Here is a 41,182-nt window from a genome sequence, read left to right as displayed (position 1 = left end):
TATATCAACTTTCGTTTGTCGTAAAGCGGGGCGGGTTTTGTTCGGAGATTGCGTGCCGGATGCGAGGATTACGCGATCAACCCGCCCCTACTAACTAATGACTACTGACTAATGACTAATGACTAATGACTAATGACTAATGACTAATGACTAATGACTAATGACTAATGACTAATTTTCCGTTCAGTAACTAAAGTCAAACTGACCCATTCACCTTTGTCATTGTAACTGCGAATCATCCGAAATCGCAAGTCAGGTTCTACCAACCAACCGGCCTCAAAAAAGATAGGTTTTCTGAATTCAACTTTCACCGGACAAGTGCAAGAACCGCCATCGGGAAGCAGCAAAACTTGCACGGGCGTTGAACCTTCGTTAAAATTAATCGCAGAACCGTCAATGCTGCCGCTAGAACTGATAACATTAGCATTATTGCCAAAAGTGATTTTCTGTACTAGCCGATCGCCATTTTGCAAATGCAATTGTAAATTGGTAGAATAGGAATCAGGATGACGATAATCTGGATACATTGTCACGGCCTCGCCCTGCCATTCTCCCAGCAAAGCATCAACAGTTAAAGGCGGACGTTCGGGGATATTTTTATCAAGGTGCTTTTCGCGAATTAAGGTAAGTTTGGATAAATTGCCGTCAATATTGTAGAGTTGAACGAAGCGCAACCTGCGATAGTTGTAGATAAAACCAAACTCGGCCCCAGACTCAGAATAAGGCGCTAATTGAATAGTACCCTGACAAAAATTTCCATTTTCAAAAAATAAGATATCTCGTCCCAAACTCTGATATTCTCGAACAAGTTCGCTGACTTCTGGTTCGCCGACACCGCTAGGATTTGGGGAGAAACGCCGCAGTTTCAAGCGCACAGTTTTGTTGTCGTTGAGTCCTTCGAGAGAAATAATGCTGGGAGTATCTTTAATTACCTCTCCCCGCGTTGATAGCTGAGTGAAGGAACCGTGCCATTCTCCTAAGTTTTGCAGAAAGTTTTCCCACTGCGCTACCATATTCTTACCTTTGGATCTATGTCTAAAAATAGAATTATAACTCTGCTGACGGATTTTGGGTTGAGTGATGTTTATGTGGGAGTGATGAAAGGTGCGATCGCCCAAATCAACCCGCAGTTAAAAGTGATTGACATTACGCACCAAATACCCTCCCAAAATATTGCCGCGGCGAGGTTTTGTTTGATGACTGCTTTTGCTTATTTTCCACCGGAAACCGTACACATTGCTGTCGTCGATCCGGGTGTGGGTAGCAAGAGACGCGGGATTGCGGTTAAATGTGCTAATTGCTGGCTGGTGGGGCCCGATAACGGGTTGTTTAGCGGGGTGTTGAGTCGGGAAAGTGCGTTAGCGAAGCCCTCGAAGAGGATCGCCGCTGTGGAGTTGACGAATTCGCAATATTGGCGTACACCCGAACCCAGCAGCACCTTTCACGGTCGCGATATTTTCGCCACAGCGGGCGCTCATTTGGCGAATGGGGTGCCGCTAGAAGAGTTGGGAAGGGCGGTACACCCTACGAGTTTAGTGCAGCTACAGATACCAAATTGCACCGTTACAGCCACAGGTGCGGTAGGTTGCGTTCAGTATGTCGATCGCTTCGGCAATTTAATTACTAATATCCCGAATAATTGCATTGTATCTAACAATTGGTCAGTGATAATTAGCAATAGTTGCGATCCAATTCGCATCCCCAGCGGTAAGACATATAGCGACAGCAAGCCAGGGGATTTAATTGCCATAATTGGTTCTGACGGTTGGCTAGAAATTGCCGTTAATGGCGGCAGCGCTGAATCCGTTTTGCAGCTAGAAGTTGGAGATAAAATAGAAATAATTTACAGAGATTGCGTGTAATCTTGATGATAGTTATTGCCTAAGTTTTTGATAAATACGAAAACCGCAGATCTAAGGCAGATCAACACAGACAAACGCAGATCATTACAATATTTTTTCTACTTTATCAAGAGGTTTATTCATCTAATTCTAGATTTTTTTGCAAAATCAACAAGAGTTTGGCGGTATTCGCTGCTGTTAAAAAAAGCATCTCCATTATTATGCTTAGCATTAGGAACCAGCAAAATTTGCTTGGGTTCACCAGCAGCAGCATATAACTTTTCACTCATCGCCGCCGGAATCAGAGGGTCAGCGGTTCCGTGGGCGAACAAAACCGGAATTTTCAGCAATTTAACTTTATTCAAAGAATCAAATTTTTGTGTCAGCAACAGCCTCGATGGAAATAGTCGCATTATACTGTAGCGTTCTACCATATTCAGCATGGAAGTGAACGAACTTTGAACGATTAATCCCGCTGCTTCTGGATGTCTGACTGCTAATTCTACAGCAACAGCACCTCCTAGTGAATGACCGTACAAAAAGATTTCGCTAGGCGACAATTGCCGCTGTTTGACTAAATAATTATAAGCTGTTTCCGCATCTTCATAGATCCGCGCTTCGCTGGGAAAACTGCCTTGACTGCGGCCGTAACCCCGGTAATCAATCAGCAATACAGAAAAACCCAATTCCCGAAAGCGGTAAGATTGATTGATATTCGTGCCGATGTTAAAACCCTTGCCGTGCAGGTACAATAGGGTTCCTAATGATTGTTGATTTGCGGCTGGCAGCCACCAACCGTGAAGTTTTTCAATTTTGGGTCGAGCTTTAACTGGCAACCAAACTTCTTGGTAAGCGATGTTAAAAGCATCCGGTGTTTTGGCGATTTCAGGTGTTGGCCGAAAGATCAAACGAGTTTGCAGAATAAACAAGAGTATACAGAAAGCTGTGTAGGCGATCGCCCAAAATTTTACTAAAGACAATAGCCATCTCAAAAAGCGCCGTTTTCTAATTTTTAGCTGGCTCATTGTTTTGTTCGCTATTTCTGAACTGCAAGTCTCAGAAACCCGGTTTTTTGGATAAGCCGGGTTTCTCATCTTTATCCAGCTACCACGAAATTTACCAACTTTCCAGGAACCACAATTACCTTTTTAATCTCCTTACCTTCCAGGTGACGCTTAGCCAATTCCGACTCGCGAGCAAACTTTTCCAAAGCAGCTTTATCAGCACCAGAAGGCACTTGAATTGTGCCGCGAGTTTTCCCCATAACTTGAATTACCAGCGTAATTTCATCGGTAATTAAAGCAGATGGATCGGCAACCGGCCAACTCTGCGTATGCACGGATTCGCTGTTACCAATCAAATGCCACAATTCATCAGCGATATGTGGTGAAAAAGGCGCTAACAGCAAAATTAAAGTGTTAATTCCCTCTGCATAAACAGGCGAATCCTTACATTTAGCATCAGCCAGCGCATTGTTCAACTTCATCATTTCGGAAACAGCAGTATTAAACTGATACTCGCCCTCCAAATCTTCTCGAACTTCCTTAATTGCAGTGTGAATCGCCCGCCGCAAATCTTTCTCAGCTTTGCTCAACACCTCTTTTTCTCCCTCTTGAGTAGGGGGGGCTGGGGGGAGTGAGGCAAACTCTGTCACCAAGCGCCAAACGCGATTTAAAAAGCGGAATTGCCCTTCCACATCTGCGTCGTCCCACTCCAAATCCTTCTCTGGCGGCGCTTTGAATAAAATAAACATTCGCGCCGTATCTACCCCGTATTTCCCCATAACTTCCAAGGGGTCAACACCGTTGTATTTAGATTTGGACATCTTTTCATAGAAGACTTCCAAAACTGCGCCCGTTTGCGGATCTTTAGGATTTTCTGGGTCTACATCTGATGCGGCAACGTATTTGCCAGTCACAGGATTTTTGTAGGCTTTTGCTTGCACCATGCCTTGAGTTAACAGGCGTTTAAATGGTTCGTCACAATTGATTAAACCCCGATCGCGCAAAACCTTTGTAAAAAACCGGGAATACAGCAAATGCAGGATTGCGTGTTCGATACCGCCGACATATTGATCTATCGGCATCCAATCGTTCGTTTTCGCCGAATCAAAGACTTGCTCTTGATTTTGAGCATCAGGATAGCGCAAAAAATACCACGATGAATCCATAAAAGTATCCATCGTATCCGTTTCGCGCTGCGCTGGAGTACCGCAACTCGGACACGCAACGTTTACCCATTCTGCCATTTTTGCCAAGGGCGAACCTTTGCCAGTAAATTCTACATTTTCCGGCAACAATACGGGTAAATCCGATTGGGGGACGGGGACTGTTCCGCAGTTGGGACAGTGAATTACTGGAATCGGAGCACCCCAATAACGCTGTCGAGAAATTAGCCAATCTCTCAAGCGATATTGCACTCGCGCTTTGCCACAACCAGAACTTTCGGCAGCTTCAATAATTGCGGATTTACCTTTAATTGAATCCATGCCGTTGAAGCTTTCGGAATTAATCATAATTCCTGGTTCGGTGTAAGCTTCGGTCAGCGGAGTTTCATCATCATCCACAATTACTATTTTAATTGGCAGTTGATATTCAGTGGCAAATTTGAAATCTCGCGTGTCGTGGGCTGGTACTCCCATCACTGCGCCGGTGCCGTATTCGTACAGTACGTAATCGGCAATCCAAATCGGGATTTCTTCGCCGCTGAAAGGGTTGATTGCTTTGCCGCCTGTGGGGATGCCGCGCTTTGGTTTGTCTTCGGCGGTGCGATCGATCTCGCTTTGCAGTGCAACTTCTTTGATGAAGGTGTCTGCAGCAGCTTTTTGGTCTTCGGTGGTCACGCGCGCGGTTAACGGATGTTCTGGCGCTAAAACAAGGTAACTAACGCCATAAACTGTATCGGGGCGAGTGGTAAAAACGGCGATTTTTTCATCCATTCCCACAATCGGAAATTCCAAGTAAGCACCGACTGATTTGCCAATCCAATTGGCTTGCATTAATTTGACTCTTTCGGGCCAATTTGGCAATTTGTCTAAGTCGTTTAATAACTGTTCGGCGTAATCGGTAATTTTGAGGAACCACTGCCGCAATAATTTGCGCTCGACTTTCGCGCCGGAACGCCAAGAACGACCTTCGTTGTCTACTTGTTCGTTGGCTAAGACTGTTTGGTCGATGGGATCCCAATTAACTGCTGCTTCTTTTTGATAAGCTAATCCTGCTTCTAAAAATTGCAAGAACAGCCACTGAGTCCACCGATAATAATCGGGAGAACAGGTTGTAACTTCTTTTGTCCAATCAAAGGAAATGCCCAGCCGCTGAAATAAGCCTTTCATTTGGGCAATATTTTCATACGTCCATTTTGCGGGGGGAATTCCGCGTTCGATGGCTGCATTTTCTGCCGGCAAACCAAAAGCGTCCCATCCCATCGGATTGAGTACGCGATAGCCTTGCATTCGCTTGAGTCTGGCAATTACATCGATGATTGTGTAGTTGCGGACGTGGCCCATGTGCAGGTTTCCCGACGGGTAGGGGAACATGGATAAGGCATAAAATTTAGGCTTTTCGGTATCTTCTGGCATTTGGTCTAAGTTTTGCTCAGCCCATATCTGCTGCCATTTTTCTTCTATGGATTGGGGGTTGTATCTGGAGTCCACAGCAATTGCTCCGTGCAGAGTTTAGTAATGTTTGCTTCAGTATTTTTGCACATTCATGGGGCCGCGATTAGGATTCTTTTGAGCTCCAAGCATTTTGGCTCCAATCTCTGTATTATATATTGTAGTATGTGTAATTTGAGCTGGGGGCGATCGACCAAATTTCCGATTCGCCGTTAAAAGAATAAGACTTACGCACGGGCGGTCAGAAACCGGGTTTTTACGATAATACTTTGTTACAGTCAGCAAAACCGCAAAAAACCCGGTTTCTTTGGTCTTGATGCGTAAATCCTAAAAGAATAAATAACTGCAATCCGCAGCAACCCGATTTGTTTGAAAAACCGGGTTTCTACTCGTTGTTTGGGCTTAGATGCTATCTGGGTCGATGTTCAATTCGCGCAGTTTGGCGGCTAAACGTTCGGCACGCTCTCGCTCTAGTAGTCGCTCTGCATTCATTTCAGCAGGGGAAAGAAACTTTTCTCCATCAGGTTTATAAATTTCTAACCCTGATTCTGGCAACTCAAACCGCACTCCCAGTCTAGGACTTATCCATCCTTCCATCGGTTCAATTGGTTCTAAGCTTCCTTCAATTCTTTGCCAACCTTCCAACTCATTGATTTCGGGGTCGTAAAGGTAATATTCCTCAACTCCATAGCGATTGTAAAATGAAAGTTTTTTGTGCATTTTTGTATTGCTGTCGTTGTGGGAGCGAATCTCAAAGACGACTTGGGGAGGGATATTATCTTCTCCAAATTGTAGGTAGGAACGGCGATCGCCTTTTGGTCTACCAAATATTACCATTGTATCTGGTGCTTGAGAAATATCGGGTCTGCCCTCAAGGGGATACCAGAGTAAATCGGCTGCTACAAAAACGTTTGGGTCATTCTTAAACAGCGATTCGCAACCTTCTTTAATTTTGACAATTAATTCGTATTGAATGGTGCTTTCTGCCATCGGCTGACCGTCGCTGGAAGGATAAATGATTTCTGCGGTTGTGACTTGCATAGTGGTTGTCTCCGAGAAGTATCTCAGCTTAATTATACTATTTATAATAGCGGTTTTAAATTTTTCAAAAGTTAAGATATATCACTCAATTATTATGTTGATAAATTAGGTCAGCGATATGTTCTTTGGCTTCTTCGGATAGTTGAAAGTTGATAATGCTTTCGGGATTTGTGCCGGCGGCCGAGAACTCAACTATTTCGGCGTAGGCTTGGGTATTTTAGTGGCTACAGTCATAATTTTGTTTTTCCTTTTTTTATTTATATCACATCAAGAGCGAGCGCTATTTTATGCTAGAGTATTATATTATTAGACATCTAGTGAACAGCCAGTCAAGGGCAGGCAAGATGTCTACCCCGCCGGAATTGTTGGAGATGTCTATTTGTCTAAGCTCTTGGTAAAGAGATGAGCTATTTGTCAAGTTTAGAGATTTATCGAGAGATTGGAAATATAGTCAGTCAATTTAAAATTCTTGAATGCGATCGCTGTGCTGCTGCTGTTATAGAATGGCTAGAACAACAAGGGATTCAGGGAAAGATTCTCAGACTGAGAACAAAGTATCAGGATGAGGATTATATCATCAGCGAACGTCTAGAAAGTCAGGGAATTACAGAATCGATTACAGTTAACGGCAAACATTACGGGGTAGAAGTTCGAGGTCTAGTGTTTGATAATCTCTCAACAGATGGAATGTTAAAAGAAGAGTGGGTTAAGGATTTTCACTCTCCTAGCGACCAATTTGTTGTAGAAGAAATAGAAAAATTGTAAAATAGAACTGTTGGTTAAAATTAGAGGTCAAAATGAGTGGATTATTTGATATTCTAGAAAAGATAAAAGCTAGACCGGGGATGTACATTGGGAAATCTTCACTTAACGATTTGTTTATGTTTTTGGCTGGCTATAAAACAGCTAGGCGAGAATTTGGGATTGAGCCAAGTGAACAGGAAAATGAGTTTTATGGGGAGTTTCAGCCTTGGTTGCAGAAACGCTTTAATGTACAGTCGGTGAATTCTTGGGCGAAAATTATCATGCTTTATTCAGTGGATGAAAGGGAGGGATTTGAGTATTTTTTTCAGTTGCTGGATGAGTTTTGGCGGCGGAATGAAAGTTTACAAGTTGATGAGGTTGACGTTAATGCAGAAAAGGCGATCGCTAATAAAGGCGATCGCTCATTGGCGCTCTAATTCTGCCAATTTTTGCTGGGCAAATTCACGCAGGATTTGGTCGCGATCGTTCTGGGCCCGATCGCGCACAAGTTCTAACGTCTCAGGGCGATCGGGATATAGCTCAATAATATCTGCAAGAGCTGTTTGCCGGGGGCTAATTTGCCAATCATAGTCGTGATAAGCGGGGTCATTAATAGCAATATCGCACAATAATTCAAATATTTCGGAGTCCTCTTTACACCAGCGAGCTAATTCTTGAACTGCTGCACATCGCACATACTTGTCATCATCAAATTGAGCGCGTTGTTTGAGGATAGGTAAGGTTTCTGCGTCATCTTTCCAGCCACCTGCTAATTCTTTAACTGCTGTACATCGCACATCCCTATTATTGTCATATTGAGCGAGTTGTTTGAGAATAGGTAAGGTTTCTGGGTCATCTTTCCAGCCACCGGCTAATTCTTGAACTGCTGCACATCGCACATTTCTATCATCGTCAAATTGAGCGCTTTGTTTTAGCCAAGGTAAGGTTTTTGGGTCATCTTTCCAGCCGCGTGCTAATTCTTGAACTGCTGCTTGTCGCACATCCCCATCATCGTCAGATTGAGCGCGTTGTTTGAGCCAAGGTGAGGTTTCTGGTTCATCTTTCCAGCCTCGCGCTAATTCTTGAACTGCTACTTTTCGCACATTTCTATCATCGTCAAATTGAGCGATTTGTTTTAGCCAATATAAGGTTTCGGGGTCATCTTTCCAGCCGCGTGCTAATTCTTGAACTGCTGCTTCTCGCACAATAAAAATATTGTCACTTTTAGCAATTTGTTTGAGCCAAGGTGAGGTTTTGGGGTCACTTTTCCAACCGCGTGCTAATTCTTGAACTGCTGCTTTTCCCACAAGCCAATTTTTGTCACTTTTAGCAATTTGTTTGAGCCAAGGTGAGGTTTCGGGGTCATCTTTCCACCCGCGCGCTAATTCTTGAACTGCTGCTTTTCGCACAGTCCAATTATTGTCAAATTGAGCGACTTGTTTGAGCCAAGGTGAGGTTTCGGGGTCATATTTCCAAGTTGCTGCAACTGCTGCTACTGCTTGTCTGCGAATTTCATAAACTAGGTTGTCATATTCTTGAGGTGTAGAAGCACTGCTATTTTCGTATTTAGTTAACTCTTTGACTCGATCGCGCAACTTACTAGCAATAGCAGCAATATCATTTCTCTTCTTGACTTCTGAAACACACTGCGCTGCCAAAAACAGATTACTAAAGTTTTCGGCTTCCCCATTTTCATCAATCAAGTATTCCAGGATGTTACCTGTAAATTTAGCATCCAGCCTTCCCGCCATTAAACGTAACACTTCATGCCAAGACTCATCTCGCCAGTGTTCCCGAAAAATTTGAATCAAACCATCTAATTCAATCGTTTTTTGTTTCTCAAATTGCCGCAAAAACTCCCAAGCACAAAGAGATAATATCATGTCAGGTTAATTATCCATAATAAAAGTCGTTTCCAGTCGCGTAATTGAGTCCTGATTAGCTCAAAGCTGTCAAAATAGCGAGCAGCGGCGCTTCAAAGCTGCTTGCAAAAGAGTGTTGTACAGTTTCTCCTTAACAGTATAAGCTCCGAATCTTTCCAAGTGTGGATTGTTCATTTGAGCGTCGAAAAGTAGATAAGATCGATCGCGCAATCTCTCCACCAACTTCACCATCGCCACCTTAGAACCCTCGGGAATTCGGTAAAACATCGACTCCCCAATAAACGCACCGCCGATCGACAATCCGAGAATACCGCCCGCCAATTCGTCGCCGCACCAAGTCTCGAAGCTGTAAGCCCAACCGGCCTCATACAAACCCCAGTAAATCTGTTTGAGCTCCCTAGAAATCCAAGTAGTTTCGCGATCGGCACAACCCTCAACCACCGCCCCAAAATCGCGGTTCACAGCCACCGAAAATCGATTTTGATTGAGTTGGCGGCGCAGGGATTTCGGATAGGTAAATCTTTCATCCAGGGGAATCAGCGCCCGCTGCCGGCTCGAATACCACCCCAAACTCTCCTCCCCGTCATTTGCCATCAAGAAGTAGCCTTGCGCATATCCTTGTATAATTGTCGGTATATCATATTGCATATATTTATCAGTTGTCATTTGTCAGTTAACTTTTCAAAGTCAACATTAGCAATTAGGAATAATCATGTCTGAAACCATCGAACCTATTACCTTACCGCCCGCCAAAAACCCCGAACAAGAAGGCCAATGGCTCCAACAAACGCTGCTGGCATGGCTAGACTCCGAGTTTATCCCAGAAGCAGCCAACCAGCAAATAGCTAAAAGAGCTGCCCAAATCTATGTCCGCCAGCGTATGGAAGGCGAAAATGACCTGGGCAGCCTAGTAATTGCGATCGTCACCGAAATGCAGGCCTATGATTTTTCTAAAAGCTTTTACGGCGAATTTGCGATCGCCAATGCCGTCAGCGACTTGTTACTCGAAAGTCTCGGCATCGATAAATGCTGCGGCCAGTGAAGGAAGAAGGTTCGGCAACGGATTTTGTAACGGATGTAACGGATGTCAGTCAGAAAGAAGAAGGAAAAAGGAAGAAGGAAGAAGGAAGAAGGAAGAAGGAAGAAGGAAGAAGGAAGAAAGTCTGAAACAAAAATTAACCCTAAATATAATCTTACCGATTATTCATAAGTTTTTCTTCATTCCTTCTTATTTCTTCCCTCTCTCGCGACGATAACTAAACCCTTCTTTCTTCTATCCATTAAATCCGTTACGAAATACGAAATCCGTTGCCGAACTTCCTTCTTTATGCTACCAGCTAGACTTCACAACACCGGGCAAAAGACCTTCGTGAGCCATTTCTCGCATCACGTTGCGAGACAGTCCGAAGTCGCGATAGTAACCTCTGGGCCGTCCTGTTGCCCAGCAGCGGTTCCGCAAGCGAGTCCGCGAACTGCCACGGGGTAGCTGTTGCAGTTGACGGTGAATCGCCATTTTGTCCATCTGATTCGCAGCTTGGTCAAACTGCTCTTTCAGGTCTTCCCGCTTGTCAGCGTACTTGTCTACGAGTGCTTGGCGCTTTCTTTCGCGCTCGATCATGCTCTTTTTAGCCATAACTCAGTTTATATCCTTAGATAAATCACGATCAACTATTTTACTATATTTTGGTCATTTCGGATCGCTTTTATTTAAATTACTTTTTTTGTTGACAATATTTTTAACCACAGGCATCTTGCTTGTTCCTGAAAATAGTGCAACATCTAACTATTAGCAGAAGGGCACAAATCTGCAAGTTCGCAAATATTGCAAATCGGCTTTCTTGCATTACAAACTGCCCGACCGTGATAAACTAACCGAATCGACCAATTTTCCCAATCCGGCTGCGGCAACAATAGCATCAAATCCCGCTCGATCCGAGTCGGATCGGTATGTTCGGTCAATCCCAATCGTTGACTCAAACGCTTGACGTGGGTGTCTACTGTCACGCCCCTATGAATACCAAAAGCGTGAGCGAGAACGACATTAGCTGTTTTGCGGGCAACTCCGGGCAATTCTAGCAGCAGTTCCATTTGCTGCGGCACTTGATTGTTGAATTTGTTGACGATCGCCCAACAAGCAGCTTTAATATTTTTAGACTTGTTGCGGTAAAAACCAGTCGATCGCACCAGACGCTCCAATTCATCTAAATCAGCATTTCCCAAAGCCTCCGCATCGGGGAAACGCTCAAACAAGGCGGGCGTTACCAGGTTTACTCGCTCATCCGTACACTGAGCCGAGAGAATCGTCGCCACCAACAACTGCACCGGAGTTTCGTAGTTGAGAGTGCAAGGAGCTTCTGGATACAGGCGTTTGAGGCGAATCAGAATTTCGAGCGATCGTTGTTTTAAACTTAACTTTTTAGTCATTTGTTATTTGTTATTTGTTAGTTGTTATTTGTTAGTTGTTATTTGTTAATTGTTGTTTGTTAATTGTTATTTGTTATTCATATTAAAAACGGTAGTGCGGACACTAGGACGCACTACGAATCTTACTGATTGCGGTCAATGGATCGAAGTTAATATTAGTCATTTACAACTGGCTGAGGTCGATTCCCATGTCTCGGAGTCTTGCTTCTAAAGCTTGCGAGCGCGATCGTTCTTGTTCCAGCATAGTTTCTGCTTGTTCGGCCCTTTGCCGTTCTTGTTCGGCCCTTTGCCGTTCTTGTTCGGCCCTTGATTCTGCTTGATCTCGAAGTTGAGCGAGTTCCACAAAACTCACAAACGGTGTGCCATCAGGCCTGAATATTTGTAGTTCAGTTTCTGATAGCTGAAACCGCACTCCCATTCTGGGACTTACCCAGCCGTTCACTTCTTCGATTGGTTCTAATCGTTCCTCTCGACGCTCCCATATAGTTAAATCCAGATTTGCTGGATCGTACAAATAATATTCTTCTACGCCGTATTGTTCGTAAAATCTCAGTTTTTGCAGCATCGGACTCAGGCGATTTCCCGGCGACCAAATTTCAAAGGCGACTTGCGGGACAATATTATCTTCGTTCCACTGCTGGTAGGAGCCTCGATAACCTTTCGGTCTTCCGAAGGCTACCATCACATCTGGCGCTTGAGAAATTTTGTTATTTCCTTCTACTGGATACCACAGTAAGTTTCCCGCTACAAAAACATCAACCACGCCCGCAAATAACAGTTCTAAATTTTCTTTAATCCACACGATCAATCTAAACTGTTCGGTATTGTCAGACATTGGTTCGCCGTTATCATCTGGGTAGATAATCTGAGATTGGTCGGGAGATTGCAGTTGTGTAATCATTGCTGTTTTCCCCTAATTTACTGGTGATTTTATAATATTCAACAGTCATCAGCGTTGTGATGACTAATGACTGCTGACTAATGATTGATGACTGACGACCAATGACTACTGCTGTCGAAGATTTCGCATAAAATCGATGCCTGCCAAATTAGCAGTATCGCGAACAATCAAGAAAATTCCCAAACCCAGCAACAGCATCAAACCAGTCTGCATCACATTTTCCTGAATGCGGTTCGGCAGAGGTTTGCCCCGCAGTCCTTCTATTAACAAAAAAGCTAGCTGACCGCCATCCAAAGCAGGTAAAGGCAAGATATTAATCACAGCCAAATTGATGCTAATTAACACGGCAAACTGAAACAAATTCGCTGCATCCGATCGCGCAATCCCTGCACCGGCCGCCACAATTGCCACGGGCCCGGACAACTGTTTTGCGGTTTGACCGAAATTGGTAACTAACTGCCCGAAACCTTCCACAGTCAGCACTACAATCCGCTCAAATTCAGTAGCCGCCATGCTAAAGGCATCTAGAATTCCCGCCCGATCCCGCACGACAGTTCCGTTAGAAGTTAGCTGCACGCCAATGCGGCCTTTACCGTCGGGGGACTTTTCGGGAGTGACTGTCACGACAAATTTTTGTTCTGCACGCTGAATTTCTAACGCTAGGGGTTGGTTGGGATGATCTTGGATTGCTGAGACTAGAGATTTGATTGCTTCGCGGGAAGCGCCCAATTCCTTGCCGTCAACGGACAGAACAATGTCGCCCGATCGAATTCCCGCTTGGAAGGCGGCCGAACTTACTTCTGCTGCGACTTCCGGGACTTTAACTCCCGGTAGGTAGTTCATGGATGCTGCGCCGACAGTGGTCAATTGCACCACCAGCAGGAAGTAAGCAAAAATCAAGTTGGCAATCACCCCGGCGCTAATCACGATCGCCCGATCGAGCACGGGGCGATTTCGCAGCAAATTCGGGTCATTGGGGGGAATATTGCTTTCTGGATCGTCATCTGGGAAACCCACGAAACCTCCCAGGGGAAAGGCGCGGATGGCGTATTCTGTTTCCGGGCCTTGGTACTTCCACAGGATGGGGCCGAAACCGATAGAGAAGCGGTTGACGTGAATGTGTTGAAGTCTCGCCGCCAAGAAGTGGCCGAGTTCGTGAACGACAATCAAGATACCTAAAACTGCGATCGCTGCCAAAACTGACATGAAGGATTCCACTAACACTTTTACTTTACTTTGATTTATTTTAATATCTTTTTAATATAGGTGGCGGACGATCGGCAATTTTCAGTCAAACTAGAAGATGGTATGTTTTTTTCAGAAGTCCCGGCCGGTAAGCGATCGGGCTGATGTAACTTTTCACCTTTCTGAAGAAAGAAGGGAAAAAAATAATTCAACCGATGCCCTGTTTGGCCGATGCCCTGTTTGGCCGATGCTTTTAGGCCCTGTTTGGCCGATGCCCGATGCCCAATTTCCTATTACAAATTCCCCATTACCAATTCACAATTATGAAAGACACTTCTTTGAATATTATCGCTATTTCCATCTTCGCCATCACCGTCTCCATAATATTGGGCCCTTTATTCAACTTACCAGAAGCCGTACCTGCGATCGCCACTTTTTGCCTATTAGGGCTAGCCACCCTCGACACTTTCCAGTGGCAAGGTCAAGGCGGTACAATTTTAGTCGATTTGCTTGGGGGAAGTTCCAAACAAAAGCGCGATCGCATCCTTCACCACGAAGCCGGGCACTTCCTAGTCGCCCACCTGTTAGGAATTCCCGTAAGCAGCTACGCCCTCAGCGCTCTTGAAGCCTTCAAACAAGGTCAAACAGCCCAAGGCGGCGTCCGATTTGAAGACGAACAACTAGCATCTCAACTCCAAAGCGGCACTCTTTCATCCCAAATTTTAGACCAATATTGTACAGTGTGGATGGCCGGAATAGTAGCCGAAAAAATTGTTTATGGCAGCGCACAAGGCGGCGTAGAAGACCGCACAAAAATCCGCGCCATCCTCACACAACTGCGCCGTTCCAATTCCGAAATTCAACTCAAACAAAACCTAGCTTCCCTGCGAGCAAAAAACCTACTCGAAAACCATAAATCAGCTTACAAAGCCCTAGTTGAAACAATGGAAAAAAGAGCAACAGTTGCTGAATGTTGCGACACGATTCAACAAAATTTGTAGCACAAAAATTGAGCCCCCTTGCCTGACCGAACCCAGTTTTTTCGTAGGTCGATCGCTAAAACTATGATTCGGCCTACAAACCTGGTTGAGGATTTAATACCAAATCCGAGTTTGCCATCCCCTCGATCTTCTGACTCTTCTCTTTCCTCTTCTCTTCGCGTTCTTTGCGTCTTCGCGGTTCCATTATCAAGGGAGTATGTCACCCAAATTTGGTATTAAGAGCATAAATATTATCGGATTAACAACTGATGTAACAACCAAAACATTTCGCAACAAAACGGCAAACATCGAACAAAAAATCACAAAAAATGCTGTAGCTGTTCCGTTTCGGAATCTGCCTCCAATAGTGCGGTGTCGGTGTCAGCGAACTGGGCACAACACCGCCAATACAAATAAACGCTATTTGCAACATAGCAAAAATGCTTTACTTGCTCGATGCAAAAGATATTGACGAATCAGCGATTATACTTGGGAAGCATTTGTCGATCGACTACCAATTACGCATTATTCAGAATCATCCCGATCGCCCAAAAAAAACTTAGTATTACGGCGTAGCGTGAGTTATACTCCATACTGCAAAGACTGCTACTGCCCAAAAATCCCGAAACAAAAGTTTATGAGCAACACTTCCCCGCCTGAAGCAGCAGCCAACAACCCTGAAACAAAAAAACTCAGTTTCTCAACAAAATTAGCTTACGGTGCCGGCGACCTAGGGCCCGCAATTACGGCGAATGTTCTGGTATTTTTCCTGCTGTTTTTCTTTACTAACGTAGCAGGTTTGGCTGCGGGTACTGCTAGCAATATTTTGTTAATCGGCAAGGTTTGGGATGCCATAAATGACCCGATTGTGGGGGTTTTGAGCGATCGCACATCTCATCGCTGGGGCCGCCGCTATCCTTGGATGGTTTACGGCGCAATTCCTTTCGGCATCTTCTTCTTTTTGCAGTGGATTGTTCCCAGCAAAGATCCCACGATATTGTTTTGGTACTATGTGGCGATCGGCATTTTATTTAACACCGCCTACACCGCCGTTAACCTGCCTTACACCGCCCTCACTCCAGAATTAACCAAAGACTACAACGAACGCACTAGCCTTAACAGTTTTCGGTTTTCTTTCTCCATCGGCGGCAGCATTTTGTCGCTAATTATAGCGCAAATTATCTTTGCCTTAGTTAAAGATGACATCCAAAAATACTTAATATTAGGCGCACTCTGTGCAGTGATTTCAGTATTACCTTTGTACTGGTGCTTTTTCGGAACCCGCCAACAAGTATTCTCTCAATTTTCAACCGATCTAGGAGAAGACAATTCAACTTCCTTGCCCCTCAAAGAACAGTTGCGGATTGCATTTAACAATCGTCCTTTTTTATACGTAATTGGAATTTATCTCTGTTCTTGGCTGGGCGTGCAATTAACTGCTTCTATTTTGCCCTATTTTGTCATTAACTGGATGAAGTTACCGGCTGCAACTTTTACCCAAACTGCGATCGCCGTTCAAGGCACCGCACTCGCCATGTTATTTGTTTGGAGTAAAGTCAGCGAGCGATACGGCAAAAAAGCTGTTTATTTTATGGGCATGAGTTTGTGGATTATCGCCCAAGCCGGACTGTTTTTCCTGCAACCGGGACAAGTAGTCCAGATGTATTTGTTAGCAGTAATGGCAGGGGTGGGAGTTTCCACTGCTTATCTCATACCTTGGTCGATGATACCGGACGTGATTGAACTCGACGAACTCCAAACAGGAGAAAGACGCGAAGGCGTGTTTTATTCGTTTATGGTCTTGCTGCAAAAAATTGGTTTGGCATTGGGCTTGTGGTTTGTAGGACAAGCATTAGAACAAGCTGGATTTCTTGCCACAGTTCAGGGACAAGCCCCTCCCATACAGCCGGATTCCGCGCTGTTCGCGATTCGAGTTGCGATCGGCCCCCTGCCCACAATTGCTTTAATTTGCGGCATGATTCTCACATATTTTTATCCGATTACCCGCGAAGTTCATGCAGCAATTTTGTTGCAGCTTCGAGAAAAGAAAGCACAGGATCGCTAAGCAAAGATTCAGCTAAGTGGAATGAGTAAACTCAAAAAGTAACAACTACCAACAGCTAATCTGGGCGATATCTATAGCTATGTTCCCATCAATTGCGAACTCTTTCTTGGCTCTGACTAATTGGAGTCTTCTACTCGTTACCAGGCTCTGCCTCCCTAATCTTGTGCGGAGGTAGATACTCTAAATATGGGTTCTTTTCCCAGAGCCTGGGAAGCAGTTATAAGTTGTAGGGTGCGTCGCTCGTTTAATCTGGCGCTCCAGGGCGAGATTTATTTTTGGCGACGCACCCTACGTTGACTTAAGTAAACGGTATTGCCCTATAACCTAATTTTTCTAAGAAAAAACATCACATTCTCGATCGCGCTTTGCCCCGGTACAAACACCCAGAAGTTTGAGCTTTTCGAGATGTCCATCGACTTTGAACTTGCCAGTTATTAATTTTTATGTCTGTACGGCACTATTTAGAGTAGTATGTGATATAATTATGCCGACAAATAATTCGATCGATGTAAGCAGTCATCCAGCTCGTCAAAAAGTTTATTATTAAAATAAAAGACAGATTTTTTTCGGAAATTGATTCGATTAGTTACAGTTAAAAAAATCTGCTGAAGGCTGCTAATTAGATCTATCTGCAAAATGGCCAACTTTTTAGTCGGTCAATTAGCGTATAATTTAACAGATGCTACAGTTGATGCCTGACAGAAAAGTCGCAGAATAGAGGAGAAGGCAATAGCAGCGCGATCGGCTCCTGATGTGTGAGGACAAATTGTAAAATTTTGGTAAAGTTATCGCGCTAGAGGCGATCTCAGCGACATCCTAAAAAGTGGGTACAGCCGCCCAGAAACCCAGAAGATAAGCACAACACAGCAGACCACAATACAGTCGGATACAACTCTCAAGCAATTAGTAAAAAAACTTTTGCAGCAGGCAAAACATAGGAATTTAGTTATTTTTGTATATGATGTGAAAGTAGTGAAAATTATTAGCAGGAAGTAGAACCGACAAACCAATAATCTCCTGTGATATCCTGAAGTCAATGGTGAAAGTATCAACCAGAAGGGTCGCACAACAAAGCTGATTTTACCCAACAAATATGAAAGAGGTCAACATGGAAAAAGAACAGGACGCTCATCTCGTACCCATTAGCAACCAGAGCAGACAGGTGCAGCAATTTTCCGTTGACGAGGGAGAAGAGTTAGGCGCGCAGCCTCAGAAAGGATTGAATCTCAACCCGTTGTTTAGGACTCTCGGGCGCAAAGCCCTAGTCATCATTGGGATTGTCGCTCTAGCAGGCGGTGGAATTTATTTTCAGATCAAGCAAAGCAAGAAAACATATCAAGGCGATTTTCGTCTGCTTGTGGAACCCGTGACAACGGAGGCAAGAATTGCTGACCCCGCGGCCCTCGCCAATCAGAGCGAGGGTGGGGGAGTGCCTAGTCGAGATTTTTTTAGTTTGGACTACGCAACTCAACTGCAAATTCTCCAGAGTCCTGAGATGCTATCGGCTATTACGAAACAAGTCCAAAAAAAATATCCAAAAATGACTGAGGAACTTCTTCAAAAAGGATTACTCGTTTTGCGCCTCGGAGACGATGAGTTGACGAAAACTAAAATTTTGGAAGTTCGTTTCCTGGGCAATGAACCTGAAGAAATTAAGTTTGTTTTACAAGAAACTAAAAAGAAATATTTAAAGTACAGCCTTGACGAACGCAAGAGTCGCATTGGTGAAGGAGTTAAGTTTATTGAAAACCAGCTTCCGGGACTTAGCAAGCGCGTAAATGACCTGAAGTCGGATTTACAGGTGATACAGCAGCAGCAAAAAATTACAGATCCTAAGGAACAAGGCGCGCAATTAATCCAGCAAGTTCGCACAGTAGAAACTTTAGAGTTAGAAACTCAAAGGCTGTTGCGGGAACAGAAAACGCTGTACGCTAACTTGCAAAAGCAATTAGATTTTACACCAAATGAAGCTATTGCCGCTTCAGCTTTAAGCGAAGAACCTCAATATAAAGAGTTGCTGACCAAGGTTAAGGAAGTAGAAGGTCAGATTGCTGTAGAAACAGCTCGTTTTAAATCTGCGAACCCGATAGTGGAAGCTTTAGAGCGCAAGCGGGCAAATTTAGTAGCTTTGCTCAACCAGCAAACTGAGCGAATTTTGGGGCAAAATTTAGTAGGCCCTGACGCCAATGCTAAAGTTCAGAATTTTCAAAATTCGATTCGCATAGGCTTGATCAAACAATTGGTTGATACTGCTAACCAAGTTCAAGTTTTAGAAGCTCGCAGTCAGGCGATCGCCCAAACAAAAAATGATTTGAGCCGACAAGCAAGAGAATTTCCCAGTATAGCTCGTCGCTACAACGAACTGCAACAGCAATTAGACATAGCAGCGCGCACCCGCGATCAACTTTTAACTCAGCGAGAAACTCTGCGCGTCCAAGCAGCTCAAAGCCAAGTACCTTGGGAAGTAATTTCTGAGCCCCGGATACCGCAAGATCCTAAGACTGGCAAATATATTCCCGTAGCCTCGAAAAATGCCAACAAATTTTTTATGGCAATTATTGGGGGGCTAGTGTTGGGTGTGGCCGTGGCTATCTTGATTGAAAAGTTCCGCAATATTTTTTACTCTGCTGATGACATTAAAGATGCGTTTGATGCGCCTTTATTGGGAGTGGTTCCTCGGGACAAAAATGCTAAAAAATTTCCGCCTTCTATTGCTAATTCCTATACTTATCTTGAAAAAAAAGAGGGGGATAAAAAAGTTGCTTCGGAATTTATAGAAGCTTTTGACTCTCTTTATACTAATATTCGCTTTCTTTCTTCAAATCGAACTATTGGATCTTTGGCAGTTGGTTCGGCTACAGTTGGCGAAGGTAAATCTACCGTTGCTTTAAACTTAGCTCACGTTGCAGCGCTGGCGGGCCAGCGAGTGCTGTTAGTAGATGCCGATTTGCATTCGCCCAGCTTGCACTTCCTCTTGGAACTGCCTAATCTAAAGGGATTGAGCAACTTGCTCGACGACAGTAAAAACCAACCAAATGAAATTATCCAGCGATCGCATCTAGAAGATAATCTTTTTGTATTAACTGCGGGTCTTTCTATTCCTGGTGTTGCTAGACGGCTTGCTTCATCGGGGATGCAATATTTAATGGATGAACTTCACGCAACATTTGACTTAGTTATCTACGATACGCCACCGCTGGTTGACAGTAAAGATGCGAATTATTTAGCGGCGCGCACAGATGGAATGCTAATGGTTGTAGCACTTCGCAAGACCAAGTTTTCTGTAGTCAAAAAAGTTTTCAGTCAATTAGAAAATTTTGGCATACCCTGCTTGGGTACAGTTGCCAATAATCCCACCAAAGGTAAGAAGTATCAAGCATCTAAATCATTAGCTCTGGAAGATAAAAATGAATATTTAAATTTTATACCAGTAGAGTCTGGCATCCGCAAACTAGCTCCGAAAAAAGAGTGATATCATCTCGGAAAAGGACGACAATCATCAGATTTGTTTGAGCGTTTGGAGTTGAGTCTTCAAATGGATGATATCATCTCCGGTCGATTGACCGATCTCAAATTAGTCCGCACGCGCGAACCAACCGTTTTTGTTATTAATCTACCGGACATGATATGAGGACTAAACTCCGAAAAAGTGAACGTTTACAGATTTTCAGACTCTGGTTCAATTTTCCAGATTAATTTGTGAAGTAAATCTCAAAGCTTAAATCGACTGATGGCGGACTAATTTTCATCGGGGTTAATAGGAAATGTTACGGTAAAATTAGTCCAGCCATTGCTGCTTTCTACGTCAATTTTGCCCTGCAACTGTTCGACCAGTTTTTGCACCAAAGCTAAACCCAAACCTGTACCTCCTTGTTTCCAGGGGTCAGCGTTGGGAACTCGATAAAATTTATCAAAAATTCGGGGCAGTTCCTGTATAGAAATAGACGATTGATTGCTGAGTTTAAATTGGATGAAGGAAGTTAAATCAGTTGCTGGGATAGAATTTTTTCCGCTTCCGACCTCTTCCCAGTATCCATTTTTGCACTCAACTCTGAGAGAGATTTCGCCGTTATTGGCGGTATATTTGCAGGCATTGTTGAGTATTTCTGCTAAAATTCGTCCCAAACTAGCGCGGTTGGAACTGATGGTGGGGAGGTGAGAATCGCACTCAAATCGCAAATGCTGGTGGCGGTTCTGGGTGCGGGTGTAAAATGGCTCGATAATAGTAGGCAGCCAGACTTCTAAGTTTACTGGTTCGAGGTCGATCGGGCAAGCTGCTGCTTCGAGGCGCTGCAAATCGAGCAAAGCATTAATCAAATCGGTTTCTCTAGTACATTCTGTTTCTAAAATTTCTAAATAAATCTGCCGTCTGTCTGGTGTGGGAGAAACTTTCAGCATATGAATAGCCATTTTCATATTAGCTAAAGGCGTGCGTAATTCGTGAGAAACTGTGCTGAGAAATTCATCTTTGAGAACGTTTAAATGCTGGAGTTCCTGCACTTTTTGCTGCAATTGGGCGGTGCGTTCTTGGACTTGGCGTTCGAGGTCGGTGTTGAGATTTTGTACTTGCTGGTAGAGTTGGGCTTGCTGAATGGCGATCGCGATTTGAGTTGCCAGTTGTAGCAGCAAATCCACTTCCGAAGGTTGCCACTGCCGCGATTTAGAACACTGATGGACGCACATCACGCCCCACAAATTGCTGTCTTGCAAAATTGGTACAATCAAATAAGCTTTGATTTGCGCTTGCTGCAAGCGTACAGATGTTTCGGCATTCAAATTAGCTTGCTCGATGTCGGGGACGGCGTATATTTCCTGTTCGATCGCCAACGCAGATTCATGCCACATTGTATCTGGCATGATTTCTCCCAAGATTGAAGACCACTTGGACGCAACGGATTCTGCCACGACAATGCCCAAATCCTTCGACTCCAAACGCACGATGGCTACTCTGTCGGCGTGCAGAACTTGCCGGACTTCATCGACGCTGGCGTTAAGAATTTCTTCGAGGTTTAAGGATTGGTGAATCCGCAAGGAAATTTGAGTTAGCAGCCGATCGCGCTGCACCTGTTCGTGGAGTTTAGCAGTCCGTTCGCGCACCTGCTGTTCCAATTTGGCATTGCGGCTTTGCAGCAGTTCCAATTTTTCTGCTTGCAGTTGATAAACCGACTGCTGCAACTGTTTGACAACTCGGTACATTTCTGTCGGATCGAGGACTCGGAGCAAGTTGGTTTGGGTAATAATTCCCAATAGTTCTCCGCGCCCTCCGCACACCACCAACCGCTGCACTTGTTGCTGCTGCATTTGTTTGTGCGCCGTCCACAGGGAATCGGAAGGTTGCAGAAATTGCAGGGGAGTTCTCATGACTTCTTGAGCTAGGGTTTGCTCGAAATTTACTTCGAGAAACAGTGCCTGCACGATGTCGTATTCGGTAATAATTCCCAGAGGTTGCTGAAAGGAATAGTGAAAAATGGAGGTATAGTCATCTTTGGGTTTCTCCATTGTCAATTCTTTGTTTTTTGTAATGACTACACAACTGACTTGATGCTCTGACATCAGTTCGGCTATGCTCAGCAGCGACGCGGTGTGGGGCGCTGTAATTGGCGTAGTCATCAATTCTGCTACCCGCCGCAATTTCAGAATGTTTGAAGGCTGCAATACTTGGCGAATTCTTTCCCTAGTGAGCACTCCTACCAAGTGGCGAAATTGATTGACGATCGGCAAATAGCGAATTTTGTGCTGGCGAAATAAGGATAAAGCGCCGAACACGTCTTGGTCGTCGGATGCTGTGAGGACAACCGACACCGGAGACATGATTTCGGAAATTGGTATTTTGTGCGAGGCTCCTTTTTTCTGAGTGTCTATTTTGCCAGAAGCGATGGGTCTCACTAAGTCGGCGGGAGTTAATATCCCCAGTAACAGCCCGCGGCTGGGGTTGTCGGATAAGTTGTCTGTGGTAATAGTCTGCTGGTTTTGCACCACGAGCACGCAGCAGGCCCGCACCTGTTCCGGCGCTGAGACTTCGGTCATCGCCCCCGGTTCTGAGGGTAAAGGTGTTTTGGTTAGGGGACAACTATTTTCCAACTGACTCATCAGGGCGATCGCCGCTGCTAAGGAAGTATCTGGTAGGGCGGTTAGCGGGTAGCGGTCGATCGCCTGTTCTAATGCTGAGGAGTAAAAGGGTGGGTGGTAAAAGGACATAATTGATGGGGCAGGTTGTCAGAGGGCGGCTAATACCATTTTCGATTGTGGATGGGGAATGATTGATTGTATAAGGGTTTGGAGCGCAGGCTACCGAGTTGCATTTTGGGGGAAACTGGTATAAATATCGGCAAAGCGTTAGGGAATGACAGAAACACCAGAAACACCTAGCCTGTGCTTGGGATTTTAATAATAGACTTTCTAATTGATTATTTCCATTAATCCGAGTTTTCGATCGATAGTGCGATCGGTTTGCAATTTCAAATGGGGGCGGTTTTTACTGCCTGCTTTTAACCGGAGACTCACTTATAATCAAAATAACCAGAATGTAAAGTTTTACTACAAGATTTACCGATAATGACAACTTTAAGCTTAGAGCAAATTGCAGCCAAGTTAGAAAGCGAAAATTCTGCCGATCGCATGGTAGCTTTGGCTAACTTGCGGAACGTCCCTGCAGCAGAGGCTGTACCTTTGATTAAAAAGGTGTTGAATGATGAAAGTTTGCAAGTGCGATCGATGGCTGTGTTTGCTCTCGGAGTCAAACCGACTCCTGAGTGCTATCCCATTCTAGTCAAATTACTAGAAACTGAACCTGATTACGGCATTCGGGCTGATGCTGCGGGTGCTTTAGGCTATCTGGAAGATATCCGAGCTTTTGAGGCTTTGGTGCGCGCTTTTTATGAAGATACTGAATGGCTGGTGCGCTTTAGTGCTGCTGTTTCTCTGGGAAATCTCAAAGATCCCCGAGCTCGCGACGTGCTGCTGAAAGCTCTCGAATGCGAGCAAGTGGTGATTCAGCAGGCGGCGATTTCGGCTTTGGGGGAAATTAAGGACATTGGCGCGATCGATCGCATCCTCAATTTTACTCAGTCGGAAGATTGGCTGATCAGGCAGAGGCTGGCGGAAGCTTTGGGGAATTTGCCGAGTGTTAAAAGTGTCTCTGCTTTGAAATACTTAGAAAAAGACAGCAATTCTCAAGTATCTCAAGCGGCAACAATTTCTCTCGATCGTTTGTCGAAAGCAGAAGGATAACAGATACCGATACTTTTGTTGTAAGTGTTTCATTTGGGCGCTTTTAAGGCGGCGATGAAACACCGATCGCCTAATTTATTCAGCCCTCTGCTAGGTCAAACCGATTTCTCAGTTCTTGAGGCGACAAAACGGAAATCGACGACCCTGCGAATCCATTCACATCCCGAGTAACGATCGCCTCTAACTCTAACTCGATCGCACACGCTATCTGCACCGCATCTTCCAAATCAGGCAATCCCAGCCCGATCGCTTGCTCCAGAATCTCTCGATCCACCGCACAAATTTCCATTAATGCCAACAGTCGAGTTACAGCAGCTATCGCAGCTTCAGAACTCTTGGTTTGTCGTCCCACCAAATAATGCACATCCGTAACCGTTGTCGCCGACATAAACCCTTCAATTCGCCCCGATTCAACTGCATTCAGTAAAAAAGCAGCATCCGCTACAAAAGGTTCGCGGGCCAGCATTGCATCCAGTCAAACATTGGTATCAAATAAAACTTTCATCAGAGATACTTTTGCACTAACCGCTCATCTAACATTGCCTTTACTTCGGCATCTGTAGGTGGTGGCGCGTCCGTTTTCGCAATGCCAATTAAACTCGCGGCTAAACCCTTCGGCTTCACCTTCGATCGGGGTTTCGGTTGGAGCGATCGCATCAAAGCATTAATTAACTGCCATCGCTCCTCGGCAGACAACCTCAGTGCTCGGTCTTGAAGTTCGCGTAACGTCATAGTAATTATCTTTGACAGAAAGCATTGGACAAGCAGCCAAGTATATAAATACCCCTGCTTCAAAATTTTAGCGCCTCAAGTGATGTAATTTCATCTTCTTAAAAACACTTAATTTTTCGAGAGAGGGAGTTAAATGCCCTACAGTCAATTTAGCGTCGAACAAATTAAGACAAATTTTGGCATAACCTTGAATAGAACGGTTGGCTTGTTTGCCGACATTCCCGAAATAGAACCGAGCACTTTTTTGCAAGAAACTTTGCAATTCAATCTGCCTTTAGCGCTAGAAATTAATTCCGAGAAAGCTCGCTCAGAGCTAATTGTCGCGCCAATATTAGTTGAAATCAAAAAAGGCTATCGCAACGGATGAGTTTATTTTCAGGTCGAGAATTCAATGTAGACGCTGCTAGGGGTTTGAGCGGTTATTGCGATTTTCTAATTAGCCGATCGCCAGAACAGCTTTTCATAGAATCGCCAGCGCCTTTGTGGAAGCCAAAAACGACAACATTCCATCCGGCTGAGGAGATTGCACAGGGGGAAGCATGGCAGCACAAATATTTAACCAGCGTCGCGAACATGATATTCAGACAATTTATGGAGTTTTGACAACTGGGAGTATGTGGAAATTTTTTTAAGTTAGAAGGAATTAGGATCGAGATTGATAAAGACCAATATCTTATCAAAAATGTTGCTAAAATTATCGGTATCTTAATAAATTTTATAGAGTCTTGAGTAAAACCAGAATGTATTATCTAAGGCGATCGGGCAAATCGCAAGTTAAAATAGTTGTTGACATCATTTAACCAAAGCCAGCCATGAATCAAGCACCCAATCCTTTTAACTCAAATCCATCGAATCCGCTAGACCCCTTGGAACAAGAACTTGACGAGCAAGGTCAAGAGTTGCCCAGACAGTACCACCCGGCTACTAAAAAAACTCTGCAAACAGGCTTTCTCATCCTGGTAGTTGTCGGGGTAGTTATTGGGGGAATTCTATCTGTAGGGGTGATTTCGTTGATGCAAAAGGCCGGATTGACTGATGTGCCGGCGCGGGTACAGAGTCCGAAGTAATATCCACTCCGAAGGATCTGTCGATGCTGAATGCAGTGATTTTCTGGGATGAAACTGGAGAAACTATGATGTTTTGTATGGATGTTTTCAAAATAATTGATGCTTAAAAATTCTACGACTGCACCCGATCGCATTTCACAGCGACAGATTTCGGAAAAACTTGTCTCCGCAGGCTTTCACGCGCTTTCTGACCCCCTGCGGATTCAGATTCTGGAGTTGCTGCAGCAACAGGAGTTGTGCGTTTGCGATTTGTGCGATCGCCTTGGAGCCTCTCAATCTAAACTCTCTTTTCACCTCAAAACCCTAAAAGAAGCCGGTTTAGTTCGCAGCCGCCAAGAAAGCCGCTGGATTTACTACAGTCTCAATTTAGCTCAGTTTCTCGTGCTGGAAGAGTACCTCGCCCAGTATCGCCGTTTCAGTCAGATTCTGCCGGCCCGCCCTTGTTCTGAGGTGGGTTGACCCATCAATATTTCTTAATAAGTAATATTATGTCCCCCAAAGTAACCGCTATTGGTTTGTAGTGAGGACTTCATTCCTGTCTTGATGCGGACTCGCATTCCGAACGATCGAACCAAGAGGGTTGACGTATCAAGCTTTTTTGATATGATGTATTTGAACCAATGAGTTGATAGCGATGGGTGCAACAGTAAAGAAGTTAGCTTCTGGTGAAAATCGAGATTGCAAGCGAGAAGCACTTGCGGAAGGCATCGGTACATTTATTATAGTTTTTGCCGGCACCGGCGCGGTGATGGTCAACAAAATTAGCGGTGGTTCTTTAACTCATTTGGGCGTTAGTTTTGTGTTTGGTGCGGTTGTAGCTGCGATGATTTACGCGATCGGACACATCAGCGACGCGCACTTTAACCCAGCCGTAACTTTAGGATTTTGGGCGAGCGGGTTTTTCCCAAAATACAAAGTTTTGCCTTATATTTGGGCGCAGTGTGCGGGGGCGATCGCAGCTTCCGCGCTGCTGTTAATTACTTTAGGAAAAGTGGCAAATCTCGGTGCAACTATCCCTCTTAACGGCAACTGGTTGCAGTCTCTAATTTTAGAAACAGTTCTGACTTTTATCCTGATGTTTGTAATTCTAGGTTCGGGACTTGACAGGCGCGCTCATATCGGTTTTGCGGGGATAGCAATTGGCTTAACTGTAGGCTTAGAAGCTGCATTTATGGGGTCGATTACCGGGGCGAGCATGAATCCGGCGCGATCGCTCGGGCCTGCGTTAATTGGCGGCTTTTGGGAACACCATTGGGTTTACTGGGTTGCTCCCATTTGGGGAACACAATTGGCAGTCGCAGTTTATCGAGAACTGTCTAACGGATTTCGGGATTTTAATTAACAGCATCATGGAAAAATTCACACACAAACCGAGAATTTTGTTTTTATACGGCTCTTTGCGAGAGCGTTCTTACAGCCGTTTATTAGCGGAAGAATCGGCTCGAATCCTTGAGGAATTCGGTGCCGAAGTTAGGTTTTTCAATCCTCAAGAATTGCCGATTTATGGCAGCGTTTCCGATACGCATCCGAAGGTTCAGGAATTGCGGGAATTGAGTTTGTGGTCGGAGGGTCAAGTGTGGTCTAGTCCAGAAATGCACGGCAATATTACTGGCATTATGAAAAATCAAATTGACTGGATTCCTTTAAGTATTGGGGCCGTCAGACCCACTCAAGGTCGAACTTTGGCGGTGATGCAAGTCAGCGGCGGTTCCCAGTCTTTTAATGCGGTGAATACTTTGAGGATTTTAGGCCGCTGGATGCGGATGTTTACGATTCCCAATCAGTCTTCGGTTGCTAAGGCTTATCAGGAATTTAATGAAGATGGGACGATGAAGGATTCGCCTTATCGCGATCGCGCGATCGATGTCATGGAGGAACTTTATAAATTTACCATGTTGTTGCGGGAGCAAACGGACTATTTGACCGATCGCCACAGCGAACGCAAGGAACAAGCAGCTAAGGAGGCGATCGCATTAGCAAATCGCGCCCTTGAAACATCTAACTAACGGGAGCATCTCACTTTTGCAGCCAAGCTAGAAATTGGAGGTAGGAGGCAGGAGACAGGAGACAGGAGGAAAGAGGAAGAAAGAAGGAGTCAAAAGAAGTCTTTTTACAAATATGAGATGCTCCCTAACTAACAACCAACAACGAACAACGAACAATCAACAAAAACCATGAAAAAAGTAATGTTTGTTTGCAAAAGAAATTCCTGCCGATCGCAAATGGCAGAAGGATTCGCTAAAACCATCGGAGCCGGCAAGATTGGAGTCACCAGTTCCGGGTTAGAATCAAGCAGAGTTCATCCGACAGCAATTCAAGTCATGTCAGAAATTGGCATTGATATCACCGATCAAACATCCAACCCACTAAGCGAATTCAATGCAGAAGACTACGACGCAGTAATTTCTCTGTGCGGCTGCGGCGTAAATTTACCCGAAGCGTGGGTATTGCAAGAAGTATTTGAAGATTGGCAACTCGATGACCCCGACGGACAACCTATCGAAACTTTTCACCGCGTTAGAGATGAAATTAAAGCACGAGTTGAAAAATTAGTTGACTCTCTCAAACCAGATTAATGTCGAAAATATCACCCTTGGGTTGCGGGTTGCGATCGATTCTCAACAAACTGATTTTTAACCTGTCGCTGTCGCATCCAAAGAATTAGTGCTAAATTATGAGAGGCGTTCCGGCCGATCGCCTCTCAATCCGTTGCGAGCACAGACCGAAAAATTTAGCACATGATTCAGACAGCAATCACGCCTTTCAAAAACAAACTCAACTCAGCTTTAACTAAAAAGCAGATTACAGTTTTACAAATTAATCTCGGGAAACGCTGCAACCTCGCTTGCACTCACTGTCACGTAGAAGCTAGCCCGAAACGAACAGAAGAAATTTCCCCGGAAATTTGCGACCAATTAATTGAAATTATTCGCCGCTTTCCTCAAATTCAAACTGTTGACCTCACTGGCGGTGCTCCCGAGATGCTTTACGGTTTTAAACCCTTAGCGGAAGCAGCAAGGGCAACAGGTAAAGAGGTAATTGTTCGTTCTAATTTAACGATTTACTTTGAAAAAGGTTTTGAGGATATTCCTGAATATTGCGCGCAGCAACAACTCAGAATTGTGGCATCGCTTCCCTGCTACCAAGCTGACAATGTTGACAAAATGCGCGGTAGCGGTGTTTTTGACAGTTCGATTCTGGCGCTGCAAAAGCTGAATCAGTTGGGATACGGGAAAAACCCAAATTTGATTCTGGATTTGGTGTACAATCCGCAAGTGCCGACAACACATAAGTTTTCGCTAACAGCGGAACAAGGTAAGTTACAGCGAGATTATCAGGTTTATTTAGCTAAACATTTTGGGATTTGTTTTAATCACTTGTTCGCGATTACTAATTTGCCTGTGGGACGGACTAAGTTTCATTTGGAACATAAGAAACTTCACAAGCCTTATCTGGGGTTTTTGGAGGATAATTTTAATCCCGGTACTGTGGATCATTTAATGTGCCGCAATGAATTGTCGATCGACTATTTGGGCAATGTCTACGATTGCGATTTTAATCAAATGGAAAATCTGCCGGCAAAAACTGGCAGCGGGGGAAAGATAACTGTTGCTAAATTGCTCGAATCTGGCAGTTTAGATGTGATTCCAGAGGTGCAAACTGCTGCTTATTGTTACGGCTGTACGGCTGGTTCAGGTTCTAGCTGCGGGGGTACTTTGACTTAAGAAGTCATTAGTCATTAGTCATTAGTCATTAGTCATTAGTCATCAGTCATTAGTCATTAGTCATTAGTCATTAGTCATTAGTCATTAGTCATTAGTTAACGGTTAACGGTTAACGGTTAACGGTTAACGGTTAACGGTTAACAGTTAACCGTTAACAATTCCCAATTCCCAATCCCTCCGCTTCGCTCCGCCCAATTCCCAATTCCCAATTCCCAATTCCCAATTCCCAATTCCCAATTCCCAATTCCCAATTCCCAATGCCCAATTCCCAATGCCCAATTCCCAATTCCCAATTCCCAATTCCCAATTCCCCATGCCCTATGCCCATATTATTGAGAATGGAGATTTTAAGTAATGAATGATTTGCGATCGCCCGATGAAAAAAATCCGCCACCATCCCAAAGGTGGAAACTGTTTTTAGGGATTGCTTTAGCTGTAGCTTTGATTGTGGCGGCACAGTTTTTTAACTTTCAAGCAATTCTAAAAAACGCGCTTTCGGCGATCGCGAGTCTCGGCCCTTGGGGCCCTGTAGCTTTTATTCTAATTTACATTGTCGCTACGGTTTTATTTATTCCCGGTTCTTTGCTTACTCTCGGTTCTGGGGTTTTGTTCGGCGTCGTTGGCGGCACGGTTTGCGTTTCCATGGGCTCGGTTTTGGGCGCAACTTGCGCTTTTTTAATAGGAAGGTATTTAACTCGCGATTGGGTTTCCAAACAGATAGAAGGAAATCCTAAATTTCAGGCGATCGACTCCGCAGTTGCTTCTGAAGGATGGAAAATTGTGCTGCTGACGCGACTTTCGCCAATTTTCCCATTTAATTTGCTCAACTATGCTTTTGGAGTCACGCAGGTATCTCTCAGAGACTATTTTTTTGCATCTTGGCTCGGCATGATTCCGGGAACTGTGATGTATGTTTATATTGGTTATCTGGCTGGGAGTTTGGCGGCACTCGGAGCCGAAGGGCGATCGCGCACTGCTGCTGAGTGGGCTCTTTACGGCATTGGTTTGCTAGCAACGATCGCCCTCACCGTTTATGCAGCCCGCTTGGCAAAAAAAGCTTTAGACGAAAAAATTTCTCCTTAAACCTACTGCACAAATTGGTTAACTTGTCAATACGGTTTTGCTCATAAATTATAATACATAGCTAATTTAAAAAACTCCGTATTTTCTCTGTGTTATTTACAAAAAATTTGTTATACAAACGAGATAGATCTTAAATATATCGTAAAGCACTAACCTCAAAAAAGTAAACTCAAGGTCAAAATACAAAATTAATGTCAAAATAGAATGCGATATTGCGATCGAAATAAAAATTGTTCGCAGCCAGAAATCCACATCCCCATCGGCCAAACCTAGGAGGACTCAAGTCCTGACTGTTGACATAATATTAATTCTGCCGAATGACTGTGCAGTTCGATCGATTTCACTCTCGACGAGAACATTTGATGATGCAAAAACCAGCAAATCAAGCCCGACCCGTTTCTGCGCCGCCGCCCCACCAAAAGCCAAAACTGCGCCACTTTTGGCAAAACATCGGCATCAGCGCTCAATCGCGCTGGCAGCAACTAGAAAGTCTTTGGCAGCACAGACGGCAGCGTCGCCATTTGCTGACCCTGCTAATTCTAGGTACCACAGCTTTAACCATTAGCACAACTACTTGCGTAAGCTATTTTTTTGTGCGCGGACTAATACTCGACAATTTAAAAGAAATAGCACTATTAAAATTAGAAAAAGGCACCGATGAAATCGATCGCTGGCTCAGCAGCCGCAAAGCAGAAATAGAAACCATCGCTTACTCTCCAAAGATTCGCACTCTCAATTGGGAATTAGTCGAACCCCGGTTGCAATCAGAAATATACAGGCTAAAAGAGTATTTCATCCTGGCATTAATTCAACCCAACGGCTCACTAACTAACACTCTAGGCAACCGCACGAATGTCAAAGACCGCCAACACTTTATAAAAGCAATGGCCGGGGAAATCAATGTTTCTGACCCGCTGATCGGCCGCAGTACACAAGTTTCGACGATCGTGATTTCAGCTCCTATTTGGGCCTTGCCACAGCCTTCCAATGAAGTAATTGGAGTCCTATCGGGCAGCATTAAATTAGACAGAGTAGCAAATGTTGTTAACAGCCTGCATTACGGTTCCGAGAGTTATGCTTTTGCGCTCAATTCAGAAGGAGTGCCAATTGTTCATCCCAACAATAACTTAATTGGCAATAGCGATCGGCCTGCTCCAAGCTTTTTACAGTCACAAGATTCCGCACTCTCCACAATTGCGCGGCACATGATCGATCGCCAGACGAACATCGAACTGGTAAAAATAGATAACAAATGGGTGTATGCCGTCTACGCTCCCCTCCAGGAAGTGAACTGGTCGATGGCCTTAATAATTCCCCGCGAAAATATTGAATCCCAACTGCAAGCATTAAATTTTCTAACATCCGTCGTCGTCGGACTGCTAGTCCCGGCAATGCTAGCAGCAATTTGGCTAATTTATTCCTCGGAAAACAATCGCGCCAGAGCCGAGCGAGAAGCCATGCTCAACCGGATTTCTGGACGCATTCGCGCTTCTCTAGAATTAGACAAAATCGTGCAAAGTACCGTCGAAGAAATAGTAAATTTGCTGCATCTAGAACGAGCAGCTTTTGGTTGGTACGAGCCGCAAAACAAAACTTTACAAATTTTGTGGGAATCTTCCCAATTTGATTGTCCGAGACAAGCGATAAACTTTGAACCTTACTTGGTGCGAAATTTGTCAGTAGAGAGCGACCAATCCAATCCAATCATTTTTAATGCCGATACTTGGACTAGGGGCGCAAGTCAACCGCTCGAACTGAAAGCTAATAGCTATTTAGCGATGCCAGTCCCGACTAAAAATGAGCAACAGGGTTATTTAGTTTGCAGCCACGCTGCTCAGTGGTTTTGGAGCGCGGAAGAAATTAAACTGTTAAAAGCTGTAGCAGATCAATTGGCGATCGCAATTACTCAATCTCACCTTTACACTCAAACCCAAGACCAAGTAAAACTGCTCAATAATGCCTTGCACGAACTGAAAAAGACTCAAACCCATTTAGTGCAGAGCGAAAAAATGTCATCCCTCGGTCAAATGGTAGCGGGGATAGCGCACGAAATCAACAACCCGGTTAACTTCATTTCTGCTAATTTGCCTCACACCACAAAATATACTAAAGATTTATTAGAATTAGTGAGTTTGTACAAACAAACATTCCCAGAAGTCACCCCGGAAATCGCCGATTTTACCGAAGAAATTGAGCTAGATTTTATCGAGGAAGATTTGCCGCATATATTAAATTCTATGAAAATAGGAACCGATCGCATTCGCAGCATAGTTCTTTCTTTACGCAACTTTTCTCGCCTCGATGAATCAGACAAAAAGCAGGCGGACATTCACGAAGGCATGGAAAATACCTTGCTGCTGCTTTCCAACAAAATCAAAAATGGCATTTATATAGTCAAGAGATACGGAAAAGTGCCTTTAGTAGACTGCTATCCGTCTCAGCTAAATCAGGTGTTTATGAACTTGCTGAGCAATGCGATCGATGCCTTGAACGAGATCGATCGCCTGGATAAAATTATTACTATTTCCACAGGAGTAGTTCGCGAACATAGCATAAAATTTCTGAAAGTGGCGATCGCCGACAACGGCCCCGGCATTCCCGACAGCGTTAAAGACCAAATTTTTAACCCATTTTTTACCACCAAACCGGTGGGACAAGGCACTGGTTTGGGGTTAGCAATCAGCTACAAAATTGTTGTAGACGGACACGGCGGCAGCATCAAAATATCTAAACCTGCAGGCGGCGGGACGGAGTTTTTAATAAAAATTCCGATTAATGAAAAGCGACAGGAAGCAAGCAATAAAAGGGAAGTTGGGCAACGAGCAATGTAGGGGAGGTAATGGATAGAGGCTCGAGGAGACAAATAACTTTAATTAATGCTAATTTTACTGCTGTTGGCTAAAATTAAAAGAGTTTTTGTGAAAGGAGTTTTATGGCTGTTGGTAAGGATACAATTTTCGAGCGCTTTTTATCGCCGCTGATCCGACTGGCGATCGACGAAGAAGCAATCAAACGACTCTACGAAGGTACTGACTGGGAAAAAGCGGGCGATCGCCACCGACAAACCAACCTAGTTTATCCCAAATATTACAGCAGCCAAAACTTTCACGGCATCAAAGGCGGCTACCTCAACCCCAGTGCCGCCGTTTCCTACGATCCAATCACGCAATACGTTTTGCCTCCCCACGAAACAGTCGTCAGACAAGGTTTAATTGACGCTGTGCGGGTAAAACCGCGCCGAATTATCGATTTGGGATGTGGCACCGGTTCGACAACCCTGATGCTCAAACAAGCCTTTCCCGAAGCGGAAGTTGTCGGCCTGGACTTGTCTCCTTATATGCTGGTAGTCGCCGAAATGAAGGCGCAAAAAGCCGGCTTGAATATCGAGTGGTTGCACGGAAATGCTGAAAGCGTGGGTTTTGCTGACAGCAGCTTCGATTTAGTCGCAGCTTCCTTGCTGTTTCACGAAACGCCGCCTGCTGTCTCGCGCGCAATTTTGCGAGAAAGCTTCCGACTGCTGAAGGTTGGGGGACAAGTGGCAATTTTGGACGGAAATCAAAAAACTTTGCGACAGACAGAGTGGCTGACTGATATCTTTGAAGAGCCTTATATTAAGTCTTACGCGGCTGGTAGTATGGATGCTTGGGCGGGGGCGGCGGGATTTGCTGCGGTGCAAACTCAGGAACACTGGTGGGTGCATCAGGTGACGCAGGGCGTGAAACCTCTTCTGGGAGAAGATTTCGAGCCGGTGCGTCAGGCGCAGGTGTCGAATTTGGGCGATCGCGCTCCTGATTTTGATGGCGATTTACCGGGCATTCCAGCACCCGCTTGATTTATTGACTGTTGGCTGTTGACAGTTAACTGTTAACTGTTGGCTGTTGACAGTTAACTGTTAACAGTGGCTGTATATAAATTATATGTCACAAAACAATTCCCCGTCTTGTGGGGTGTCCCGCCCTGAACATACAATTTAAATGTCCGACAGCTTAATGACTACCCTTTGACTTCGATCTTCGGGCAAGATGATTAATAACTGATAACTAATGACTGATAACTAATAACCAATAATATCAAATCCGGTAGCATCGGAATGATTCAGATATATATTCTCTCCCTCTGTGTACTCTGTGCTCTCTGTGGTTAAATCAGTCCGATACAAGCGGAAACGATATAACTAATAACTAATAACCAATAACCAACAACCAACAACCAATAACCAATAACCAATAACCAATAACTAATAACTAATAACTAATAACTAATAACTAATAACCAATAACCAATAACCAATAACTAATGACTCTAAAAGCAGTTTTATTTGATTTTAATGGCGTTATTATTAATGACGAGTCGATTCACGAGAACTTAATCGATCGCCTGATGCTAGATGAAAATCTGCAACTCAAACGCGGGGAGTTTCGAGAAATTTGTTTGGGAAAGAGCGATCGCGCTTGCATTACCGAACTGCTGCAGCGCCGAGGACGATATCTCACAGAAACATACCTCGATCGCTTGCTGCTAGGCAAGGCCAAAGCTTATCAAGAAAAAATAAATAGTTTGGAAACATTGCCGATTTATACCGGTTTGGCAGAATTTATTGACAAAATTCGCGTTTCTGGACTAAAAATGGCCGTAGTTAGCGGGGCCATGCGATCGGATATAGAATTAGTGCTAGAGCGAGCCGGTTTGGCTGCAAATTTTGAGTTAATTGTCGCAGGTGACGACTTGACGGCGAGCAAACCAGAACCTGACTGCTATCTGTTGGCTGTGGAACTTCTCAACCAGAAATATCCCGGTTTGAACCTGCAACCGATCGAATGTTTGGCCCTAGAAGATACTTTTGCGGGGATAGAATCGGCGAAAAAAGCGGGGATGCAGGTAGCGGGCGTGACTCACACTTACCCGTTTCACATGATCCAGCGCCAAGCTAATTGGACGGTGGACTATTTTGCTGATTTAGAGTTGGACAGAGTAGCTCAACTTTGCTCGATCGCCCCCACCGAGCCGGCGGCGGAAAACTCTTGACGTTTTTAGCCCTTACGTGCTAATGTTGGTCACGGTTTGTAAAATTGAAAGCAAATGCAATTTGCAAGCCTTTGAGATTCGGCAATCGAGCATCTAAAATGCTAAATTGAAAGTCAATCAGGGGAATTAGCTCAGTTGGTAGAGCGCTGCGATCGCACCGCAGAGGCCAGCGGTTCGAGTCCGCTATTCTCCATAAATTAGTTGACAGTGGACAGTTGACTCCGAAAGCAGTTGCAGAGTAGGGGAATCAAACCATTTATGCTTGACGGGTATCGGCTGTATTCATTAGGTTATTTATGTCCGCGCCCAATGTTGCTTTTGCTATATTTGTATAAAGGGCGATCGTCATCTGCTTTGATATTTTCCTGTGAATGTGCGATCGATTAACCGCAGCAAGATGAATTCGCTTCGTAGTGCGGACTTCAGTCCGCTCATTATTGCATTGTGGTGTCCACACTACGAACCATTTTTGTGATCGTAATCGATCGGACACGATCCAAGTGTGCCACAAACTCAGTTACGGTCTAACTCCTAGTATCAATAAGATAATTCTCTAAAGAAACCCGGTTGTTAATTTCAGACCGATCGCTCAAAGTGCATATCTTAGTGTCTAAACTCCGTTTCTGCCACATTTGCCATCAATCCTCACCAAACCTTCATTTTGTAAATTAATAATAACTTTTGTATATAAAGATACAAAAGTATTCTCAACCTAGTCTTAATATCAAGTCGCTATATGTTATTCTCAATCATCTGACTGAGCTATTTAAGAGTAACAAGGAAAAATGACAAAGCGATTCGATCGGCGGAAATTTCTTTTATACGGTTCTGCTACCCTCACAACAAGTTTATTCCTCAAAGCTTGTAGAACTCCGACTCCAACAGCCACCCCAGCCGCTTCTCCAACAGCAACAGGAACTGCACCAGCAGCAGGCGGTGGAAACACGATCAAAGTAGGAATTTTACATTCCTTGAGCGGCACAATGTCCATCAGCGAAAAAAGCGTGGTTGATGCCGAACAATTAGCGATCGAAGAAATCAACAAAGCTGGCGGAGTCCTCGGAAAACAAATCGAAGCAATAGTAGAAGATGGCAACTCAGACTGGCCGACTTTTGCCGAAAAAGCCAAAAAATTGATCGACCAAGATAAAGTTGTCACAGTCTTCGGCTGCTGGACATCCGCCAGCCGCAAAGCAGTATTGCCAGTCTTTGAAGAAAAAAATCATATGCTCTGGTATCCCGTACAATACGAGGGTCAAGAGTGCTCAAAAAACATCTTTTACACCGGGGCAGCCCCAAACCAACAAATCGAACCAGCAGTTGACTGGCTGCTAGAAAATAAAGGAAAAAAATTCTTCTTAGTTGGGTCTGACTACGTTTTTCCCCGCACCGCAAACACCATTATTAAAGCACAGCTAGCAGCCAAAGGCGGAGAATTAGTTGGCGAAGATTACATACCTCTTGGCGGTACAGAAGTCACGCCCATTATTACTAAAATCAAGGCAGCTTTGCCCGACGGCGGGGTCATCTTCAATTCCCTCAACGGCGACAGCAATGTGGCATTTTTCAAACAGTTGCAGGGTGCAGGTTTGGGCCCGGACAAATATCCGTCAATGTCTGTCAGTATTGCAGAAGAAGAAGTAAAGGCGATCGGCGTAGAATATCTCAAAGACCATTACGCCGCCTGGAATTACTTCATGACTGTGGACACTCCCGCAAATACAAAGTTTGTGGAAGCTTTCAAAGCAAAATACGGCAAAGACAGAGTGACAAACGACCCGATGGAAGCAGCTTACATCATGGTTTACCTGTGGAAGCAAGCCGTCGAAAAAGCAGGAACCGCCGACGATTTGGACAAAGTACGGGCAGCAGCTTTGGGTCAAACTTTTGACGCGCCGGAGGGCAAAGTGACCCTAGAAAACAACCATCACCTTGCTAAATTTGTGCGGTTGGGTAAGGTGAGAGAAGACGGTTTGTTTGAAATTGCTTATGCTACGCCAGAAGCCGTGCCACCGATTCCTTGGAATCAGTTTGTCCCCGAAACACAAGGCTTTTCTTGTGATTGGTCAGATCCGGCCAAAGGCGGCAAATTCAAGACCAGCTAAGTAAAGCATAATTCAAGCGTGAAGGGCAGCATCTCCGGCTTTGCTTGTTACCAGGCTCTTCCTGGTAACACATATTGGGAGGAAGAACCTCCTTTTACTTCGCCACTTATAGGAGAAATAACTATAAGCTGTTGTGCAAATAAACATTGTATATTTTGATGACAATCAAAAATTGTCAAATCCTCTCCCCCTCTCCCCCTCTCCCCTGATCCCCCTCTCCCCCTCAATCGCCATACACAATATATATGAGCAACAGCTTAGGAGGTATTTAAGTTATTAAATTGTCGTTCCTAAGCAAAGTAGAAGTCAATCGTGAAATCCGAAGTTTGTAGGCTGCTTGGGGGCGCACCTTACCTTTATACAAAAAATCGCGACATCAAATATTATCGAAAAATAGGAGGATAAAAAGTGCTGAGCGGCTTATTGGACGGTTTATTCAACGGCATTAGCATCGGCGCTGTTTTACTAATTGCAGCCCTGGGATTAGCGATTATTTTCGGGTTGATGGGTGTGATTAATATGGCTCATGGCGAATTGATGATGCTGGGAGCTTATACAACTTTCGTGGTGCAAAATGTCTTCAAGGGTATGGGAGGATTTGCTTTTGAAATGTATATTTTATTTGCCATTCCCCTAGCTTTTTTAGTAGCGGCGCTGGTAGGATTAATTCTCGAACGCGGAGTGATTCGCTATCTCTACGGGCGGCCTCTAGAAACTTTGCTGGCGACGTGGGGCGTAAGTTTAATTTTACAGCAGTTTGTCCGCAGTGTTAGTTGGGTTTTGGTAGCGGGAATTGCTGTATTTTGTTTGCTATTTTTTGGCGGGTTGCAGGTGCTGAAGCGACGCCCGGATTTCGATCGCATTCGCAAGGGAATTATCGCCATAATTTTACCTTTGTCTTTGGGTATTTCTTGGGCTGTCAGCGCACTTTTAAGCGAAACTTACAAACTCGCAGTAACTAAACCTTGGTTTGGCGCTCAAAATGTCGATGTGACTGCGCCTGCATGGCTGCGCGGCGGCATCCCGCTGGGCACTTTTCAACTCCCCTACGCCAGACTTTTTATTATTGTGCTGACAGGAGTTTGTTTGGCGGGAATTTACCTATTTTTGCAAAAGTCTGTGTGGGGATTGCGGATTCGCGCTGTGACGCAAAATCGCAGCATGAGCGCGTGTTTGGGAATTCCTACCGAGAAAGTAGATGCGCTGACTTTTGCTTTGGGTTCGGGGTTGGCTGGTGTTGCTGGCTGCGCGATTAGTCTGATCGGTTCGGTAGGCTCAAATACCGGACAAAATTATATTGTCGATACTTTTATGGTTGTGGTTGTGGGCGGTGTCGGCAAGATTATGGGCAGTGTAGTTGCTGCAATGGCGATCGGCACTGCAAATTACCTGATCGGCTCTGGGACATTAGCATTAATGTTTGCTCCTATCAAGCCCTTAGCTGATTTTTTCACATTTTTCGCCACCACCAGCATGGCAAAAGTGATGGTATTTGCCTTAATTATGGCTTTTTTGCAAGTGAAGCCGGGAGGAATTTTTCCGCAAAAAGGACGCACTGTTGAGAATTAACAACTACAGCTTCGATCGCCAAAAAAATGAAAAATACACAAAAAAAGGCACGGCTAAAAGAAGCAGCAATTGTAGGGGCGATCGCCCTAACATTCATATTGCTCGTCCCAGGAATAGTTCCTGACGCTCGTCTCAACCAATTGGGCCGATTTTTAGCACTAGCAATTGCAGCCCTCGGCATAGACTTAATCTGGGGATACACAGGTTTGCTCAGTCTGGGACACGGCGTATTTTTTGCCCTAGGTGGCTACGCCTTCGCCATGCACCTAAAACTGCAAATTCCCCCAAGCACCAGCACTCAACTGCCCGAATTTATGAGTCTCTACGGCGTTACTGAACTGCCTTGGTTTTGGCAACCATTCTATTCATTTCCCTTCTCAGTCGTCGCAGTATTCCTCATCCCCGCCATCTTGGGCGGACTTTTAGGTTACTTAGTATTCCGCAATCGAATTCGAGGCGTTTACTTTTCAATTCTCACCCAAGCAGCAACCATTGTATTTTTTAACTTTTTCAACGGCCAGCAAAAACTGATTAACGGCACCAACGGACTCACCGACTTTAAAACCCTATTCGGAGCCTCAGTAAATAGTAGAGACACTCAATATATTTTCTACATTCTCACCATACTATTTCTAGTAGCAACCTACGTCCTCTGTCGGTGGCTGACAAGCGGGCGTTTCGGGCGGTTGCTAGTAGCAATTCGCGACGACGAAGTGCGCCTGCGTTTCTCAGGTTACAATCCCACAGGATACAAAGTTTTAGTATTTGCAATTTCCGCCGGTTTAGCCGGAATAGCAGGCGCTTTATTCACCGTACAAACCGGAATTATTTCCCCGAAAGCAATGGATATTGCATTTTCCATCGAAATAGTAATTTGGGTAGCCGTAGGAGGGCGCGCCACTTTATCTGGGGCCATATTGGGAGCGCTGCTAGTCAACTTTGGCAAGAGTTTCTTGAGCGAACAATTTCCTGAAGTCTGGCTATTTTTTCAAGGCGCGCTATTTTTAATAGTAGTCACAGTCCTGCCCGACGGCATAGTCGGATGGCTGCAAAATAAAGATTTTGAACACATCCGCCGCCTGTTCAAAAAACCAAAGTACGCATCAACTTACCCCAGCCTGGAACAAGACCCCGAAGTACAGCGAGAAAAAGAAGAACTTGAACATTGAATGCTAAAAAATGATATCTGGTATGCTTGCGAATTTCCAACTAAAGATTTTGTAGTAAAATAACTCAATTATTTAACATGAGGGGAAACAGATGGCAGATATTATTGACTACAAAATCTACGGCGACGATTTGCAACTGATTGAAATTGAACTCGACCCCAGAGAAGGTGTCAGAGCTGAAGTGGGAGCCATGACATACATGGAAGGCGACATCCAGATGCAAACAGCCACAGGTGGTGGCATATTTCAAGGTTTCAAACGGATGCTGACAGGGGAAAGTTTTTTTATTAGCACCTTTGTCAACAGCGGAAATCGCAAGGCCCGCGTCGCTTTTGCCGCCCCCTATCCTGGGAAAATAATTCCCCTCGATTTAGGTAAACTTGGTGGCAAATTTCTGTGTCAAAAAGACTCATTTCTCTGTGCGGCAAATGGGATTGACATTGATGTAGCTTTCACCAAGCGACTCGGTGCTGGTTTCTTTGGCGGAGAAGGCTTTATTCTGCAAAAATTGCAGGGTGACGGCCTCGCTTTTGTTCATGCGGGAGGAACAATAGTTGAGAAAAATTTGGGAGTTGGCGAAGTGTTGCGAGCGGACACTGGTTGTTTGGTCGCTTTTGCGCCGACTGTAGATTACGATATTCAGTTTGTGGGCGGCTTTAGAAATGCTTTATTTGGTGGCGAAGGCTTGTTTTTAGTCAAGCTAACCGGGCCTGGCAAAGTGTATTTGCAAAGTCTGCCACTCTCGAAATTGGCTGAGCGAATTATGGCGGTAAATCCAGCTCCTTTAACGAGCAGTT

General features: G+C 44.6%; 41 protein-coding genes and 1 tRNA gene (1 of these 42 running past the window's edge). 27 read left to right on the top strand and 15 right to left on the bottom strand.

Translation table 11 applies throughout. The annotated features are described in order from the left end of the window. Window positions 1–164: 164 nt before the first annotated feature. A complete protein-coding gene (locus QUA97_RS12065) occupies window positions 165–1,013 on the bottom strand; it encodes a DUF3598 family protein (RefSeq protein WP_333194706.1) in 849 nt (282 codons plus the stop codon). 18 nt (window positions 1,014–1,031) lie between these two features. Here QUA97_RS12065 and QUA97_RS12060 point away from each other — a divergent pair, with 18 nt between their 5' ends. Then, a complete protein-coding gene (locus tag QUA97_RS12060; protein ID WP_333194705.1) occupies window positions 1,032–1,862 on the top strand; it encodes an SAM hydrolase/SAM-dependent halogenase family protein in 831 nt (276 codons plus the stop codon). 119 nt (window positions 1,863–1,981) lie between these two features. Here the strand turns inward: QUA97_RS12060 and QUA97_RS12055 are convergent, their stop codons facing one another. The 3 genes from QUA97_RS12055 to QUA97_RS12045 all read right to left on the bottom strand — a co-directional run bounded on the left by QUA97_RS12055 (window position 1,982) and on the right by QUA97_RS12045 (window position 6,498). Beyond that, window positions 1,982–2,866, bottom strand: coding sequence for an alpha/beta hydrolase (locus tag QUA97_RS12055; protein ID WP_194067294.1), 885 nt, complete (start codon window positions 2,864–2,866; stop codon window positions 1,982–1,984). Between the two features lie 71 nt (window positions 2,867–2,937). After that, complete coding sequence (leuS, locus tag QUA97_RS12050; RefSeq protein WP_194067293.1) at window positions 2,938–5,496, bottom strand: leucine--tRNA ligase; 2,559 nt, start codon at window positions 5,494–5,496, stop codon at window positions 2,938–2,940. A gap of 363 nt (window positions 5,497–5,859) precedes the next feature. Next, window positions 5,860–6,498: a Uma2 family endonuclease gene (locus QUA97_RS12045; protein ID WP_333194704.1), complete on the bottom strand. Its 639-nt coding sequence runs from the start codon at window positions 6,496–6,498 to the stop codon at window positions 5,860–5,862. A 402-nt stretch (window positions 6,499–6,900) separates the two neighbouring features. Between QUA97_RS12045 and QUA97_RS12040 the strand changes: the two genes are divergently transcribed. Beyond that, a complete protein-coding gene (locus QUA97_RS12040; RefSeq protein WP_333194703.1) occupies window positions 6,901–7,263 on the top strand; it encodes a papain fold toxin domain-containing protein in 363 nt (120 codons plus the stop codon). 32 nt (window positions 7,264–7,295) lie between these two features. Further along, complete coding sequence (locus QUA97_RS12035) at window positions 7,296–7,679, top strand: hypothetical protein (RefSeq protein WP_333194702.1); 384 nt, start codon at window positions 7,296–7,298, stop codon at window positions 7,677–7,679. Here QUA97_RS12035 and QUA97_RS12030 read toward each other — a convergent pair. Both QUA97_RS12030 and aat read right to left on the bottom strand, forming a co-directional pair. Beyond that, a complete protein-coding gene (locus QUA97_RS12030; protein ID WP_333194701.1) occupies window positions 7,665–9,125 on the bottom strand; it encodes a HEAT repeat domain-containing protein in 1,461 nt (486 codons plus the stop codon). The genes QUA97_RS12035 and QUA97_RS12030 overlap by 15 nt on opposite strands. A gap of 69 nt (window positions 9,126–9,194) precedes the next feature. Then, on the bottom strand, window positions 9,195–9,773 hold the full coding sequence (gene aat / locus QUA97_RS12025; RefSeq protein WP_333194709.1) for a leucyl/phenylalanyl-tRNA--protein transferase: 579 nt from the start codon (window positions 9,771–9,773) through the stop codon (window positions 9,195–9,197). A gap of 64 nt (window positions 9,774–9,837) precedes the next feature. Here aat and QUA97_RS12020 point away from each other — a divergent pair, with 64 nt between their 5' ends. Further along, entirely contained in the window at window positions 9,838–10,167 is a 330-nt protein-coding gene (locus QUA97_RS12020; RefSeq protein WP_006633845.1) for a hypothetical protein, read from the top strand. Beyond that, entirely contained in the window at window positions 10,152–10,292 is a 141-nt protein-coding gene (locus tag QUA97_RS12015; protein ID WP_194067291.1) for a hypothetical protein, read from the top strand. The genes QUA97_RS12020 and QUA97_RS12015 overlap by 16 nt, the downstream gene beginning before the upstream one ends. A 163-nt stretch (window positions 10,293–10,455) precedes the next feature. Here the strand turns inward: QUA97_RS12015 and rpsN are convergent, their stop codons facing one another. From rpsN to rseP, 4 genes are all read right to left on the bottom strand, one after another. Next, window positions 10,456–10,758 (bottom strand): 30S ribosomal protein S14, encoded by a 303-nt coding sequence (gene rpsN / locus QUA97_RS12010; protein ID WP_194067290.1) that lies wholly within the window; start codon window positions 10,756–10,758, stop codon window positions 10,456–10,458. Window positions 10,759–10,904: 146 nt separating this feature from the next. Next, window positions 10,905–11,549, bottom strand: coding sequence for an endonuclease III (nth, locus tag QUA97_RS12005; RefSeq protein ID WP_194067289.1), 645 nt, complete (start codon window positions 11,547–11,549; stop codon window positions 10,905–10,907). A gap of 163 nt (window positions 11,550–11,712) precedes the next feature. Further along, window positions 11,713–12,450 carry a Uma2 family endonuclease gene (locus QUA97_RS12000; RefSeq protein ID WP_194067288.1) on the bottom strand — a complete coding sequence of 246 codons (738 nt, stop codon included), beginning with the start codon at window positions 12,448–12,450 and terminating at the stop codon, window positions 11,713–11,715. 105 nt (window positions 12,451–12,555) lie between these two features. Then, the gene (gene rseP, locus QUA97_RS11995) at window positions 12,556–13,656 is read right to left on the bottom strand and encodes an RIP metalloprotease RseP (protein WP_194067287.1); all 1,101 of its coding nucleotides are present in this window, start codon (window positions 13,654–13,656) and stop codon (window positions 12,556–12,558) included. Window positions 13,657–13,958: 302 nt separating this feature from the next. Here rseP and QUA97_RS11990 point away from each other — a divergent pair, with 302 nt between their 5' ends. The 4 genes from QUA97_RS11990 to QUA97_RS11975 all read left to right on the top strand — a co-directional run bounded on the left by QUA97_RS11990 (window position 13,959) and on the right by QUA97_RS11975 (window position 20,152). Next, complete coding sequence (locus tag QUA97_RS11990; RefSeq protein ID WP_194067286.1) at window positions 13,959–14,636, top strand: ATP-dependent Zn protease; 678 nt, start codon at window positions 13,959–13,961, stop codon at window positions 14,634–14,636. A 419-nt stretch (window positions 14,637–15,055) separates the two neighbouring features. Then, on the top strand, window positions 15,056–15,178 hold the full coding sequence (locus tag QUA97_RS11985; protein ID WP_255515855.1) for a hypothetical protein: 123 nt from the start codon (window positions 15,056–15,058) through the stop codon (window positions 15,176–15,178). Window positions 15,179–15,252: 74 nt separating this feature from the next. Then, entirely contained in the window at window positions 15,253–16,680 is a 1,428-nt protein-coding gene (locus tag QUA97_RS11980) for an MFS transporter (RefSeq protein WP_194067285.1), read from the top strand. A gap of 1,093 nt (window positions 16,681–17,773) precedes the next feature. Beyond that, entirely contained in the window at window positions 17,774–20,152 is a 2,379-nt protein-coding gene (locus tag QUA97_RS11975; RefSeq protein WP_228049940.1) for a GumC family protein, read from the top strand. Window positions 20,153–20,418: 266 nt separating this feature from the next. On the opposite strand, the gene QUA97_RS11970 is transcribed toward QUA97_RS11975, so the two are convergent. Then, complete coding sequence (locus QUA97_RS11970) at window positions 20,419–22,878, bottom strand: CBS domain-containing protein (protein ID WP_333194699.1); 2,460 nt, start codon at window positions 22,876–22,878, stop codon at window positions 20,419–20,421. Between the two features lie 357 nt (window positions 22,879–23,235). On the opposite strand from QUA97_RS11970, the gene QUA97_RS11965 reads away from it, so the two are divergent. Further along, the gene (locus QUA97_RS11965; protein WP_194067283.1) at window positions 23,236–23,910 is read left to right on the top strand and encodes a HEAT repeat domain-containing protein; all 675 of its coding nucleotides are present in this window, start codon (window positions 23,236–23,238) and stop codon (window positions 23,908–23,910) included. 79 nt (window positions 23,911–23,989) lie between these two features. Here the strand turns inward: QUA97_RS11965 and QUA97_RS11960 are convergent, their stop codons facing one another. Together QUA97_RS11960 and QUA97_RS11955 are read right to left on the bottom strand one after the other, a co-directional pair. Beyond that, window positions 23,990–24,376, bottom strand: coding sequence for a PIN domain-containing protein (locus QUA97_RS11960; RefSeq protein WP_333194697.1), 387 nt, complete (start codon window positions 24,374–24,376; stop codon window positions 23,990–23,992). Window positions 24,377–24,414: 38 nt separating this feature from the next. Then, complete coding sequence (locus QUA97_RS11955; protein ID WP_194067282.1) at window positions 24,415–24,642, bottom strand: hypothetical protein; 228 nt, start codon at window positions 24,640–24,642, stop codon at window positions 24,415–24,417. 133 nt (window positions 24,643–24,775) lie between these two features. Here QUA97_RS11955 and QUA97_RS11950 point away from each other — a divergent pair, with 133 nt between their 5' ends. The 8 genes from QUA97_RS11950 (at window position 24,776) to arsS (ending at window position 29,434) form a co-directional block, all read left to right on the top strand. After that, window positions 24,776–25,009, top strand: a complete 234-nt coding sequence (locus QUA97_RS11950; protein WP_228049938.1) for a hypothetical protein — start codon at window positions 24,776–24,778, stop codon at window positions 25,007–25,009. Next, window positions 25,006–25,245 carry a hypothetical protein gene (locus tag QUA97_RS11945; protein ID WP_228049937.1) on the top strand — a complete coding sequence of 80 codons (240 nt, stop codon included), beginning with the start codon at window positions 25,006–25,008 and terminating at the stop codon, window positions 25,243–25,245. The genes QUA97_RS11950 and QUA97_RS11945 overlap by 4 nt, the downstream gene beginning before the upstream one ends. 209 nt (window positions 25,246–25,454) lie before the next feature. Then, a complete protein-coding gene (locus QUA97_RS11940) occupies window positions 25,455–25,709 on the top strand; it encodes a hypothetical protein (protein ID WP_194071010.1) in 255 nt (84 codons plus the stop codon). Between the two features lie 99 nt (window positions 25,710–25,808). Next, window positions 25,809–26,168, top strand: a complete 360-nt coding sequence (locus tag QUA97_RS11935) for an ArsR/SmtB family transcription factor (RefSeq protein ID WP_333194695.1) — start codon at window positions 25,809–25,811, stop codon at window positions 26,166–26,168. Window positions 26,169–26,343: 175 nt separating this feature from the next. Then, entirely contained in the window at window positions 26,344–27,051 is a 708-nt protein-coding gene (locus QUA97_RS11930; protein WP_194071008.1) for an MIP/aquaporin family protein, read from the top strand. 7 nt (window positions 27,052–27,058) lie between these two features. After that, entirely contained in the window at window positions 27,059–27,715 is a 657-nt protein-coding gene (arsH, locus tag QUA97_RS11925) for an arsenical resistance protein ArsH (protein WP_333194694.1), read from the top strand. A 168-nt stretch (window positions 27,716–27,883) separates the two neighbouring features. Next, the gene (gene arsC, locus QUA97_RS11920) at window positions 27,884–28,285 is read left to right on the top strand and encodes an arsenate reductase, glutathione/glutaredoxin type (protein WP_194071006.1); all 402 of its coding nucleotides are present in this window, start codon (window positions 27,884–27,886) and stop codon (window positions 28,283–28,285) included. Between the two features lie 162 nt (window positions 28,286–28,447). After that, window positions 28,448–29,434 (top strand): arsenosugar biosynthesis radical SAM (seleno)protein ArsS, encoded by a 987-nt coding sequence (arsS, locus tag QUA97_RS11915; RefSeq protein ID WP_333194693.1) that lies wholly within the window; start codon window positions 28,448–28,450, stop codon window positions 29,432–29,434. A gap of 144 nt (window positions 29,435–29,578) precedes the next feature. Here arsS and QUA97_RS11910 read toward each other — a convergent pair whose 3' ends face one another. Then, window positions 29,579–29,749: a hypothetical protein gene (locus tag QUA97_RS11910; protein ID WP_333194692.1), complete on the bottom strand. Its 171-nt coding sequence runs from the start codon at window positions 29,747–29,749 to the stop codon at window positions 29,579–29,581. Window positions 29,750–29,788: 39 nt separating this feature from the next. Here QUA97_RS11910 and QUA97_RS11905 point away from each other — a divergent pair, with 39 nt between their 5' ends. The 5 genes from QUA97_RS11905 to QUA97_RS11885 all read left to right on the top strand — a co-directional run bounded on the left by QUA97_RS11905 (window position 29,789) and on the right by QUA97_RS11885 (window position 35,735). Continuing rightward, window positions 29,789–30,517, top strand: a complete 729-nt coding sequence (locus QUA97_RS11905; RefSeq protein ID WP_194071003.1) for a TVP38/TMEM64 family protein — start codon at window positions 29,789–29,791, stop codon at window positions 30,515–30,517. A gap of 362 nt (window positions 30,518–30,879) precedes the next feature. Then, complete coding sequence (locus tag QUA97_RS11900) at window positions 30,880–33,348, top strand: ATP-binding protein (protein WP_333194691.1); 2,469 nt, start codon at window positions 30,880–30,882, stop codon at window positions 33,346–33,348. 101 nt (window positions 33,349–33,449) lie between these two features. Then, a complete protein-coding gene (locus tag QUA97_RS11895; RefSeq protein ID WP_194071002.1) occupies window positions 33,450–34,349 on the top strand; it encodes a class I SAM-dependent methyltransferase in 900 nt (299 codons plus the stop codon). 464 nt (window positions 34,350–34,813) lie between these two features. Continuing rightward, entirely contained in the window at window positions 34,814–35,542 is a 729-nt protein-coding gene (locus QUA97_RS11890; RefSeq protein ID WP_194008652.1) for an HAD family hydrolase, read from the top strand. A 120-nt stretch (window positions 35,543–35,662) separates the two neighbouring features. Next, window positions 35,663–35,735, top strand: a tRNA-Ala gene (locus QUA97_RS11885). Between the two features lie 63 nt (window positions 35,736–35,798). Here QUA97_RS11885 and QUA97_RS11880 read toward each other — a convergent pair. Continuing rightward, window positions 35,799–35,999 (bottom strand): hypothetical protein, encoded by a 201-nt coding sequence (locus QUA97_RS11880; RefSeq protein ID WP_333194690.1) that lies wholly within the window; start codon window positions 35,997–35,999, stop codon window positions 35,799–35,801. A gap of 328 nt (window positions 36,000–36,327) precedes the next feature. Here QUA97_RS11880 and urtA point away from each other — a divergent pair, with 328 nt between their 5' ends. The 4 genes from urtA to QUA97_RS11860 form a co-directional block, all read left to right on the top strand. After that, window positions 36,328–37,647: an urea ABC transporter substrate-binding protein gene (urtA, locus tag QUA97_RS11875; RefSeq protein ID WP_333194689.1), complete on the top strand. Its 1,320-nt coding sequence runs from the start codon at window positions 36,328–36,330 to the stop codon at window positions 37,645–37,647. Window positions 37,648–38,055: 408 nt separating this feature from the next. Further along, window positions 38,056–39,216: an ABC transporter permease gene (locus QUA97_RS11870; RefSeq protein WP_442922508.1), complete on the top strand. Its 1,161-nt coding sequence runs from the start codon at window positions 38,056–38,058 to the stop codon at window positions 39,214–39,216. 26 nt (window positions 39,217–39,242) lie between these two features. Beyond that, on the top strand, window positions 39,243–40,385 hold the full coding sequence (gene urtC, locus QUA97_RS11865) for an urea ABC transporter permease subunit UrtC (protein WP_333194688.1): 1,143 nt from the start codon (window positions 39,243–39,245) through the stop codon (window positions 40,383–40,385). A gap of 91 nt (window positions 40,386–40,476) precedes the next feature. Continuing rightward, window positions 40,477–41,182 carry the 5' portion of a TIGR00266 family protein gene (locus QUA97_RS11860; RefSeq protein WP_194071146.1) on the top strand. 23 nt of this gene lie beyond the right edge of the window, so only the first 706 of its 729 coding nucleotides appear in the window; the start codon lies at window positions 40,477–40,479; its stop codon lies off the right edge, out of view.

This window comes from Microcoleus sp. CZ3-B2 (assembly GCF_036705055.1).
Classification (GTDB): domain Bacteria; phylum Cyanobacteriota; class Cyanobacteriia; order Cyanobacteriales; family Microcoleaceae; genus Microcoleus.
The sequence above is the reverse complement of the archived record's forward strand: the minus strand, read 5'-3'. Positions and strand labels throughout refer to the sequence as shown.

Coding starts and splice junctions, on each gene's coding strand:
- QUA97_RS12065 (WP_333194706.1), bottom strand. CDS start 1,013: ATGGTAGCGCAGTGGGAAAACTTTCTGCAAAACTTAGGAGAATGGCAC.
- QUA97_RS12060 (WP_333194705.1), top strand. CDS start 1,032: ATGTCTAAAAATAGAATTATAACTCTGCTGACGGATTTTGGGTTGAGT.
- QUA97_RS12055 (WP_194067294.1), bottom strand. CDS start 2,866: ATGAGCCAGCTAAAAATTAGAAAACGGCGCTTTTTGAGATGGCTATTG.
- QUA97_RS12045 (WP_333194704.1), bottom strand. CDS start 6,498: ATGCAAGTCACAACCGCAGAAATCATTTATCCTTCCAGCGACGGTCAG.
- QUA97_RS12040 (WP_333194703.1), top strand. CDS start 6,901: ATGAGCTATTTGTCAAGTTTAGAGATTTATCGAGAGATTGGAAATATA.
- QUA97_RS12035 (WP_333194702.1), top strand. CDS start 7,296: ATGAGTGGATTATTTGATATTCTAGAAAAGATAAAAGCTAGACCGGGG.
- QUA97_RS12030 (WP_333194701.1), bottom strand. CDS start 9,125: ATGATATTATCTCTTTGTGCTTGGGAGTTTTTGCGGCAATTTGAGAAA.
- aat (WP_333194709.1), bottom strand. CDS start 9,773: ATGCAATATGATATACCGACAATTATACAAGGATATGCGCAAGGCTAC.
- QUA97_RS12020 (WP_006633845.1), top strand. CDS start 9,838: ATGTCTGAAACCATCGAACCTATTACCTTACCGCCCGCCAAAAACCCC.
- QUA97_RS12015 (WP_194067291.1), top strand. CDS start 10,152: ATGCTGCGGCCAGTGAAGGAAGAAGGTTCGGCAACGGATTTTGTAACG.
- rpsN (WP_194067290.1), bottom strand. CDS start 10,758: ATGGCTAAAAAGAGCATGATCGAGCGCGAAAGAAAGCGCCAAGCACTC.
- nth (WP_194067289.1), bottom strand. CDS start 11,549: ATGACTAAAAAGTTAAGTTTAAAACAACGATCGCTCGAAATTCTGATT.
- QUA97_RS12000 (WP_194067288.1), bottom strand. CDS start 12,450: ATGATTACACAACTGCAATCTCCCGACCAATCTCAGATTATCTACCCA.
- rseP (WP_194067287.1), bottom strand. CDS start 13,656: ATGTCAGTTTTGGCAGCGATCGCAGTTTTAGGTATCTTGATTGTCGTT.
- QUA97_RS11990 (WP_194067286.1), top strand. CDS start 13,959: ATGAAAGACACTTCTTTGAATATTATCGCTATTTCCATCTTCGCCATC.
- QUA97_RS11985 (WP_255515855.1), top strand. CDS start 15,056: ATGCTTTACTTGCTCGATGCAAAAGATATTGACGAATCAGCGATTATA.
- QUA97_RS11980 (WP_194067285.1), top strand. CDS start 15,253: ATGAGCAACACTTCCCCGCCTGAAGCAGCAGCCAACAACCCTGAAACA.
- QUA97_RS11975 (WP_228049940.1), top strand. CDS start 17,774: ATGAAAGAGGTCAACATGGAAAAAGAACAGGACGCTCATCTCGTACCC.
- QUA97_RS11970 (WP_333194699.1), bottom strand. CDS start 22,878: ATGTCCTTTTACCACCCACCCTTTTACTCCTCAGCATTAGAACAGGCG.
- QUA97_RS11965 (WP_194067283.1), top strand. CDS start 23,236: ATGACAACTTTAAGCTTAGAGCAAATTGCAGCCAAGTTAGAAAGCGAA.
- QUA97_RS11960 (WP_333194697.1), bottom strand. CDS start 24,376: ATGCTGGCCCGCGAACCTTTTGTAGCGGATGCTGCTTTTTTACTGAAT.
- QUA97_RS11955 (WP_194067282.1), bottom strand. CDS start 24,642: ATGACGTTACGCGAACTTCAAGACCGAGCACTGAGGTTGTCTGCCGAG.
- QUA97_RS11950 (WP_228049938.1), top strand. CDS start 24,776: ATGCCCTACAGTCAATTTAGCGTCGAACAAATTAAGACAAATTTTGGC.
- QUA97_RS11945 (WP_228049937.1), top strand. CDS start 25,006: ATGAGTTTATTTTCAGGTCGAGAATTCAATGTAGACGCTGCTAGGGGT.
- QUA97_RS11940 (WP_194071010.1), top strand. CDS start 25,455: ATGAATCAAGCACCCAATCCTTTTAACTCAAATCCATCGAATCCGCTA.
- QUA97_RS11935 (WP_333194695.1), top strand. CDS start 25,809: ATGCTTAAAAATTCTACGACTGCACCCGATCGCATTTCACAGCGACAG.
- QUA97_RS11930 (WP_194071008.1), top strand. CDS start 26,344: ATGGGTGCAACAGTAAAGAAGTTAGCTTCTGGTGAAAATCGAGATTGC.
- arsH (WP_333194694.1), top strand. CDS start 27,059: ATGGAAAAATTCACACACAAACCGAGAATTTTGTTTTTATACGGCTCT.
- arsC (WP_194071006.1), top strand. CDS start 27,884: ATGAAAAAAGTAATGTTTGTTTGCAAAAGAAATTCCTGCCGATCGCAA.
- arsS (WP_333194693.1), top strand. CDS start 28,448: ATGATTCAGACAGCAATCACGCCTTTCAAAAACAAACTCAACTCAGCT.
- QUA97_RS11910 (WP_333194692.1), bottom strand. CDS start 29,749: ATGGGGAATTGGGAATTGGGAATTGGGAATTGGGAATTGGGCATTGGG.
- QUA97_RS11905 (WP_194071003.1), top strand. CDS start 29,789: ATGAATGATTTGCGATCGCCCGATGAAAAAAATCCGCCACCATCCCAA.
- QUA97_RS11900 (WP_333194691.1), top strand. CDS start 30,880: ATGATGCAAAAACCAGCAAATCAAGCCCGACCCGTTTCTGCGCCGCCG.
- QUA97_RS11895 (WP_194071002.1), top strand. CDS start 33,450: ATGGCTGTTGGTAAGGATACAATTTTCGAGCGCTTTTTATCGCCGCTG.
- QUA97_RS11890 (WP_194008652.1), top strand. CDS start 34,814: ATGACTCTAAAAGCAGTTTTATTTGATTTTAATGGCGTTATTATTAAT.
- urtA (WP_333194689.1), top strand. CDS start 36,328: ATGACAAAGCGATTCGATCGGCGGAAATTTCTTTTATACGGTTCTGCT.
- urtC (WP_333194688.1), top strand. CDS start 39,243: ATGAAAAATACACAAAAAAAGGCACGGCTAAAAGAAGCAGCAATTGTA.